General features: G+C 65.3%; 43 protein-coding genes (1 of these 43 cut by a window edge). 22 read left to right on the top strand and 21 right to left on the bottom strand.

The window, feature by feature from the left end; genetic code table 11:
• The 4 genes from ACPUD7_RS11945 to ACPUD7_RS11930 all read left to right on the top strand — a co-directional run.
• The coding region (locus ACPUD7_RS11945) for a transposase (RefSeq protein ID WP_425120026.1) at positions 1 to 419 on the top strand (419 nt) is incomplete at its 5' end.
• 216 nt (positions 420 to 635) lie between these two features.
• On the top strand, positions 636 to 1,313 hold the full coding sequence (locus ACPUD7_RS11940; protein WP_425120025.1) for a hypothetical protein: 678 nt from the start codon (positions 636 to 638) through the stop codon (positions 1,311 to 1,313).
• Between the two features lie 289 nt (positions 1,314 to 1,602).
• On the top strand, positions 1,603 to 1,998 hold the full coding sequence (locus ACPUD7_RS11935) for a hypothetical protein (protein ID WP_425120024.1): 396 nt from the start codon (positions 1,603 to 1,605) through the stop codon (positions 1,996 to 1,998).
• On the top strand, positions 1,958 to 2,734 hold the full coding sequence (locus ACPUD7_RS11930) for a hydrolase (RefSeq protein ID WP_425120023.1): 777 nt from the start codon (positions 1,958 to 1,960) through the stop codon (positions 2,732 to 2,734). Before ACPUD7_RS11935 ends, ACPUD7_RS11930 begins: the two co-directional genes overlap by 41 nt.
• Positions 2,735 to 2,744: 10 nt before the next feature.
• On the opposite strand, the gene ACPUD7_RS11925 is transcribed toward ACPUD7_RS11930, so the two are convergent.
• The 4 genes from ACPUD7_RS11925 to ACPUD7_RS11910 all read right to left on the bottom strand — a co-directional run bounded on the left by ACPUD7_RS11925 (position 2,745) and on the right by ACPUD7_RS11910 (position 7,400).
• The gene (locus tag ACPUD7_RS11925) at positions 2,745 to 3,896 is read right to left on the bottom strand and encodes a fatty acid desaturase family protein (protein WP_425120022.1); all 1,152 of its coding nucleotides are present in this window, start codon (positions 3,894 to 3,896) and stop codon (positions 2,745 to 2,747) included.
• 113 nt (positions 3,897 to 4,009) lie between these two features.
• Complete coding sequence (locus ACPUD7_RS11920; RefSeq protein ID WP_135538061.1) at positions 4,010 to 4,684, bottom strand: response regulator; 675 nt, start codon at positions 4,682 to 4,684, stop codon at positions 4,010 to 4,012.
• Positions 4,681 to 5,943 carry a histidine kinase gene (locus ACPUD7_RS11915; protein WP_425120021.1) on the bottom strand — a complete coding sequence of 421 codons (1,263 nt, stop codon included), beginning with the start codon at positions 5,941 to 5,943 and terminating at the stop codon, positions 4,681 to 4,683. Before ACPUD7_RS11915 ends, ACPUD7_RS11920 begins: the two co-directional genes overlap by 4 nt.
• A gap of 89 nt (positions 5,944 to 6,032) precedes the next feature.
• A complete protein-coding gene (locus ACPUD7_RS11910) occupies positions 6,033 to 7,400 on the bottom strand; it encodes a purine-cytosine permease family protein (RefSeq protein WP_425120020.1) in 1,368 nt (455 codons plus the stop codon).
• A gap of 425 nt (positions 7,401 to 7,825) precedes the next feature.
• Between ACPUD7_RS11910 and ACPUD7_RS11905 the strand changes: the two genes are divergently transcribed.
• Complete coding sequence (locus tag ACPUD7_RS11905) at positions 7,826 to 9,097, top strand: SLC13 family permease (RefSeq protein ID WP_425120019.1); 1,272 nt, start codon at positions 7,826 to 7,828, stop codon at positions 9,095 to 9,097.
• A 36-nt stretch (positions 9,098 to 9,133) separates the two neighbouring features.
• Here the strand turns inward: ACPUD7_RS11905 and ACPUD7_RS11900 are convergent, their stop codons facing one another.
• The 3 genes from ACPUD7_RS11900 to ACPUD7_RS11890 form a co-directional block, all read right to left on the bottom strand.
• Positions 9,134 to 10,639 (bottom strand): acetyl-CoA hydrolase/transferase family protein, encoded by a 1,506-nt coding sequence (locus tag ACPUD7_RS11900; RefSeq protein WP_135538055.1) that lies wholly within the window; start codon positions 10,637 to 10,639, stop codon positions 9,134 to 9,136.
• Between the two features lie 130 nt (positions 10,640 to 10,769).
• Complete coding sequence (locus ACPUD7_RS11895; RefSeq protein ID WP_425120018.1) at positions 10,770 to 11,903, bottom strand: formylglycine-generating enzyme family protein; 1,134 nt, start codon at positions 11,901 to 11,903, stop codon at positions 10,770 to 10,772.
• Between the two features lie 100 nt (positions 11,904 to 12,003).
• Positions 12,004 to 12,147, bottom strand: coding sequence for a GPGG-motif small membrane protein (locus tag ACPUD7_RS11890; RefSeq protein WP_167854354.1), 144 nt, complete (start codon positions 12,145 to 12,147; stop codon positions 12,004 to 12,006).
• Between the two features lie 305 nt (positions 12,148 to 12,452).
• On the opposite strand from ACPUD7_RS11890, the gene ACPUD7_RS11885 reads away from it, so the two are divergent.
• From ACPUD7_RS11885 to ACPUD7_RS11875, 3 genes are read left to right on the top strand one after another with little or no spacing between them, the layout of a single operon-like run.
• A complete protein-coding gene (locus ACPUD7_RS11885; RefSeq protein WP_167854353.1) occupies positions 12,453 to 13,181 on the top strand; it encodes a CDP-alcohol phosphatidyltransferase family protein in 729 nt (242 codons plus the stop codon).
• A gap of 31 nt (positions 13,182 to 13,212) precedes the next feature.
• Positions 13,213 to 14,241, top strand: a complete 1,029-nt coding sequence (gene ribA / locus ACPUD7_RS11880; RefSeq protein ID WP_425120017.1) for a GTP cyclohydrolase II RibA — start codon at positions 13,213 to 13,215, stop codon at positions 14,239 to 14,241.
• On the top strand, positions 14,159 to 14,584 hold the full coding sequence (locus ACPUD7_RS11875; RefSeq protein WP_425120016.1) for a RibD family protein: 426 nt from the start codon (positions 14,159 to 14,161) through the stop codon (positions 14,582 to 14,584). Before ribA ends, ACPUD7_RS11875 begins: the two co-directional genes overlap by 83 nt.
• Here ACPUD7_RS11875 and ACPUD7_RS11870 read toward each other — a convergent pair.
• The 5 genes from ACPUD7_RS11870 to ACPUD7_RS11850 form a co-directional block, all read right to left on the bottom strand.
• Positions 14,502 to 15,368: a lysylphosphatidylglycerol synthase transmembrane domain-containing protein gene (locus ACPUD7_RS11870; protein ID WP_135538047.1), complete on the bottom strand. Its 867-nt coding sequence runs from the start codon at positions 15,366 to 15,368 to the stop codon at positions 14,502 to 14,504. The genes ACPUD7_RS11875 and ACPUD7_RS11870 overlap by 83 nt on opposite strands.
• On the bottom strand, positions 15,365 to 16,324 hold the full coding sequence (locus ACPUD7_RS11865; RefSeq protein WP_425120015.1) for a hypothetical protein: 960 nt from the start codon (positions 16,322 to 16,324) through the stop codon (positions 15,365 to 15,367). Before ACPUD7_RS11865 ends, ACPUD7_RS11870 begins: the two co-directional genes overlap by 4 nt.
• Positions 16,321 to 17,331, bottom strand: a complete 1,011-nt coding sequence (locus tag ACPUD7_RS11860; protein ID WP_135538043.1) for a glycosyltransferase — start codon at positions 17,329 to 17,331, stop codon at positions 16,321 to 16,323. The genes ACPUD7_RS11865 and ACPUD7_RS11860 overlap by 4 nt, the downstream gene beginning before the upstream one ends.
• Entirely contained in the window at positions 17,328 to 17,711 is a 384-nt protein-coding gene (locus ACPUD7_RS11855) for a 6-pyruvoyl trahydropterin synthase family protein (RefSeq protein ID WP_135538041.1), read from the bottom strand. Before ACPUD7_RS11855 ends, ACPUD7_RS11860 begins: the two co-directional genes overlap by 4 nt.
• Positions 17,712 to 17,832: 121 nt before the next feature.
• On the bottom strand, positions 17,833 to 18,825 hold the full coding sequence (locus ACPUD7_RS11850) for a zinc-dependent alcohol dehydrogenase (RefSeq protein WP_425120014.1): 993 nt from the start codon (positions 18,823 to 18,825) through the stop codon (positions 17,833 to 17,835).
• A gap of 68 nt (positions 18,826 to 18,893) precedes the next feature.
• On the opposite strand from ACPUD7_RS11850, the gene ACPUD7_RS11845 reads away from it, so the two are divergent.
• Together ACPUD7_RS11845 and ACPUD7_RS11840 are read left to right on the top strand one after the other, a co-directional pair.
• Positions 18,894 to 19,661 carry a 3-keto-5-aminohexanoate cleavage protein gene (locus ACPUD7_RS11845; RefSeq protein WP_425120013.1) on the top strand — a complete coding sequence of 256 codons (768 nt, stop codon included), beginning with the start codon at positions 18,894 to 18,896 and terminating at the stop codon, positions 19,659 to 19,661.
• Between the two features lie 4 nt (positions 19,662 to 19,665).
• The gene (locus ACPUD7_RS11840; protein ID WP_425120012.1) at positions 19,666 to 20,457 is read left to right on the top strand and encodes a fructosamine kinase family protein; all 792 of its coding nucleotides are present in this window, start codon (positions 19,666 to 19,668) and stop codon (positions 20,455 to 20,457) included.
• A 66-nt stretch (positions 20,458 to 20,523) separates the two neighbouring features.
• Here ACPUD7_RS11840 and ACPUD7_RS11835 read toward each other — a convergent pair whose 3' ends face one another.
• On the bottom strand, positions 20,524 to 21,342 hold the full coding sequence (locus ACPUD7_RS11835; protein ID WP_425120011.1) for a DUF4352 domain-containing protein: 819 nt from the start codon (positions 21,340 to 21,342) through the stop codon (positions 20,524 to 20,526).
• A 159-nt stretch (positions 21,343 to 21,501) separates the two neighbouring features.
• Here ACPUD7_RS11835 and ACPUD7_RS11830 point away from each other — a divergent pair, with 159 nt between their 5' ends.
• From ACPUD7_RS11830 to ACPUD7_RS11820, 3 genes are all read left to right on the top strand, one after another.
• The gene (locus tag ACPUD7_RS11830) at positions 21,502 to 22,818 is read left to right on the top strand and encodes a sensor histidine kinase (RefSeq protein ID WP_425120010.1); all 1,317 of its coding nucleotides are present in this window, start codon (positions 21,502 to 21,504) and stop codon (positions 22,816 to 22,818) included.
• 112 nt (positions 22,819 to 22,930) lie between these two features.
• Positions 22,931 to 23,599, top strand: coding sequence for a response regulator (locus ACPUD7_RS11825; RefSeq protein ID WP_425120009.1), 669 nt, complete (start codon positions 22,931 to 22,933; stop codon positions 23,597 to 23,599).
• A gap of 68 nt (positions 23,600 to 23,667) precedes the next feature.
• A complete protein-coding gene (locus tag ACPUD7_RS11820; protein WP_240689598.1) occupies positions 23,668 to 24,402 on the top strand; it encodes a phosphatase PAP2 family protein in 735 nt (244 codons plus the stop codon).
• A 63-nt stretch (positions 24,403 to 24,465) separates the two neighbouring features.
• On the opposite strand, the gene ACPUD7_RS11815 is transcribed toward ACPUD7_RS11820, so the two are convergent.
• From ACPUD7_RS11815 to ACPUD7_RS11805, 3 genes are all read right to left on the bottom strand, one after another.
• A complete protein-coding gene (locus tag ACPUD7_RS11815) occupies positions 24,466 to 26,322 on the bottom strand; it encodes an acyl-CoA dehydrogenase (protein WP_425120008.1) in 1,857 nt (618 codons plus the stop codon).
• 108 nt (positions 26,323 to 26,430) lie between these two features.
• A complete protein-coding gene (locus ACPUD7_RS11810) occupies positions 26,431 to 27,189 on the bottom strand; it encodes an SDR family NAD(P)-dependent oxidoreductase (RefSeq protein ID WP_135538028.1) in 759 nt (252 codons plus the stop codon).
• A 68-nt stretch (positions 27,190 to 27,257) separates the two neighbouring features.
• Positions 27,258 to 28,259: an acetamidase/formamidase family protein gene (locus tag ACPUD7_RS11805; RefSeq protein ID WP_135538026.1), complete on the bottom strand. Its 1,002-nt coding sequence runs from the start codon at positions 28,257 to 28,259 to the stop codon at positions 27,258 to 27,260.
• 160 nt (positions 28,260 to 28,419) lie between these two features.
• Here ACPUD7_RS11805 and ACPUD7_RS11800 point away from each other — a divergent pair, with 160 nt between their 5' ends.
• The 4 genes from ACPUD7_RS11800 (at position 28,420) to rraA (ending at position 32,043) form a co-directional block, all read left to right on the top strand.
• Positions 28,420 to 29,763, top strand: coding sequence for a dicarboxylate/amino acid:cation symporter (locus ACPUD7_RS11800; protein ID WP_135538024.1), 1,344 nt, complete (start codon positions 28,420 to 28,422; stop codon positions 29,761 to 29,763).
• 231 nt (positions 29,764 to 29,994) lie between these two features.
• The gene (locus ACPUD7_RS11795; protein ID WP_135538022.1) at positions 29,995 to 30,471 is read left to right on the top strand and encodes a hypothetical protein; all 477 of its coding nucleotides are present in this window, start codon (positions 29,995 to 29,997) and stop codon (positions 30,469 to 30,471) included.
• Positions 30,472 to 30,507: 36 nt separating this feature from the next.
• Positions 30,508 to 31,530, top strand: coding sequence for a D-cysteine desulfhydrase (locus ACPUD7_RS11790; protein WP_135538020.1), 1,023 nt, complete (start codon positions 30,508 to 30,510; stop codon positions 31,528 to 31,530).
• A gap of 45 nt (positions 31,531 to 31,575) precedes the next feature.
• The gene (rraA, locus tag ACPUD7_RS11785) at positions 31,576 to 32,043 is read left to right on the top strand and encodes a ribonuclease E activity regulator RraA (protein WP_135538018.1); all 468 of its coding nucleotides are present in this window, start codon (positions 31,576 to 31,578) and stop codon (positions 32,041 to 32,043) included.
• 108 nt (positions 32,044 to 32,151) lie between these two features.
• Here the strand turns inward: rraA and ACPUD7_RS11780 are convergent, their stop codons facing one another.
• Positions 32,152 to 32,649, bottom strand: coding sequence for a hypothetical protein (locus ACPUD7_RS11780; RefSeq protein WP_135538016.1), 498 nt, complete (start codon positions 32,647 to 32,649; stop codon positions 32,152 to 32,154).
• A gap of 134 nt (positions 32,650 to 32,783) precedes the next feature.
• A complete protein-coding gene (locus ACPUD7_RS11775) occupies positions 32,784 to 34,898 on the bottom strand; it encodes a heavy metal translocating P-type ATPase (RefSeq protein ID WP_135538014.1) in 2,115 nt (704 codons plus the stop codon).
• Positions 34,899 to 35,042: 144 nt separating this feature from the next.
• Here ACPUD7_RS11775 and ACPUD7_RS11770 point away from each other — a divergent pair, with 144 nt between their 5' ends.
• The 5 genes from ACPUD7_RS11770 to ACPUD7_RS11750 all read left to right on the top strand — a co-directional run bounded on the left by ACPUD7_RS11770 (position 35,043) and on the right by ACPUD7_RS11750 (position 39,250).
• Positions 35,043 to 36,104 carry a 2,3-butanediol dehydrogenase gene (locus ACPUD7_RS11770; protein WP_425120007.1) on the top strand — a complete coding sequence of 354 codons (1,062 nt, stop codon included), beginning with the start codon at positions 35,043 to 35,045 and terminating at the stop codon, positions 36,102 to 36,104.
• A 355-nt stretch (positions 36,105 to 36,459) separates the two neighbouring features.
• Positions 36,460 to 37,347: a polysaccharide deacetylase family protein gene (locus ACPUD7_RS11765; RefSeq protein WP_425120006.1), complete on the top strand. Its 888-nt coding sequence runs from the start codon at positions 36,460 to 36,462 to the stop codon at positions 37,345 to 37,347.
• A 63-nt stretch (positions 37,348 to 37,410) separates the two neighbouring features.
• Positions 37,411 to 38,190: an SDR family NAD(P)-dependent oxidoreductase gene (locus ACPUD7_RS11760; RefSeq protein ID WP_425120005.1), complete on the top strand. Its 780-nt coding sequence runs from the start codon at positions 37,411 to 37,413 to the stop codon at positions 38,188 to 38,190.
• Between the two features lie 38 nt (positions 38,191 to 38,228).
• Positions 38,229 to 38,981, top strand: a complete 753-nt coding sequence (locus tag ACPUD7_RS11755) for an SDR family NAD(P)-dependent oxidoreductase (protein ID WP_425120004.1) — start codon at positions 38,229 to 38,231, stop codon at positions 38,979 to 38,981.
• Positions 38,982 to 39,010: 29 nt separating this feature from the next.
• Positions 39,011 to 39,250 carry a hypothetical protein gene (locus tag ACPUD7_RS11750; protein ID WP_425120003.1) on the top strand — a complete coding sequence of 80 codons (240 nt, stop codon included), beginning with the start codon at positions 39,011 to 39,013 and terminating at the stop codon, positions 39,248 to 39,250.
• Between the two features lie 114 nt (positions 39,251 to 39,364).
• Here ACPUD7_RS11750 and ACPUD7_RS11745 read toward each other — a convergent pair whose 3' ends face one another.
• The 3 genes from ACPUD7_RS11745 to ACPUD7_RS11735 form a co-directional block, all read right to left on the bottom strand.
• Entirely contained in the window at positions 39,365 to 40,405 is a 1,041-nt protein-coding gene (locus ACPUD7_RS11745; protein WP_425120002.1) for a LacI family DNA-binding transcriptional regulator, read from the bottom strand.
• A 111-nt stretch (positions 40,406 to 40,516) separates the two neighbouring features.
• The gene (locus tag ACPUD7_RS11740; RefSeq protein ID WP_425120001.1) at positions 40,517 to 41,800 is read right to left on the bottom strand and encodes an amidase; all 1,284 of its coding nucleotides are present in this window, start codon (positions 41,798 to 41,800) and stop codon (positions 40,517 to 40,519) included.
• Positions 41,801 to 41,829: 29 nt separating this feature from the next.
• On the bottom strand, positions 41,830 to 42,684 hold the 3' portion of the coding sequence (locus ACPUD7_RS11735; RefSeq protein ID WP_425120000.1) for an MFS transporter. 522 nt of this gene lie beyond the right edge of the window; the window shows 855 of its 1,377 coding nt (coding positions 523-1,377); its start codon lies off the right edge, out of view; the stop codon is at positions 41,830 to 41,832.

Here is a 42,684-nt window from a genome sequence, read left to right as displayed (position 1 = left end):
GGATCGAGGAGTTGGTGGAATCGCATCCTCTTTTCGAGCTCCTGACATCGATGCCGGCAGTCGGCGTCAGGACAGCGGCGAGGATCCTGACCGAGGTCGTGGGCAAGGACTTCGCCACTGCCGGGCATTTGGCCTCTTACGCCGGTTTGGCACCGGTGACGTGGCGATCGGGGACGTCGATCCGTGGTGATCATTCGTCCCGCCGTGGCAACAAAGTCCTCAAACGGGCGCTATTCCTCTCGGCATTCGCAGCGTTGAAAGACCCGTTGTCGAGGACGTACTACGACCGGAAACGTGCCCAGGGCAAGAAGCATAACCAGGCTCTGATCGCGTTGGCTCGTCGACGCTGCAACGTATTGTTCGCGATGCTGCGTGACGGTTCCTATTTCCACGTACCGATGGAGGCCACTGCCGCGTAGACAGGTTCCGAAGCACCCACGTCCAGTCCGAGACTGCGTCCCGGACCAATCAGTCCTGCCCAGCATCAGCCGGCAAGACTATTCGAAGAAATCTTGGTCACCCCTTGACGAAAACCATAGGGGCACCCCCCCAAAAAAACGAACGACCATTCTTGATAAATCATACCGGAAGGCGTAAAAAGAACGAGCATTCGTTTTCGATGATTGGACACTCTCATGGCCACGAGAATTCTCCGCAGTTCGGAGAGCACGAGCCTCCCCACCGCTGGCCGCGGCGATGACGACACTTCCGACCGCCTGTCCGCCGAGGCCGATTCGAGGCTGCCCGAGCACAGCATCGGGCGCGCGATCGGTATCGCCGTATTCGCCGCGGCGATCGTCAGCCTCATCCTCCTCGCCTTCAGCTGGCCGACCGTCACCTCGGATCCGAAGGATCTGCCGATCGCCGCGGTCGGAGATCAGGAGCAGATCGACGAACTGACCGAAAACGCACCGGACGGGATGCTCGATCTCAAGGACGCCGATACCCGGGCCGAGGCCGAGACGATGATCCGAGACCGGGACGTCTACGGCACCCTCGTCCTCGGCAACGAGCCGGAGATCCTCGTCTCATCAGCGGCCTCGCCCGCTGTCGCGCAGCAGCTGCGGGCGATGGCCTCGACGATGCAGCAGCAGATCGACAAGCAGGCGATTTCGGGCATGCAGCACGGGCTTGAGCAGATGCAGGACGCACTCAAGGCGGCCTCACAGCCTGGCGCCGGAACACAGCCCGGACAGCCGGGTGAGGGGCCGCAAGCCGACCGGCAGCCTGCCGATGCCTCGGCGATCGAGGTTCCTCAGGTCGAAGTCACCGATGTCGTGCCGCTGTACGATGACGATTCGACCGGGGCGTGACTGGCCATCGCCGGGCTGCCGCTGACCATCGGAGGCATCATCGGAGGCGTGCTCACCTGCATGCTCGTCCACTCGCGACGGATGCGGTCGGTCGCCGTCGTCGTCTACGGAGCCGTCGGCGGTCTGGCACTGACCCTTCATCCTCCAGTCGTGGTTCGGAATCCTCCAGGGCAGCTTCGGGCTCAATGTCCTCGCCGCCGGTCTCGCAGTCGCATCGACTGCAGCACTCATCAACGGATTCGTCTCACTCATCGGGACGACCGGCATCGCTGTCGGTGCGATCCTCACGATGTTCATCGGCAACCCGATCTCATCGCTGCAGCAGCCGAAGGAGTTTCTCGTCGGCGCCTGGGGCGATATCGGGCAGTTCTTCGTACCGGGTGCGGCGGGCACGCTTCTGCGCGATCTCTCCTATTTCCCCGACTCGCCCATGGCGACGCAGTGGTGGGTGCTCCTCGGATGGTTCGCCCTCGGCATCGTCCTCATCATCGTCGGCCATCTCCGCGCGCATGCGAAGAAGCTCAGCGGTCCTGGGACTATCCTCGTGGACAGCGGCAACGGGGACTATCCTCGACACAGGAGGTGGCACGGAGATGAGCGCACTGACCAATGTGACGATCTGCAGGACCTGCGGGGTGGAGACCATGGCCCCTCTGCCGCAGCAGTGTCCGATCTGCGCCGATGAGCGCCAATGGATGCCCGATCAGGGACAGATCTGGACGACCCGTGAACAGCTCGAGTCCGAGGGCCACCGCGTCTCCATCTCCGAACGCGAGCCCGGACTCTATGCGCTGCGGGTCGAGCCGAAGCTCGGCATCGGCCAGACCTGCTACCTCGCGCAGACCGCTGAGGGGAATCTCCTCTTCGATGTCCCTCCGTACATCGACGCCGAGGCCGTCGCTGCGGTAGCCGAGCTCGGCGGAGTGCAGGCCATCGCGGCCAGCCACCCGCACATGTTCGGACTCCAGCTCGAGTGGAGTGCCGCGTTCGGTGCGGCACCCGTCTTCGTCTGCCGGGCCGATGCCGAGTGGCTGCAGCGCACAGATGAGAGGATCTGGAAGTACTATCACGAGGCCCGACCGCTGCCCTCGGTCACTCTGCAGCGCGTGGGCGGACATTTCGCCGGCAGCGCGATCGCACTGTGGCGCGGCCAAGACGGTGTCGGGGTCATGCTCAGCGGCGATTCGATCGGTCCCGTGGCCAGACAGGGATGGGTGACCTTCATGCGCAGCTTCCCGAACTATCTGCCGCTGTCGGCGAATGTCGTCCGACGCATCGCCGTCTCGGTGGCGGATCTCGATTTCGATCGGATGTACGGCAACTTCGGCCAAGTCATCTCGGCCGGGGCGCATTCAGCGGTGCAGACCTCGGCGCAGCGCTATGCCGAGTGGGTCTCCGGCGCCCACGACGACCTCACCTGAGGCCAGGTGCTCAACGTGAGCGGAACTGCGCGGTGACCGGGCAGTCGAAGGGATCCGCCTGGCCGAGACCGACTCGGTTGAGGTAGCGGACGATGATGCCGAAGGACTCGAACAGCGTCGTCTCCGTGTACTTGATGCCCTTCTCACGGCAGTACTCGCGAACCATGGGCTGGACCTTGTGCAGGTTGACGCTCGGCATGCTCGGGAACAGGTGGTGTTCGATCTGGTAGTTGAGCCCGCCCATGAGGAAGCCCATCGGGCGTCCACCGGAGATGTTGCGTGACATGAGTGTCTGACGGCGCAGGAAGTCGATCTTGACGTCTTTGGGAACGATCGGCTGGCCCTTGTGGTTGGGGGCGAAGGAACCGCCCATGTGGATGCCGAAGACCGCGAGCTGGACGAGGAAGAACACGCTGCCGACCACGGGACCGGCGGCCCAGATCGCGAGGGCGGGAAACCCGATGATCCGAACGGCGATGAGGATGCCCTCTGTCCAACGACGCTTGATCGATGACTGTCCCTTGAGGATGGCCTGGACCGACTGCACATGCAGCTGCAGTCCAGCCAGAGTCAGCAGCGGGAAGAAGGCCCATCCCTGCCGAGCGGCGAACCATTTGGCGAAGCCGGTGCGCTTCTGCGCATCTTCGGCCACGAACACGAGAGCTCCCGGTGCGATGTCGCCGTCGACACCGGCCTTGTTCGGGTTGGCGTGGTGGAGAGCATTGTGCTTCTTCAGCCACCAGCCGTAGCTCAGCCCGATGAAGAGGTTGCCGATGATCGTCGACACCCACTCCCCCACCTTGCCGTTGGTGAAGATCTGACGGTGGGCAGCATCGTGGGCGACGTAGGCCGTCTGGGTGAACAGCGCGCCGAAGTAGACCGCGGTCGCGATCTGCCACCAGCTGTCGCCGAGCAGGAAGAGCACAGCGAAGCCGACGATGTAGGCCACTGCGAGGAGGCTGAATCGCAGCACATTCCAGCCCGGGCGCCGGGCCAGCAGTCCGGCCTCTTTCACCTGGGCCATGAGCGCGCTGAAGTCGCTGGTGAATTCCTGCTCCGCGGTGCCGCGCTTGGCACGCCTCCGTTCGAGCACCTCGGCGCGGGCGGCGGGATTCGCGGCCGGCGTCGGGAGGGAGGTGGTGAGCATGTCGGAGGAGTTCATATCCTCAACGCTATAGTGCGCTGCCTGCCTGCGCGTCACCCTACGGTGCCGTTTCGGCCCCCTACCCGGGTAGGGGGTGACAGCAGGGGACTGTGGAACCTCGGAACTCGGACTCAGCTGCCGGGAACGACGAGACCTGATTCGTAGGCTGCGATGACGGCCTGGGCCCGGTCGCGAGCGTCGAGTTTGTACAGGATGCGGGAGACGTGCGTCTTCACGGTCTGCACGGCGATGACGAGTGCACCGGCGATCTCGGTATTGGATTCCCCGCGGGCGACACGCACGAGGATCTCCCGCTCGCGATCGGTCAGCTCCGGCAGTTCTGCGAGGTTCGGCGGCTGAGGCGTCTGTGGGATCGTTGCGAAGTGTTCGATGACCCGTTTCGTCACGCTCGGGGCGAGCAGGCCCTCGCCGGAGGCGACGATGCGGACTGCCTCGGCGAGTTCATCGGGTGGAGCGTCCTTGAGCAGGAATCCGCTGGCGCCGGCCCGTATCGCATCGAAGACGTAGTCGTCGATGTCGAAGGTGGTGAGCATGATGATCCGCGGTCCCGTCGCCGAGGTGGCCGGGGAATCCGCGACGATCGTCCGGGTCGCTTCGATGCCGTCCATCGTCGGCATCCGCACGTCCATGAGGACGATGTCCGGCCGCTGCTCGGCAACCAGCGCCACGCATTCGCGACCGTCTTGGGCCTGGCCGACGACATCGAGGTCGGGGTGGGCGTCGAGCAGCGCTGCGAACCCCGCCCTGACCATGGCCTGGTCATCGGCGATGATGATGCGGATCATGCGCGCTCGTCTCTCTTCGATTGGGGTTCGGTCAGGCTCAGGGGCAGCACCGCTTCCACTTCGAACCCGCCCGTGCCGGTTTCGCCGCTGCGGATCTCGCCGCCGACGGAGCCGGCGCGTTCGCGCATCCCCACCAGTCCCTGCCCGCGGTGCGATTCGTGCTGGGCGACCTCGCTGGGACCGTCGCCCCGAGTGTTGGTCACCGATATCCGCACCGCACCGCCGCCGCTGCCGATGCGAATGGTGATGTGCGAGTTCCGAGCGTGCCGGATGGCGTTGCTCAGCGCTTCTTGGATGATGCGATAACCGGCGAGTCCGGTGCTTTCGCGCAGCTGAGCCTCGACCGGTTCTCCGCTGCGTTCGAGGGATACGTGGACCCCGGCGTGACGGGCATGGTCGACGAGGGCCTCGACGTCGGAGAGTTTCGGCTGCGGGGCGAGCTCGTGGGTCGAATCATCATTGCGCAGCACGCTGAGCAGACCGCGCATCTCGGTCAGCGCAGCACGGGCCGAGGTCGAGATGTCTTCGAATTCCTTTGTCACGTCCGCGTCGATGCCGGGATGGCGGAATGGTGCACTGGAGGCTTGGATGTTGATGATGGACATGCTGTGGGCGACGATGTCGTGCAGCTCGCGGGCGATCCGGGCCTTCTCCTCGATGGTGACGCGCTTCGAGTGCTCTGCTGCCGTGTTCTCCTGCTCCTGCAGGAGTTGGGAGCGGATGAGATTCCACTGCTGAACGACCACGGCCGCGACGTAGATTCCCCCGGCGATGCAGGCGTAGATCATGATGTTGATGATCGCGGAATCGGAGGATTCGTGGCCAAACAGCCAGCGCCCGATCACCACAGCCAGGACGGATGCGCCGATGCTGCCGAGCACGGCGGAGAGAGCGATGCCCCAGTGCGCCCGCAGACCGATGATGAGGATGACGAGGATCTGCGTGATCAGCGCGGGCACCATCCACGGCCAGGGGGCTCCGGAGATGTGGGACGCGACCAGCGGCAGGGCGGCGCAGGCGAAGGACGAGAGGATGGCCCCGAAGAGCGGACGGAGCATCGACAACGGCATCGTGCCGGCATGGATGAGGCTGAGGCCGAAGGCCAGAGCCACGGGCGCTTCGTAGATGCCGACCGCGATCGAGGATTCGATGGCGACCATGCCGATCGCGGTGATGACGACGGCGATCCATCCCAGAGCCGCAGGGTTGAGCCGGCGGTTCGCGGGCAGGAACCGACCGAACATCTGGTTGACGACCATAGGCAGCGGCTCCCTCCGTGCTTCCGGTCGACTGCTGTGATCAGCGAACCTGGCGCGCTCTTGTCACCGACAATAGCAAACAGCGGGCCTCAGCCGCTGATGCGTGCCAGGTGTCCCGCCTCGGCGCCGGCGAACCGGGCGCGACTCGACCATGACAGTCCGAGGTAGAGGAGGAACGAGATGAAGAACGATGGGATGGTCGCCCCGATCGGACTCGGAAAGACGTAGGTGAGCAGGTAGGACACGCACGCGCCGATGACCCACACGCCGACGGCGACCCAGTTGATTCCGCGGGCATAGGCGTAGAGTCCCCCGGAGTCGCGGAGGATGTCCCGGGTGTAGACCCCGCGTTTGATGATGTAGTAGTCGACGATGAGGATCGCGAACACGGGGACGAAGAAGGCGCCGATCATGGTGAGGAAGTCCGTGTACTGGTCGAGCAGCGCCAGCCAGGTCGACCCGATCACCGAGATCGCGCCGAGGACGAGTGCCACCGGCAGGAACTTCAGCTTCGTCCTGCGCTGCGCTCCGACGACGGAGTTGACCATTCCGTAGACCACCATGGTGTTCGTCGCCATCACGGACAGGAAGATGACGATCGCCAGGGCCCATCCGAACTCATCGGCGAGCGCCGTGGGGTCGAAGGGTGCCGGCGCACCCTCGTCGATGAGGATGAAGGTGAAGGCCGTGAGGCCGAGGAGCATTGCCAACACGGTCGAGGTGATGTAGCCAAGTCCCGAACCGACGATCCCCGAACGCTGACTGCCGGCCAAGCGGTTGAGGTCGCCGGAGAGCACGGTCCATGAGATCGCGGTGGAGATGACGATGTCCAGGGCGAGGACCGGGGTGAAGCCGAGGCCCGGGTCCTTCTCGATCTGCAGATACTCTGCGGTCGAATGGCCGGTGAACGCGACAGCGAACACATAGGCCATGACGAGGAGGATGAGGAGGGCGAACCAGGGCTCGGCCTTCTCGATGCCTTCGTGCCCGAGGATCGCCAGGCCCACGACGAGCGCCTGACAGAGGACGGAGAAGAGGATCGGGTTCGAGAATCCCGTGGTCTGAGCGACGACGTAGTCGACGCTGATTCCTGCGAGCATGGCCTGCACCCAGCTCCACCCCATGAGGATGATGACATTCGCCGCCACCGGCAGATAGCTGCCCTTGGCGCCGAAGGCTCCGCGGGTGATAGCCATAGTGGCGAGCCCGGTGCGGGTGCCGATGTTGCCGATGAGGGTGAGCACGATCGTGCCGAGGACCGTGCCGAGGACGATGACGACGACCGCGGTGGAGAAGTCGACGCCGGGGACGAACAGCGTGCCGGTGAGCATCGTGGTCACGACGAGGTTCGCGGCCAGCCAGATCATGAACATCCGTCTCCCGCTCAGGGTGCCGCGGATGACACCGGAATCCTGCCCGGTCTCCAGGCGGCTCTCGAGTCGGCGGTACCAGCTCACTGTGCGGCCTCCTCGGTGCCGGTGGCCGAGACCGTCGTGAGCACATCGTGCTCGTGAGGTTCTGTGTGGCCATGGTCCCGGCGGTCGGCGCAGGCCGGTGTGGATTCGTTCATGGTCGACGGCGACCTTTCGCAGGCGGAGGGACAGTGGACGGCGCGCGGATCCGGTGGGTCTCACGCACGTTCGGATGAGGCTGACTGCCACACTAACGAGTTTGTGATCGACCGCACTATCCGTCGTGTATGAATTCGGCTCCTGATTGTCCAAAGTGGTGATTCAAGAGCTGCAGCACTGCCTCCGAGCCGGCGTGATGGGTTCACATGGCGAATATGGATGTTCGCGCCAGGTGACATGTACTAATTTGAGCCGGGTGCCCGGCGACGGACGGCCCTCGCCGGCTGAAGATCGAAGGAGAAGCTGAGTCTATGAGTCCAGAACTGATCTGCGTGGTCGTCCTCGGATTGATGTTCGTCATCGGAACGTGGAGGGACATCAATATGGGCTTCCTCGGATTCATCGCAGCGGCTGGAGTCGGCGGCCTCGTCCTGCATCAGGCCCCTGAGGAATTCCTTGCCGGTTTTCCCGTCGACCTGTTTCTCACCCTCGTGGGCTTGACCTACCTCTTCGGCTTCGCGCAGAACAATGGAGCCATCGAAGTGATCGTTCACTGGTGTGTGAAGCTCGTCGGTGGGCGCGTCGGTTTCATGCCGTGGATCTTCTTCGCGCTCACTGCGATCCTCATCTCCCTCGGGGCGCTCTTCGCCGTAGCCATCATTGCTCCTTTGGCGCTGTCCTTCGCACGCCGGCATCGGATCAATCAGTTCATGGTCGGTCTGCTCGTCGTGCATGGGGCATTGGCAGGGGCCTTCTCCCCGATCAGCGTCTACGGCATCTTCATCAACGACTATCTGGCGAAGAACGGGCTCACTGCCACACCGCTGTCCTTGTTCCTTGCCCCACTGGCTTTCAACGTCGCCTTTGCCGTGGTCGTCTTCCTCGTCCTCCGGCGCAGGCCGGGATTGCGCGCGGAGGCAGACGACGCCCTGAACCAGGCTGATTCCACCGCGCAGACGGTTGTCGATCCGACCACCCGACTGACACGTTCCCAGATTCCGACGCTGATCGGGCTCGCCGCGATGGCTCTGGCCGTGATCGTCTTCGGCTGGGACGTCGGACTCGTGACGATCACGATCTCGATTGCACTCGCCGCCATCGATCCGGCCGCAGGCAAAGCCGCGATGACGCAAGTGTCCTGGCCGATCGTCATTCTCATCTGCGGTGTGCTCACCTATATCGAAGTGCTGCAGGAGGCCGGCACCGTCGAATGGGTGTCCGCTGGCATTTCGGCGATCGGCGTGCCGCTCCTGGCGGCACTGCTCCTGTTCTATATGTCGGGCCTGATTTCGGCCCTGGCTTCGTCTCTGGCCATCATCGGGGTCGTCATCGCCCTTGCTGTGCCGTTTCTGGAATCAGGCGAGGTCCACGTCGGCGGTTTTGTCGCGGCTCTTGCGATTTCCGCAACGATCGTCGACATCAGCCCGTTCTCCACGAACGGCGCGATGCTGCTGGCCAACGTCCATTCGAGCATTCGCGACCACTACTACAAGCAGATGATCGGCTACGCCGGACTCATGTGCCTCATCGGGCCCGGTCTGGCGTGGGCAGTCGCAGCCGTGCCGACGGCGATCGGCAGCTGATATCGGCCCCTCGTCGGAGGGGACCGATACGCCGGCCTACATGTGCCCGCTCGTCTGGAACTTCTCGTGCCAGGACAGAGCCTCGCCGAGGATATGCGGAGTGTGCCGCCCCGTCGGGTTCGCGACGATCGCCCGATCGAGGTAGTCGGTGAGCCGGTCACGATAATCCGGGTGGGCGCAGCTGTCGATGATCCTGCGCGCCCGTGCGACCGGTGGAAGCCCGCGCAGATCCGCCAGCCCCTGTTCGGTCACGAGGATCTGAGTGTCGTGTTCGGTGTGGTCGATGTGGCTGGCGAACGGCACGATCGCGGTGATCGCCCCGCCCTTGGCTTGGGAGTTCGACACGAAGAAGTTGAGGTAGGCGTTGCGGGCGAAGTCGCCGGACCCGCCGATGCCGTTGATGATCGACGAACCGCTCACGTGTGTGGAGTTCACGTTGCCGTAGATGTCGGCTTCGACCATCCCGTTGATCGCGATGATGCCGAGGCGGCGGATGGCTTCGGGATGATTCGACATCTCCTGGGTGCGCAGGAGGATGCGCCCCTTGTACGATTCGATCTTCTCGTTGAATTCCGCGGCTCGCTCGGCGGACAGGGAGAACGCCGTCGCCGATACCGAGGCGAGTCTGCCGCTGTCGATGAGGTCGAGCATTCCATCCTGAATGACCTCGGTATAGGCGGTCAGACCCTCGAATTCGCTGTCGGCGAGGTTGCCCATCACAGCATTGGCGACATTGCCCACTCCCGACTGCAGCGGCAGCAGCTCCGGCGGCAGTCGGTCAGCGGCGATCTCGTGGCGGAGGAAGTCCACAAGATGGCTGGCGATCGCCTTCGAATCCTCGTCCGCGGGTTTGAAGGGCAGGTTGCGGTCGGGCGCATTCGTCTCGACGACGGCGACGACCTTTGCCGGGTCGACGCGCAGGTACGGGTCGCCGATGCGCTGCATGGGCTCGAGCAGCTGGATGGGCAGCCGCTCGGGCGGGCGGCGGGTGCCGTAGTAGACGTCGTGGAAGCCTTCGTATCCGCGTGGATGCCAGTCGTTGACTTCGAGGATGACTTTGTCGGCCAGGTCGAGCCAGGTCTTCGAATTGCCCACGGAGCTGCCGGGCACGAGCATTCCGTTGGGCAGAATCGCCGCGACTTCGACGACCGCGACATCGAGGTTGCCGTAGAACCCGAACCAGGCCTGCTGGGCGGAGTGGCTGAGATGGGTGTCGACATAGGCCGTGTCACCGGAGTTGATCGCCGCACGCATGGCCGGATCGGACTGGAAGGGCAGTCGTTTGCTCACCGCCTGCGCCTCGGCGAGCACTCCGTCGAGCTCCGGGGCCGTCGAGGCGCCCGTCCACAGTTCGATCCTGAAGTCGTCTCCGCGTTCATGCGCGGCACGTGCCCGGTCGGCCACCGCTGCGGGCACCGCCTTCGGATAGCCCGAACCGGTGAATCCGCTCATCGCCACGCGCTGGCCGTTGTCGATATGACGTGCGGCGGTCTCAGCGGGGACGGTCTTCGTACTCAGTTCGGGGCAGGTGATTCTCGACATGGCCTGCAGTCTATCGGGCGCACTCCCGCGGCCGTCGCCGAGGTCGTTCCTACTGCCTGGGAGGGACCGAAGCCGGTGCCCGGCGGCAGGGGGCGTTGTTCGCCGCTCAGCTTGTGCCGATGCCGGGCGCTCAGACCGAATCGATGTCGCGCACCACCCGGAACCCGATGTTCGAGGCCGAGGAGTCCGGGGTGTTCGATGACCTCGCTGCGACTCGGTAGCGGTTGCAGTATGAGTCGTGGCAGAGGAACGAGCCTCCGCGCATGACCCGCTTCTCCCCCGTCTCGGGACCTTGGGGATCGGTCTGGGGCGAGCGCCGATAGTAGTCGCGTTCGAACCAGTCGGCACACCATTCCCAGACGTTGCCGACGGTGTTGAATACGCCCAGCCCGTTGGGTTCGTAATGGCGGGCCGGAGCAGTGCCGATGAACCCGTCGTCGAGGGTGTTCGTGCGGGGGAAATCACCCTGCCAGATGTTGCAGTTCCACTGTCCGTCCACGAGCAGACGGTTTCCCCAGGGGTAGCGTCGGCCCTTGAGTCCGCCGCGGGCGGCGCATTCCCATTCGGCCTCGGTCGGCAGTCGAGTCTCCGACCAGGCGCAGTACGCTTGTGCGTCGTCCCAGCTGATCTGGACGACGGGATGATCACCACGGCCCTCGATCGATGATCCGGGGCCCTCGGGTGCCGCCCAGTGCGCTCCGGAGACTTCGACCCACCAGGGCACGCCCGGGGCCTGTCCGAGAACGTGGCTGTGTGCCTGCGGGTTCGATTCGAGCAGCATCGCGAACACGGCCGAGGTGCCCAGACGCTCAGCTGTGGTGGTGAATCCGGTGTCGGCGACGAACCTGGCGAAATCGTCGTTCGTCACGCTCGTCGTGGCGATGGCGAATGCGCTGAGACTCACCCTGTGGCGCGGGCCCTCCCCGTCTGCCGGGTGGCCGTCGCCGTAGGGGTCCCCCATGTCGAAGTCGCCTCCGGCGCTGACGAAATCGAAGGCGAACCCGGCGAACGCAGCTGGGGTGCTGCCCCGAATTTCACCGAGGGCCTCGCCCGGTGCGGGCTCCTCATGGCGGGCCGCGGAGTCCACATCTGTGTCGGACGGAGCGGTCGCCTCGGCGTTCGTGCCGGGGACGCGACGGGTGGCGGCTGGGGCACAGCATGCGTGCCCGCTCGGCTCCCCGGCCCCGTTCGATTCCTCGGCAGCACTGGGGTCCCGGGTGATGACCCGGTCCCAGGCCGCCTGCGGGTCTCCGCTCTTCGTCACGTGTGAGTGCCCCTTTCGCTCTGGTCCTGCCGACATGGTGCAGGTTCTGGGATCACCCTATGACTTCAGTCGGTGCCGGGGACAGTCCGACGTGTGCGACTCAGGTGAAGACGCTGACTCCGCCGGGGCCGACGAGGCAGCCGACGACGATGAGGACGATGCCCCACAGCAGCTGTTTGCGGAAGATCGCGAAGATGCCGGAGATGACGAGGATCGCTGCGATGATCCAGAGGATGAAAGCCATGATGAGCTCCTAGTTCTGTTGAAACACCTCATTCGAGGTTCGTCCATCCTGACACGGCACAGCACGCTTGCCCAGCCCCTCTTCGGCAACACGCCGTGTCGCATTCGACAGTGATCGTCGTGTGTCTGAGCCGTGACCGGCGAATGACCGGTCCGGTCTCCTCCGGCAATCGTTTCGGCAGCGCCGATTCGGGTCATCCCATCGTCTAGGGTGAGAACGGACAGCCTGCCCGGGCGATCGCAATCTGCGACCGCAGTGTCTGGGTCGAACCGACGGGCGAACGCCAGACGAGAACGGGGACGACGGTGCTGCGGACACGGACGACGACCGGTGCCGATGCCGTCGTGGACGGTCCTCTGCCGTGGTCGCTGCTGGCCGCCTCGGTGATCGTCGCCGCACTCATCGAGCCGTCTCTGCTCTGCGGACTTGCGGCACTGGCGGTCCTGGCCATCGGCGGCGTCGCCCGCCTGCGCCGCGGTGCGCCGTGGACCCCCGCCGACGCGGTCACGGCCACGCGCTTGGGACTCGCCGTCGTCTGCGTCTCTCTGCTCCTCACCGATGGTCCCGGCTTGAGCTGGTCTGCTGTGGCCGTCGGGTCCGCGGCGCTGGCGCTCGACGCCCTCGACGGGTACATCGCCCGCCGCACCCGGGCCACCGAGGCGGGAGCGGCCTTCGATGAGACCGTCGATGCCCTGTTCGTCCTCCTCTTCTCCCTCGCCCTCATCCCGCTGTGGGGTGTGTGGACGGTGCTGCCGGGACTGTACTACTACGTGTTCACTGCGATCACTGCCGTGCGCACGCAATGGCAGCAGAAGCTTCCGTATTCGCGGATGCGCAAGGTCGTGGCAGCGGCGCAGGGCATTCTGCTCATCGCAGCGGGCTCTCCCCCGGCGCAGGCCCATCCATGGTTCGGCTTCGCCTGTGCGGGTGCTGCTGTGACGGCGCTGAGCTGGTCGTTCGGGCGTGACATCGTCTGGCTCGAACGCCACCACTCTGCTGTTCACGACGCTGCTGGACCGGGTCGGCATCCCTGATCACCGCAGGCAACCTGCCTATACTGCAACCATGACTTCGATGCATGGCCGCACCGGCACGACCAGGCTTCTGGCGGGACCGCCCAGTTCGCTGCCGACGAAGCACGGGGTCTTCACCATCCGCTCATTCACTCACTGCGGCATCGCTCATGCCGTGCTGAGCATGGGTTCCCCAGAGTCCGAAGGTGCTCCTCTGACCCGCGTCCACAGCGAATGTCTGACCGGGGATGCGCTCGGCTCTCATCGCTGCGACTGCGGTGACCAGCTGGAGGCCGCTTTGGCCGCCATCGCCGAGGCCGGCACCGGGATCATCATCTACATGTCCGAACACGAAGGACGCGGAATCGGTCTGGCCGCCAAGCTCGAGGCCTACGCCCTGCAGGACGGAGGACTCGACACGGTCAGCGCCAACCGGGCCCTGGGCCTGCCCGATGATGCCCGGGACTATTCCGCTGCCGCTGCGATCCTCACCGACCTCGGCTGTCCCCGCGTGCGCCTGCTCAGTTCGAATCCGAGCAAACAGGATGCGCTCGAAGCCGCCGGCATCGAGGTCGTCTCCCGGGTTCGACTGCCGGTGGAGGACCGGCCCGAGAACAGGGCGTACCTGACCAGCAAGCGGCAGCGGATGAACCATGATCTCCCGCCCGAGTCCGCCGGCTCGGGCGATGTCTATGTCACTCTGGTGAACGAGGTCGAGGTCGTGGCCCAGTTGGCCCAGAGTCAGGACGGTTTCATCGCCACGAGCACCGGCGATGCCCGCTTCGTGTCCGGGCAGGCAGACCGCACCCATCTCCATCGCATCCGCGCCAGTGTCGGCGCTGTCCTCGTCGGCGCACGGACCGTCATCGCCGATGATCCGCAGCTGACGGTACGGGCGGTCGAGGGTGAGAATCCCGTCCGCGTCGTCCTCGCCCCCCCACGCGCGGGTGCCTGCCACCGCCACGGTGTTGGCGACCGGCCCGACCCCGACGCTGTGGATGATCGGCACCGAGGCGGCCGTACCGCCCGGCATCGCCGCTCATGTGAGGGTTCTCCGCCTGCCGCCGGCCGCAGCCGGTGAGCCTGTGGATCCCCGCACGGTCGTCTCCCTCATCCGCGACGAGGTCGACGGGTCCCTCCTCATCGAAGGCGGCGGCCGCACCGTGTCGAGTTTCCTCACCGCCGGTGTCCTCGACCGGCTGTTCCTCACCACCGCACCGGTCTTCATCGGAGACGGTGTGCCCGGCATTCGCTTCCAGGGTTCTGAGGTGATGGCGCAGGCGCTGCGCACCCCGTTCCGTCGCCTGGAGTTCGGTGAGGACATCTGCACCGAGTACCTGCTCAGTCCTGCCGCGCTCGATCATTCCCAGCACGATCCGATTCGGCCGGTGCGGACCGGTTCCTGCCCGCCGTCCACACCGTGAACAGTCCGGGCAGAGTGGAGATCATCGCGAGCAGGCCGTAGCCGGTCGCCGCGGTCGCTGCGGTCTCCATCGAGACTGCGACCCCGCCGGCGATGAGACTCATCGCCAGTTCTCGCACACCCCAGCCGCCGACGCCGATGGGGATGCTCATGGCGGCGAGACCGACGACGGCGAGCACCGGCACCACCGGTCCTCCGAGCGCAACCATGGCGCTGAGGAAGAGGAGGAAGAGTGCGAGCATGCCCAGCGCCGATGATGCCCACACGATGACTCCGAGACGCCAGTCCATCCCCCTCATCCCGAGCACGGAGATCGCCAGTGTCGCCGCAGAGACGGCTGCGGCTGCCCCTGCCAGGGACGGTGAGATTCCGATGAGGCTCACCGAGGCGGTTGCGAAGAGCAGAGTCGTCGTGCTCAGCCGTTCGGCGCCGACGGCGGTGAGTGGGGACAGCCATCTGCGGGGCCCGGTGCGTCGGTAGACCGCGACGCGTGCGAGATCGCCGCCGAGTCCGCCGGGCAGCACCATGTTGAGCAGACTCGAGGAATAGCAGTCGGCGAGCGCCGTGGGCCAGGCGATGTCGGTGCCTTTGAATGACAGGAGCAGCTTCCAGCGCAGAGCCTGGGCCCCGGTCATGACGAACCCGCAGGCCAGTGCCGTCGGAACCGTCCAGACATTGAGCACTCTCCATCCGTCGAGAAGCGCTTGGGCACCGACGACGCGCGCTGTCAGCAGGAGCAGGGCGACGGTGATGAGGACCATGAGGATCCTCTTGGTCCAGGTCACGGTCGGTGGGTTCCGCTCGCGTCGATGAGGAGGTCCGCGTGGTCGACTCGCACACTCAGGCCGGTACGGAGTCGAGAGCACCGTGCGGAGAGCCAGTCCCGGCCTGTCTGCGCCAGGTGCGGGGAAGCGCCGATGGCAGCGTCGATGCGTTCGCTGAGGAAGCGGGTGAGGAACTCATGATCGTGTGGGGCGTGCAGCAGCCAGGGGCTCTGCCCGGACGTGATCGTCGCTTCGCGATCCGCTGCCAGACGGGCCAGGGCCTCCGGTGCATCGCAGCCGAGTCTGCCGTCGCGGTGCTGGTGGGCGGTGAACGCGTCGTTCAGGATCGTGTCGTGCTGATGGGGCGGGTCAAGGGTCCACCCGCCGGTGATGCTGAGGAGGAAGAGCCCGATGCCGCGGAAGCGAACGAGCGTGTCGCTGATCGTCTCCAGGTCGGAGCGGGTGAGCACATCGAGTACCGCGCTGCAGGTGAGCAGCAGTCGCGGTGCGCCGGATTCGCCGTTCCCTGAAGCTGGGGAACCGGCGGTGCCGGCCTCGGCGGTGTTGAGGAGGTCGGCGGTGAGGGCGGGCAACTCGGAGATCTGAGCGCAGATCGCTGAGGCCTTCGGCATGGTTCGAACCGCCTGGTCGAGGGAAGCCTGATCAGCGTCGATGAAGACCCAGTCGAGCTCGCGGCCGGGCATGCGTTCGCGCAGTCGGTCGTCGAACCATCGGGCCGAGTTCCCGGTGCCCGCCCCGATGTCGATGACGAGCAGCGGCTCGTGATCGCCGTCCGGTGGGGCAGCACCGGGTGAGACGGCATCCGTTGGAGCCGCGTCGGCCGAAGCCGGGGCTGCATCTGCCGAGGCCGGGGTGAGCACCCTCACCGCGTGGTCGAGCAGATGCAGGGACTGCTGTTTGGCTGCGTCGTCGACGGGGACGCGCAGGTCCAGCCAGTCGGCATCGGCCGCGGTCATGGGTCTCCTCCGGGGGTCGACACCGCGGCCATCACCTCGTCGACGGTCTCTGCCCAGTTGCGCACCGCTTGTGTCCGTTGGTCGCGTGCCTCGGACTGCAGGCGTGTCCGGAACTGCGAGTCTTCGGCCCACCGGTGCAGGGCCCGGGTCCAGGCAGCGGGTTCGTGCGGGAGGGCGATGCCCGCCTGCAGAGGCTCTTCGGCACCGGTGCCGGCAGTGACGAATGCTGGGACACCGGCCGCGGCCGCCTCGGCGACGACCATCCCGTAGGCTTCCGCTCGCGAGGGCAGCAGCAGAAGATCGGCTCGGCCGAGGAGCGCGTCGATGTCAGGAGCGGGCAGCTCACCGAGGATCTCGGTGCTGTGTGTGGGCAGAAGCGTGCACGCGGTGCGCAGCCGCTGTTCGTAGGCGGAGTCGGCGACGGGGCCGGCGAAGCTGCAGCGCCAGTCGAGGGGAGTCTCGCCGAGGTCACACAGCGCCTCGGCGAGGAGCAGCTGGCCCTTGTTCGGGGTGATCGCTCCGATGCACAGGAGGTGCTCTCCGGTCTCACCGACCGACTGGGCACGCACCCGGTTGCCTGGTCGGGCCACCTCGGCGCGGATCCCATAACGCGAAGACAGCCGCGCTGCGGTGAAACGGCTGGTCGCGACCACACCGGCCGCGGATGAGAGCGCACGTCGCTCCCGCTCGGCCTCTGCCGATGGTTCCGGACTGTCTCCGGCCAGGGAATGGACGATCACATGCACCGGTCGGGGCGGGTGACCGGAACCGGCCGATTCGACGATTCCGGGCAGTCCGACGGCGATGAGACCGTCGAGGAGGATCGGCCCGGCCCCCGCGCGGATGGCGTCGGCGACCGCGGCCGCTTCCGCCTCTCCCGGTCGGGTCCAGTCGCCGGGCACGGGGTGGCGAACGATCCGTCGTTCGGATGCCTCGGTCAGCGCCCGGTTGAACGCCAGTCCCCCGCTGATGCGGCCGAGGACGGGCTCGATGAGGTGGAGGGTCATGGGCGGTCGGGCACGGTGTAGGTGACGGATGCCCGCGGATTCTCCTGCAGATCGACGCGGATGCCGATATGGGGACGGCCGCTCAGGGAGTCGGCGAGGCGGTCGGCGATGTACTGGGCGACGGTTTCGGTGGTGCTCAGGCGACCGCGGAAGTCCGGATGCTCATCGAGGTTCGCATAACGCAGCGGTGTCAGGGCCGCATCGAGCAGGCTCATCGCCTCCCCGATGTCGAGCACGACCGCATGTTCGTCGAGGTTCTCCCGGGAGAACGTGGCCTCGACGGCAAGCGTGGCGCCGTGCATGGCCTGGGCGGGGCCGAAGAACTCGTTGGGCAGGCTGTGGGCGATCATCACGTGATCGTTGACGGTGAGGCTGAACATCGGTGTCTCCTTGTCGCTGCGGTCACTTCGTTGCGTGCGGTCGCGGTCGGTTCCCGGCCGGTCGATCGGCCGGCCGGTGGGCCGGTCGATGGGCCGGCCGGTGGGGCCGGTCGTCGGGTGCTCAACCGGGCTGAGGATAGTCGATGATGTGGCACAGGGTGTCTGCGGCGAGCTGGCCGTCTGAGGCGAGTTCGTCGATGATCCCGGGCAGCTCCTGCCACGCGGATGTGCCGGTGATGAGGGCGTCGAACCGGTCATCGGCCAGGGCCCTCAGTGCTGCCTGCAGCCTCTGCCCGCGGGTACGACGAGCCCGGTGTCCGGCCGCCACCTCTCCGACTTGGGAGGCGATGATGGTCAGCCGGCGGGCGTGGAAGTCCGCGCCGAGCGGCACCGTCGGGCTGGACGAACCGTACCAGGAGGCTTCGACGAGGGTGCCGTCGTCGCCGGTGATCTCGAGCCCGCGCGTGAGTCCGGCTGCGTGGCCGGAGGTGTGGATGACGATGTCGCTGTCGACCGAGGCCTCCTCGGGAGCCAGGGCGCACAGTCCCAGGGACTCGAGCATTGCGCGGCGGTCGGGATTGACGTCGATGACTTCGAGACGTTCCAAGGGCATCCGAGATGCCAGGAGCGCAGTGGAGGCGCCGATCATTCCGGCGCCGATGATGCTGAGCCGGTCGGAGAAGCGCGGGGGCAGCTGCCAGAGGATGTTGATACCGGTCTCCACTGCCCCGGCCAGCAGTGCGCGGTGGTCATCGACGCCGTCAGGGATCTCGTGGACGTCGTCGACCGTGACGATGTGGTGGCTGTGGTGCGGCAGGAGACCGAACACCCGGCGGCCGATCCAGTCCGAGGGTCCTTCGTCGACGATGCCGACACTGAGATACCCGTAGGAGACGGGGAATGGAAAGTCCCCGATCTGGTGGGGTGCGCGCATCAGAGCGGTGACCCGGTCGGGGATCCGCCCGGCGTGGACGAGTGTCTCCGTGCCCTTCGACACCGCCGAGGCGGTGGTGCGGATCCGCAGCTGTGCCGCCGCATCGGGGTCGACGTGCGGGGTCGGCACCTCACGCCAAGCCCCTCGTCGGGCGGCTTCGGTCCAGTACTGCCAAGCCATACTCCGATCGTACAGGTGAGCCCGCCCCAGGCCTGTACTCCCCGCCGGGAATGCGAGACAGTGGGCAGATGAGCGCACACACCCCGAACGAACCGCTGCTGCACGCCGCTGTCAACGGTGATCGCGACCATCCGGTGACTCCCCGCACACCGGAGACGATCGCCGCCGAGGCGGCTGCCGCGGTGGCATCCGGTGCGCAGGTGGTCCACTTCCACCCCTTCGATGAGATGGGGCGGCAGACCCTCGATGCTGCGGCGGTCGCGACCACGATCCGCGCGGTGCGTGCCGCCTGCCCTGGGATTGCGATCTCCGTGAGTACCTCGGCCGAGATCGAACCCGATCCGCAGCAGCGGCTGACCCTCATCACCGAGTGGACCGAGCTGCCCGACCTCGTCAGCGCCAATCAGGGAGAAGCGGGGATCGGCGAGGTGTGCACGCTGCTCAGCGGGCGCGGCGTCGGAATCGAGGCGGGTCTGCTCAGTGTCAGCGATGCGGCAGCCTTCGTCGATTCGGGGGCGGCGGACCGCTGCCGTCGGGTGCTCGTCGAGCCCACCGTGACCGACCCGGATGCGGCCCTGGCTCAGGCTGCGGCCATCGAACGGGTCCTCGCCGAGGCGGACGTCGACCTGCCTCAGGTCCATCACGGTGAGGGCATCGCCTCCTGGGTCGTCAATGCGCGAGCCATCCGCCGCGGGCACGGCATCCGCACCGGTTTGGAGGACACCCCGGTCCTCATCGACGGCACGCAGGCGTCCGGCAATGGCGCTCTCGTCTCCGTCGCGGCCGGGCTCCTCGCCGAGCTCGGCTCGTCACCCCGCGTCCACCCACTACCCTGAGACCATGTCTTCCGACTTCATCAAACAGCGTCCCGGTGCCCCGGCCGGTTTCTTCGCCGCCGAGGCCGCCGGTCTGCAGTGGCTGGCCGAACCCGGAATCGTTCCCGTCGTCGAGGTCCTCGACCACGGGGCGGACTTCCTGCGGCTCGAACGGCTCGGCGAGGTCGCCCCGAGCGCTGCCGCGGCACGCGAATTCGGGCGCAAGCTGGCCGGGCTGCATGATGCGGGAGCTCCCGGCTTCGGGTGGACCCCGGCGGATTCGGCATTCTTCGGTCCGCTCGATGCCCCTTTCGAGGTGAGCACCGAGTCAGGGTCCTCATTCGCTGATTTCTGGACCGATCGACGGCTCCTCCCGCTGCTGTCGTCCCTCTCAGGAGAGCTGAGCGGCGAGGAGGAAGCGGAGATCGCCTCGGCGGCGTGGGCGATCGGCGTGGGCAGCTTCGACGGGATCTGCGGTCACGGTGTCGAGGAGCCTGCGCGAATCCACGGCGACCTGTGGTCAGGCAATCTCCTGTGGACGGCCGCGGGAGGCACCCTCATCGATCCGGCCGCCCATGGCGGCCATCGGCTGGAGGACCTGGCGCTGCTCGACCTCTTCGGCACTGCGCACCTCGAGGAGATCTTCGCCGGCTACGAGGAGGCCCATCCTCTGCCGGAGGGATGGCGTGAGGATCTGCCGGCGCACAGCTTCTTCGCGCTTCTCGCCCATGTCCGTCTCTTCGGACGCGGCTTCCTCGACCAGACTGTGAACGCGGCCCGGTCGATCACCGCACGAGCGCGGCGCCTGCGCGACTAGGACCGGTTCGATCCGGGGTCGCGGATCGAACCGGTCCCAGCTTGCCTGGCGCGCGGCACCCAGGAGTCACTGCAGCGAGATCTCCACCGGGTCGGAGAAGAGTCCGCCGGCGAAGGTGAGACGGTTGGCGTCGACGTCTTCGGGGACGTCGAAGACGAGCACGCCCTTCGCCGTGTTTCCGGGGTTGATCTCTTCGAGGAAGAGGATGTTGTTCTCGGCGGCGTAGATGCCGGCCTCGGAATCCGCCGAGTAGGTGTTGCCGTTGTCATCGCCGAGTTTGATGTCGTCTTCGAAGAAGTAGTCCGGTTCCGATCCGGTGTTCTTCACAGACAGTGCGATCTGCACGAACTGGCCCTGCGCTTCGGCACCCAGATACTCGTCACCGACGGTCGAGACACCGTCTTCGATGGAGTCGACGGTGATCTCCCAATCGTCGGCGGCCACCGTGTCACCGACTCCGTGTGAGGCATCCTCGGCGGGCTCGTCCGCGTCCTTCTCATCCGCGGATTTTCCGGACTGCTCGGCATCGGCCGAGTTCTCCGCCGAGGAACCGGTGGTGGTTTCGTCTCCACCACCGCCGAGCGCGCTGAAGATTGCAATCACGACGATGATGACGAGCAGCCAGAACCACCAGCGTTTGAGCAGTGGCTTCTTCTGCTTCGGCGGCTTCTGAGCGTAGCCGCCGGACTGCTGCGGCGGGTAGTTGCCGCCGGCACCAAATGCGGGTGCATGCTGTGCGGGCGCCCACTGCTGCGGGTCGTGAGGCTGGGGCGCCTGCTGGCCCTGCGGGCTGTGCGGGATCTGGTACTGCGGGGAATTCTGATACTGAGGCTGCGAGGACTGGGGTTGCTGCGGGGAATTCTGGGGGTTCTGCGGCTGGGACATGACGCTCCTTCGAGACGGCTTCTGGCTGACTTCTCCAGCCTCGTCGCTTCGACCGTCCTGCACGTCCGCGTTCGGGCTGGAGTCTGCCGACCGAACGGTTGACCGTATCCAGCCCGATGGTGGACTACGTGTGTCAGTGCCCGCAGTTACGATTCATATGTGTCAGAACCTCCCGTCCCTCCGCCGACGATCCCTCGCGGCGTGCGCATAGCCGGCAGCCTCCTCGTCGACCTCATTGTCTATCTCTTCGGGATCCTCACCTCGTCGATGGCCCTGACTGCCAACTCCTGGGCGTTCGCCGAGGGCGAGCTCAATGACACCGGGCTGGTCGCGGTCCTCCTGCTGTTCCTGGTGTGGGCACTGGTGTTCATCCGCCGCCGGTGGCCGTGGGGCCCCTTCATCGCAGGCGCCCTGCTCACCGCAGCCTGGGGCGATGCGCTTCTCCTCCTCATCGCCGTCTTCCACCTCGTCATCCGCGCACCCAGGAGACAGGCGATCACCGCCTCGGCGGTGGGCACCGGCTTGGTGGTGTTCGCCACGGTGAGGATGTGTCTGGCTCCGCCCGAGTACAATCCCTTCAGCATCTTCTTCCTGCCCGACCCTGCGCAGGTGTCGGGCATCGAAGCCACGATCCCGCCGGACGATTCGCACCTGGCGATCAGAATCATCACGGTTGCGGCCTGCCTCATCGGTCTCGGGGCGGCGCTGGGAGTCGGTGCGCTTCTGCGTCGGACCAAGAGGATGAGAGCCGTGGAATCGGTCGCGCAGCGTGAAGCTCTGCGCAATGAGTCGCTCACGGCCGAGATCGCCCGGCAGTCCGAACGAGAACTGCTGGCACGCGAACTCCACGACACCCTCTCCCACCGCCTATCGGTGATCTCACTGCACAGCGGCGCGCTGGAGGTGGGGGCGCAGACCGATCCTGAGGTCGCGTCGACCGCCTCCGCTCTGCGGCAGGAGGCTCGTGCCTCATTGGCGGATCTGCGCCACTTGGTGGGAGACGTCAGAGAGGGCAATCTGTCCGATCCGCGACCGCAGCAGGAATCCTCGGCACCGCCGAGCCGCGCGACGATGACCGCGCTGCCGCAGCTCATCGCCTCGGTGCAGTCCACCGGAACGCACGTCCGTCCCCTCATCATCATCCAGGACGTCGAGTCCTGCCCGCCGGCTCTCGACCGGACGGTCTATCGCATCGTTCAAGAGGCACTGACGAATGCGATGAAGCATGCACCGGGTTCGCCGGTGACGGTCGATATCGCGGTCTCGGCCGCCGGCGGTGTGCAGATCTCGGTGACCAATCCCCTCATCCGCACTCCGGACGCGCTGGAGCCTCAGCTGGCTTCGACCGGGTCCGGGGCCGGGCTGGTCGGCATCCGCGAACGCACCGAAATGTTCGGAGGCGAAACGTCGATCGGTGTGCGCGGTGAGGAGTTCCACGTCGTGGTGAGCTTCCCGCCGTTCCCGCCACAGACCTGAGCCGCGCCCTCGTGGCCCGCGTGCCCGTCGCACGCCTCCGCGAGGCCGTGATGGGGCACAGGCGCCCGAGGCACAGCGAATCGTGTCACGGGTCTCGGGTAGTGTGACGCACATGAACCACACCGTCTCTCCGATCCGCGTCATGATCGTCGATGACGACCCCATGGTCATCACCGGAATCCGAGGAATCCTGCAGGCGGCCGACGATATCGAGGTCGTCGGTTCGGCCATGAGCGGTGAGGAAGCAGTTGAGGCCGCGGCCCTCCACTATCCCGATATCGTCCTCATGGACATCAGAATGCCGGGAATCGGCGGGATCGAAGCCACTGAGCGACTGCTCAACAGCGTGCGGGCGCCGAAAGTGGTGGCACTGACGAGCATGAACAGCGACGACCATCTCTTCCGAGCACTCGAGGCGGGAGCCGCGGGCTATCTGCTCAAGGACATCGGCCCGGTGGAACTCGCTGTCGCGGTCCGTAAGGTCCACGCCGGGGAACCGATCCTCGCTCCGCAGTCCATGCGCCAGGTGATCGCCCAGATCACCTCGGACTCCGACCGTCGCCTGCAGCATGAAGCCGCGACTCTGCTCTCGGCACTCACCGACCGTGAAAGGGAGATCGCCGCACTCGTGGCAGAAGGCCTGTCGAATCAGCAGATCGCAGAGGAGACGTTCATGAGTCTGGCCACGGTGAAGACCCATCTCAACAGGATCAACATCAAACTCGACACCGACAATCGGGTCCGTGTCGCGACCACGGTCGTCCGGGCCCGAGGATTCTGAGCAGAATTCACCGTTTCTTTATCACCCACAGCAGAAGTGATTGTCCACGCCGTCTAAACTCGTAGCTGATGGTTGCTGAGTCATATGTCGAATCCGAGAAGCTGATCAGCAGCCCCACAGATCGTGGTCCTTGGAAGACTCGAGTGCGGGGGCTGCTGTCCCGAGCAACCTCAATCTGGACCCTCGCGATCGCCTTCCTTGCAGTCACGGCCGCCGCTGCCGGACCCCTGCGCGTCTGGGACTACACACTCAACCGGCGGTGGCTCTACCTGGCCGAACCCGATCTCGTCTGGTTCTTCCAGCACATCCTCGATCCCATCGCCGGGCAGGCCGTCTGTCTGCCGGTGCTCGCGATCACCGCGATCGTGCTGTCGCGCAAGAGACAGTCGTGGCGACCGGTCCTCTTCGCCCTCGCCACTGAGGCGGCCTTCTATCTCGGCATCGGTTCGATGAAGATCCTGCTCGCGCGACCGGCGACGACGCTGCATGACCCCCGCTTCTTCCAGGACGGTCTCCTCGGACTCGGCGGGCGCGGAATCAGCTACCCGTCCGGACACGCCGCCGAGGCGGTGCTCATCTACGGCGCGGTCGCCTACCTCATCTGTGCCTACAGCACCGTCTCCACCCGCACCGTGCGACTGCTGTGGTGGGGTGTCGCTGCGGTGAGCGTGAACTCCGTCATGGTGTCCTTCGCTCTCGGCTGGCATTGGGCGACCGACCTCATCGGCGGTCTCTTAGCGGGCGGACTCTTCCTGCGCATCCTCATAGCGGCAGACCGACGACGGCCCGTCCTGCGGACGTGATGAGGCGCGAGGTTCCGCCGTCCCGCAGACGAACCCGACAGTCACACGGCTCTCAGCCCAGCCTCACAACCAGGAGTCGTCGAGATCGGCGAACGTCGTCGACCGGCTCTCAACGAGGTCGAACCACGGGCCGGTCAGCGGCAGCTCATGAGTGAAGAAGTACCGCGCGGTTGCGATCTTGCCCTGCAGGAAAGATGAGTCTCCGCGGTCCTGGGCAGTCGCCTCGGCGGTCATGCCCTGCTGCAGCCACAGCCACGCCATGACGGTGTGGCCGACCGCTTCGAGATAGGTCCACGCGTTCTCCAGCGCCGAGACCGGATCCCCATCGGACCACACCGCGGCGGTCACGGTTTCGATCCGGTCGGCCGCCGAACTCAGCGCCGAGGCTTCGTCGTTCCAGGCAGAGGTGTCGGCCGCCTCGGCGATGGTCGTACGCATCTGCTCGAGCAGGACCCGCAGTCCCTCTCCCCCGGACATCACGACCTTGCGGCCGAGCAGATCCTTGGCTTGGATGCCGTGCGTGCCTTCGTGGATCGGGTTGAGCCGATTGTCTCGGTAGAGCTGCTCGACATCGTGGTCGCGGGTGTAACCCGCTCCTCCGAGCACCTGAATGGCGTGGTCGTTGGCTTTGAGGCACCATACGCTCGGCCAGGTCTTGACGATCGGGGTGAGCACGTCGAGCAGCAGAGCCGCGCGATCGCGCTCGGCCTGGGTTTCGGCCGTCTCGGAATCGTCGAGGAGACGAGCGGCGTAGAGGGTGAGTCCGAGGCCGCCTTCGACGTAGCTCTTCGAAGCCATGAGCATGCGCCGGACGTCCGCATGCGCGGTGATCGGCACCGGCGGAAAGTCGGCGCCCTTGGCTCCGTCGGGACGCCCCTGACGACGATCGCGGGCATAGCGGAGGGCGTCGAGGTACCCGTGATAGCCCACGGCCACGGCTCCCGCACCGACTCCGATACGGGCCTCATTCATCATGTGGAACATGCAGGCCAGCCCCTTGCCCCGCTCCCCGACAAGGTAGCCGACGGCACCGGCTCTGCCGGCGGGAGTGTGGGCTCCCTCGCCGAAGTTGAGCAGAGTATTCGTCGTTCCGCGCCAGCCCATCTTGTGGTTGAGGCCCGAGAGGACGACGTCATTGCGTTCGCCGAGGCTGCCGTCGTCGTCGACGAGGTGCTTCGGCACGAGGAACAGACTGAGTCCTTTGACTCCGGGCTGGTCGCCTTCGGCGCGGGCGAGGACGAGGTGGACGATGTTCTCTGAGAGCTCATGGTCGCCGCCGGAGATCCACATCTTCGTCCCGTGCACGCGGAAAGCCCCTTCTCCTCCGTCCGGATCGGGCACGGCCTTCGTCGTGACATCGCCCAGCGAGGAGCCGACCTCGGGCTCGGACAGGCACATGGTGCCGAAGAAGCGCCCGTCGAGTTCGGGCAGGACATACTTCTCGATCTGCTCTTCGGTCCCGTATTCGAGCAGCAGGTTGGCATTTGCCATGGTCAGCATCGGATAGCTGGCGGTGGCGATATTGGCCGCTTGGAACCAGGCGAAGCAGGCCTTCGCCACGGTCTGGGGCAGCTGGATGCCGCCGACGGATTCGTCCATCGTCGCCGACAGCAGTCCGATGTCGGCGAACTGGCCGAGTGCGGCCTTGATCTCCGGGATCAGCGTCACCGTCTTGCCGTCGAAGGTCGGTTCATTGAGGTCGGATTTGCGCGCGTGCGGGGCGAACTGCTCCTTGGCCAACTCTTCGCTCGCGGAGAGCACCGAGTCGAAGACTTCACGCGAGTGGTCGGAGAAGCGCTGCCTGCTGCACAGCTGATCGACTCTCAGCCAGTCGTAGAGAAGGAAATCGATGTCGGTGGTCGAAAGGATGGACTCTGTGGTGGCCTGCACGACGCCATTGCCGGTGTTTTCATCAGTCACAGCTTCAGTTTAGGCCAAACGTTCGTTCAGTAAAGGACTGACCGCGGTTGCAAGCACGAGGCCCTGCCCGGTCCGCTGTGTTCCTGGGCAGGGCCCTGAGTCGCCTCTTCAGAACTGGATTCCCCTCGTGAGAGCACCATCGATGAGGAGATTCGCGCCCGACGTTCGGCTGCTGCACGGGCTGGAGAGGAAGACGACGCTGGCTGCGGTCTCTTCAGGAGTGCCCATGCGTCCGGTCGGGTTGAGTCCGAGCGCATAGTCGAAGAGTTCGGGGTCGCCGGTCTCGATGCCGGGCCATACACCGTTCGGGTGGTATGTGTTCCCCGGAGACACGGTGTTGACCCTCACTCCGGTCTCAGCCAGCTGCAGAGCCAACCCAGCCATATACCCGATGATTGCGGTCTTCATCGTCCCGTACGGGCCCGAAGCGAAGTCGGCCTCTCGACCCGAGACACTCGAGATGGCGATCAACGACCCGGCTTCGCTGTCCTTGAGGTGGGCGATCGTGGCTTTCGCCAAGTTCACCGTCCCCATCAGGTCGACGTTGAATGAGCGGTACCAGTTCTCTTCTGTGTCCGGTATCGCCAAGGCGCTGACATTGGCGACGACCATGTCGATTCCGCCGAATTCCTCAGCGGTGGACTCGACCCAGTTGTTCAGCGACGTGCTGTCGCTGACATCGAGCGCCGTTCCGATGACCCTCCCCTGTGCTGCGCATTCCAGTTCCGTGTCGGCGACTTCTTGAGTGCTGCGAGCACAGAAGGCCACATTCGCGCCCTCGGCGAGAAAAGCCTCGACGATTGCCCGACCGATTCCTCGCGTTCCGCCCGTGACCATGGCGGTCTTCCCGCCGATCCTCAGATCCACTTGTCGTGCCTCTTTCCCGAACTCACCACGACGCACATCACTCGGCTCAGTGACATGCGCCCCTCCGGCTACCGGAGTTCCCGTGCACGCCGACGCAGGTCCGCGTGGATGCCGTCGAATGCCGCGGCACTCGGCAGCAGAGATTTCGCCACTTTCGTCATGACGCTGTAATTGGTGTCGACCACGTTGGCCACCGGGACCAACGCGATCTGAGTCAGCAGCTGGTAAGCATCCATACTGTCCAGACCGAAGAGCTCCGAGAGCCAGCGGATCATCTCGACCTGAGAGATCCTCCACGAATCCTCCATCGGACGCGACGAGCCCACAACCATCCAGTGCTCATCGCTCTCCAACCGCGGCCACAGCGGAGCCCCTCCTTTGATGAGGTCGACGATGATCGTCGAATTCATCGCCCCCTCCACCGCGGTGCCGCATGCCTCACCTTCGCCCTGGCGGTAGTGACCATCGCCGATGGAGAACAGCGCTCCCTCGACATTCACACCGAAGTATGCGGTGCTGCCGACCCGCATCTCCGGCGTATCCATGTTGCCGCCGAAACGCTCGGGAGTCAGCGATGAGTGCGCTTCTCCCCCAGCGGGCGCGACTCCGACCGTGCCCAGCATCGGTTCGAGAGGCAGTGCGAGTTCGAAATCGCCTGCCCGGGTCTGGAAGCCCACAGTCTGTGCGGCAGTGTCGATGTCATAGATCCATACCGCTTCCGGAAGTGCGTCGTGGAGCAGACTGGTCCGGTCTGTGGCCGTCAGCCCGCCGAAGAACGGAATCGTCGCCGAGGCGCCCCAGCTGCGGGCGGGCGTCAGATCGACGATGTGGATGGCCAAGGTATCGCCCGGTTCAGCGCCGTTGAGGTAGAAGGGGCCCGTCTGCGGGTTGAGCCTGTGCGGATCGAGCTGCGCGCTCGGCACATCGGATCGTGAGGTGATCGCGTTGTTGAACGCGTCTTCGGACCACAGCCGCAATGCCGTGCCGGGTTCGATTGCGGCCACCGGTGCAACACCGCCGAAGGTGTAGGCGAACTGATCCGGCCGCGGCGCGAAGTCGAAGATCTCCATATCTCATGGTAAGTGATGGCGATCACGCAGCCAATGGCCTGCCGCAAGCACTCGGTCGTCCCTCCGACGGCGACATTCCAACCAGCTGATCGTGAATGCCCACTATGATCTCTCCTGGCGGTCTCTCCTGCCGCCACGCACTATGTGAAAGGCAGGCTCTATGCCCTCCCTCGTCGATTCGAGCCCGACGGGCTCCGGCCATCAGCCGCAGAAGTCGGGGCTCCTTCGGGTCCTGCGCAACTATCGCTTCCCGCTGTTCATCCTCGCCGGGGTCGTCATCGGTGCGATCATCGGACTCGTCTTCGGAGAGCGCGCCACCGTCATCAAACCCTTCGGCACTCTGTTCATCAATATGATGTTCACCCTTGTCGTGCCTCTGGTGTTCTTCTCCATCGCCTCAGCGGTAGCGGGAATGTCCTCTGCCAAGCGACTGGGAAAGATCCTCGGCGGCATGCTCGGAGTCTTCGCGGTCACCGGCATCATCGCCTCGGTCGTCATGATCGCAGCCCTGTGGATGACGAAGGCCACAGAGGGGGTCCAGGTCGAGATGTCTCAGCCCGACGACGTCGAGGAGGTCGGATCGATCGGCGATCAGCTCGTATCCACCTTCGTCGTCGACGACTTCTCGAAGATCCTCTCCGCCGAGCACATGCTCGCACTCATCGTCTTCGCCGTCGTCGTCGGCATCGCCACGTCGAAGATCGGTGAGGCGGGCAGGCCGTTCGCTCAGTTCCTCAACTCCGGCTCCGAGGTGTTCCTCAAGTTCACCTCGATCATCATGTACTACGCACCGATCGGCTTGGGCGCCTACTTCGCGGCCCTCATCGGCGAGCTCGGGGCGCAGCTGGTCGGCGACTATGTGCGCGCCTTCCTCGTCTACTACCCGGTGGCGATCGTCTACTTCATCCTCGCGTTCACTCTCTATGCCTTCTTCGCAGGCGGCCGTCGCGGAGTCACCCGTTTCTGGGGCAACATCATCGAACCGACGGCGATCTCCTTGGGCACGTCCTCCTCGGTGGCGGCGATTCCGGCGAACCTGCGAGCCGGCGAGCGCATCGGCGTGCCCCGCGATGTCAGGGAGACGATCATTCCGATCGGAGCGACGATCCACATGGAAGGTTCGAGCCTGTCCGCGATACTTAAGATCTCCTTCCTCTTCGCCGTCTTCGGCCGCGACTTCTTCACCCCGGGCAACATCCTCATCGGCGTCGCTGTGGCGCTGCTGGCCGGGATGGTCATGGCCGGAATCCCCTCGGGCGGGTTCATCGGCGAGCTGATGATCATCACCCTCTACGGCTTCCCGGCAGCAGCGCTGCCGATCATCCAGATCATCGGCACAGTCATCGACCCGCCGGCGACCACCGTGAACTCTGTCGGCGATCAGGCCAGCTCCATGATGGTCGCTCGCATCCTCGATGGGAAGGACTGGATGGACCAGGAGGAGGACGCACGAGCCACCTCCGCCGAAGCGTCGGCCGACACGACGTCCGCCGACCAGACGTGATCACGATTTGATTCCGTCAGGTCACTTGTTTTCGTCATACTTCTGCGGCTTCATCGTCGGTGACTCCGAGCCCTGGTCGAATATCTCGGAGATGCCGCATGATCGCAATGAAACATTCGCAATCGGACTTCGGCTTCCAAGCCTTTGCTCAGGCTCCGGGCGGTGCTTCTCACTTGGGCGGACGATACTCAGCTCCAGCAATGACCACGATCTGCAGGAGGATTCGCCACCATGTTCATCACCGCCGCTCACCGTGTGTCTGCCGCAGCGGCCGCCGTCGTCCTCGGCAGCGGTCTGCTCTCGGCCGGTCCGGCCGTTGCCGGAGAGCCGTCCGGCGCGCAGACGACCGCATCGACATCGACTGAGTCGGAGGCGCCTGAAGTGAGACGAACGGCAGCCGACACACACAGCGTCGGTCACCCGAACACCGCCGCGGACTATGCGGACGGCCTCATCCGCGCGTGGGTCTCAGGCACGACCGGCGACCTGGAGAAACGAGCACGGCCAAAAGTCGTCAGAGCTCTCACTGCGCAGGGGGATGCTCATGTGAAGCAGTGGAAGCGCGTGGCCGCCGACGCCGACGAGACGACGGCCACCGCCGTCTATGCCAACCGGACGACCGGCCGTCTGCTCACTCTCGAAGTGGACAGGCATGCCGCTGCGAAGAACGCGGATCGCGCCGTGCTCACAGCGCGCTTCACGAGGTGAGAACTGAGTCCGGACCTGCGGGTACACTCGGAGACCATGGTCACTCTTGAGGCTTTTCCACGTCGCCGCTACAGTTCCGGACCGACTCCGCTCGAACATCTGCCGCAGCTGAGCGCGCACCTGGGCGGGCCGCAGATCTGGGTCAAGAGGGATGATCAGCTGGGACTGGCCCAAGGCGGAAACAAGACGCGCAAGCTCGAGTTCCTCATCGCCGATGCACTGGCGCAGGGAGCCGACACCTTGGTCACCGTCGGCGGCGTCCAGTCCAATCACTGCCGCCTGACTCTCGCCGCGGCCCGTCGTGAAGGGCTCGACTGTCACCTCATCGTCGAAGAGGATCTCGGCCCCGAAGGGACCGGCCTCGGTCCGGCAGGGTCGAATCCGCCGGAGTTCACGGGCAACTTCCTGCTCTTCGATCTCCTCGGCGCCGATTCGGTCACGGTACTCGGCAACGGCGCCGACCTCCTCGGTGAGGCCGAGTCCCTGGCGGAGTCCCTGCGGTCAGAAGGCAAGAATCCTTATGTCATCCCTGTCGGCGGTTCGAACCCGATCGGTGCCCTCGGCTATGTCGACTGCGCGCAGGAGATGCTCAATCAGTTCGCCTCGGCGCGGCTCGAATCCACGACGATCATCACACCCAGCGGTTCGGCCGGCATGCAGGCAGGCCTCATCGTCGGTCTCCAGGCGGCCGGCAGCAGTACCGCCGTGGTCGGGATCAATGTCAGCCGCGCACGCGAAGACCAGGAGACGAAGATCAACGGTCTCGTCGGATCCACCGCCGAGCTTCTCGGCCTGTCCCCGGCCGCCCGGAAGCACACGGTGGGACTCGGCGACTATTACGGTATCGGATACGCCCTGCCGACTGCAGGAATGGTCGAGGCCGTGCGACTCTTCGCCCGCACCGAGGGGATCCTCCTCGACCCCGTGTATACCGGCAAGGCGGCTGCCGGTCTCATCGACCTCGTCCGGCAGGGCAGGTTCTCCGCAGAGGAGAATGTCGTCTTCATCCACTCCGGTGGGGTGCCCGGACTCTATGCTCGGGCTCAGGCATTCGCCTGATCACCACGCATACACTCGCTCACACGATCAGCGGAAGGCGCAATCATGACAGTATCGACAGCAGACCTCTGGGACGAGCGCGGCGATGAGCTGTACTCCGTCGCGCTGAATTTCGGAGATTTCGGGGCCAAGATCTCATTCTCCGGCCCCGCCCGCACCATCCGGTGCTTCCAGGACAACGCCTTGGTCAAGCAGACTCTCAACCAACCCGGTGACGGCGCCGTCCTCGTCATCGACGGCGACGGTTCGATCGCCACCGCCCTGATGGGCGACATGATCGCCGAGGCGGGGGTCAGCAACGGGTGGTCCGGAGTGGTCATCAACGGAGCCGTCCGCGACCGTGAAGCTCTGGCCGAGATGGAATTCGGCATCAAGGCGCTGGCCAGCAATCCGCGCAAAAGCGCGAAGGACGGAGTCGGAGAGATCGACGTGCCCGTCGTGATCGGCGGGGCGACGATCCGTCCCGGAGCGATGGTCTTCGCCGATGCCGATGGGGTCGCTGTCGAGAAATAGGTCGAGCCCCCCCTCGAGAAATGGAACCGACAGAGGCCGACGCAGAGGTTCTGCGTCGGCCTCTGTCGTTGGCCTGTTGTCCCCGGAGTCGGGCCTGAGGGGGCGGCCTCAGCGGTGGAGGGTGTCGAAACTCTGTTCTGCAGCGTCCCAGACATCGGCGACGACGATGCTTCCATCGCTCGTGAGCTTCTTGACCGTGTCTCGGTCGTAGAGATACGACCACTCCCCGGCCGACACGTCACCGGTGACCATGAGGATGTCGTAGTCGAAGGCGGCCTGCGAGGCCGCTTGGACGATGAGTGCGGTCGCTTCCATGTCCGCTGCCCGCTGCTGGTCCGACGTGAAATCGACGTGGAGGCGGTCGGCTTCGTTCTGCGCATCGAAGTCCGGGTTCGTCTCCGATTCAAGATGCACCTCGACCCCATCCAGCGATTCCGCCACATAGTCGGACAGGTCTTCGAGCGAGTCGAAGCCCTGTGTCACAACCGACATGGTCTGCGTCGGAGTCGAGTCCGCCGCGGGCTCTTCGTCGCTGGAGCCGCAAGCGCTCAGAGGCAGCACCAAGGCAATCGAAGCTGTGCAGATGAGACGGGCAACTGACTTCATGGGCACCAGCCTATCGGTGCAGCCCCTGCCCGAGTGCGGCACCCCCAAAGCCGAACGCCTCCGCGAGGAAGCCGGCTGGCTTTCGGTTGAGCCCGATTCCTCCGGGTGCCTCTCCCCTCACGCGCGAATCAGCGTCACGAGGACACGTGCTCGACCGCGGATTCGGGACGCAGGTCGAGCCGGCGCAGAAGCTGAGCGTTGAGCGCCACGACGATCGTCGAAATCGACATGAGGATGGCACCGACGCTCATCGGCAGGACGAAGCCGATCGGCGCCAGGATGCCTGCTGCCAGCGGAACCGACAGCAGGTTGTAACCGGCCGCCCACCACAGGTTCTGCTTCATCTTGCGGTAGGTTGCCCGGGAGAGTTCAACGATCGAGAGCACGGAGCGCGGGTCGTCGGACGCGAGGATGACTCCAGCCGAGCCGATCGCCACATCGGTGCCGGCGCCGATGGCGATGCCGACGTCGGCCTGCGCCAGTGCAGGCGCATCATTGACCCCGTCGCCGACCATCGCCACCTGCCGACCCTCGTCCTGCAACTCAACAACCTTGGCAGCCTTGTCTGCGGGATGGACGCCGGCGTAGACGCGATCGATGCCGAGATCGGCAGCCACGGACTTCGCGACCGCCTCGGCGTCACCGGTGATCATCACGACCTGAGCACCGATGGCGTGGAGGGCCACAACAGCGTCGCGTGACTCCGGACGAATCTCATCGGCCAGCCGCAGCGCGCCGATGACCGCGCCGTCGACCAGCACGTGAAGGATGATGGCGCCTTCGGACCGCCACTGGTCGGCGATCTGCGCCTCTGCAGCATCGTGTTCGGCCAGCAGCCTCGGCCCGCCGACCTCGACGGTCCGACCATCGACGACAGCCCTGACACCGACTGCGGGAGACGAGGAGAATTCGGCTGCGGACGGAACGTCGAGGCCCTGTTCGTCCGCGGCCCGGACGAGAGCCCGCGCCAGCGGGTGCTCACTGTCGGCCTCTGCCGCGGCAGCCAGACGGAGCACTTCGGCTTCTGTTCGTGCCGAATGAGCGCCCGGCACCACCTCGACGCCGGTGACCGTCGGTTCACCCTTTGTCAGGGTTCCGGTCTTGTCGAACAGGACGGAGTCGACGGTGCGCATCGTCTCCAGCGCCAGCCGGTCCTTGACCAGCACCCCGGCACGAGCAGCCCGCTCGGTGGCGATGGACACGACCAGCGGGATCGCCAGGCCGAGGGCATGCGGGCAGGCGATGACGAGGACGGTGATCGTCCGGACGACCGCGGAGTCCGGCATGCCGATGAGCGACCAGACGACGGCCGTGACCACGGCCGATCCGAGAGCGAACCAGAACAGCCAGGCCGAGGCCCTGTCGGCGATGCGCTGGGCCCGGGACGAGGAATTCTGGGCATCGGCGACGAGTTTGCGGATTCCGGCGAGCGCGGTGTCCTCTCCGATCGCCGTGATCTCGAGCCGCAGCCCCGAGTCCGTGGCCACGGTCCCGGCGACGACGGCATCGCCTTCGCCACGGCGCACAGTCGCCGACTCTCCGGTGACCATGGATTCGTCCATGCTCGCCGACCCTTCGAGGATGCGACCATCCGCCGGCACGGACGACCCCGGACGGACGAGGACGACGTCACCGACCACAAGGTCATCGGGCGACACCACCACCGCCTCGCCGTCTTCGATCTTCTCCGCCTCATCCGGCAGCAGCGCCGCCAGACTGTCCAGCGCCGAGGTGGTCTGCGCAAGCGATCGCATCTCCATCCAGTGCCCGGCAAGCATGATCACGATGAGCAGCGCCAGCTCCCACCAGAAGTCGAGCTGCGGGTCGAGGAGACCGAGGGACGATCCCCATGATGAGACGAAGGCGACCGTGATCGCCAAGGCGATGAGCAGCATCATCCCCGGGCTGCGTCCCTTGATCTCGGAGACGCCTCCGGTCAGGAAGGGCTTGCCGCCCCAGACGTACATGACCGTGCCGAGGATCGGCGCGAGCCACGACAACGCTCCGACCAACCCGGCATCGGGGACTTCGTAGCCGACCAGATGGCCGAACATCGGGCTGAATGCGACGACGGGAACGGCGATGACGAGCATCATCCAGAACAGTCGTCGGAATTGCGCGACATGATCATCGTGGCCGGCGTGGCCGGCATGATCCGCGTGGCCGGCTCCATCTGCGGCACCCTCATGTCCGCCGAAACCGCCGTGTTCCTCGTGATCCGAATGCCGATGAGTGCGATGCTTGTCCATACCCTCAACATATACCCCCATAGGGTATTGTTCAACGGTGATTCACCCCACCACGCAATCTCGTGCAACCCTGGCTCTCCGGCGGCTTCCGGGCCTATCGTTCGAAGACACCCGCTGCCGCGGCACCACTCGAAGGGAAACATGATGAGAGCAGCACGGTTCTACGACCGCAAAGACATCCGCATCGAAGACATTCCGGAACCGGATCTCCTGCCGGGCACCGTCGCCATCGACGTCGCCTGGTGCGGAATCTGCGGAACGGACCTCCACGAATACCTCGAAGGTCCGATCTTCGTCCCACCGGCAGGCCACCCTCACCCGATCTCCGGAGAATCTGCACCGGTGACGATGGGGCATGAGTTCTCCGGGACGATCACCGACCTCGGCGAGGGCATCACCGACCTCAAGGTCGGACAGACGGTGGTCGTCGAGCCCTACATCATCGCCGACGACGTCGACACGAGCATCGGTGAGAGCTACCAGCTGTCCAAGGACATGAACTTCATCGGCCTCGGCGGGCGCGGAGGCGGCCTTGCCGAGAAGATCGTCGTGCAGCGTCGCTGGGTGCATCCGATCGGAGACATCCCCCTCGACCAGGCGGCGCTCATCGAACCGCTCTCCGTCGCCCACCATGCCTATGCCCGCTCTGAAGCGCAGTCCGGTCAGGTCGCCATCGTCGGTGGCGCGGGGCCCATCGGTCTGCTCACGGCTGCGGTGCTCAAGGCCGAAGGCCTGACCGTCTACATCTCCGAGCTCTCCGAAGCCAGGAAGAAGATGGCCTTGACCACCGGCGTCGCCGACGAGGTCTTCGATCCTCGCGACGGTGACGTCGCGGAGGCCGTCCGGGAACGCACCGACGGCAGGGGCGCCGACGTCGGCTTCGAGTGCTCTTCGGTGCCGGTGGTTCTCGACATGCTCCTCGACGCAGTCCGACCGGGCGGGGTCATCGTCAATGTCTCGATCTGGGGCCACAAACCAGAAGTGGACATGCCGAAGCTCGTCCTCAAAGAGATCGACCTGCGCGGAACGATCGGCTACTCCGGCGATCACCCGTCGACGATCGAGTTGGCGGGCAGCGGCAAGATCGATCTCTCGGCATTCATCACCGCTCGCATCGGCCTCGACGAACTCATCACCGGCGGATTCGACGAACTCATCGACAACAACGAACAGCACGTGAAGATCATCGTCGATCCGCAAGCCTGACTACCCGGACACCAGCACGAACAGGTCCTCCCGCCGCTCTCCTCACACCACAGCGTGTCGGAGCAGAGCGACGGGAGGACCTCCTCCTTTCGTCGGGGAAGTGGATCCGCAGCCACCCTCTCGACTCCCCGCGGCCACGCTCGCCCAGCCAACCGCGACCGCGCGGAGGAGTGTTGCGGGCCACATTGGTCTGCGCTACAGTCGCACTATCGGTTTTACAATCGATTGCAACAATGAATGCAGAAGATGCGAGGCTGCGGCGAAATGCACGGCGACTGAGACCGATCCTCCCGACCCCGGTTCGCTGACCATCGACCGCTGCGAAACCACATATCAATGGAGAAATGGAGTCCACATGTCAAAGAAGATCTTCGTGTCCGTAGGAATCGACGTCGACGCCGTCGGAGGCTGGCTGGGCTCATACGGCGGAGAGGACTCCCCCGGCGACATCTCCCGCGGCATGTTCGCCGGCGAGGTCGCCGTCCCCCGACTGCTCGAGCTCATCCGCCGCCGGAGCATGCCGGCGACCTGGTTCTGGCCCGGTCATTCCATCGAAACCTTCCCTGAGCAGTTCGACAAGGTCGTCGAGGCCGGACACGAGATCGGCGTCCACGGGTATTCGCACGAAAACCCCCTGGCCATGACGCGCAAGCAGGAAGAGGAGATCCTCGATTACTGCACGGACCTCATCACCGAACGGTCCGGCACGAAACCCGTCGGCTACGTCGCACCCTGGTGGGAGTTCTCCACGGTCACCAACGAGCTCCTCGCCGAGCGCGGATTCCTCTACGACCACTCCCTCATGCACGATGACCACACCCCCTACTACGTTCGCGTCGGCGACGAATGGACCAAGATCGACTACGACGCCGAGTCCGCACACGAGTGGATGAAGCCCTTGGTCCGCGGCACGGAGACGGATCTCATCGAGATCCCTGCCTCCTGGTACCTCGATGACCTGCCGCCCATGATGTTCATCAAATCTTCCTTCACCTCGCACGGCTTCGTCTCACCACGCGACATCGAGGATCTCTGGCGCGACCAGTTCGACTGGGTCTACCGCGAGATGGATTACGCCGTCTTCCCCATCACCATCCATCCCGATGTCTCGGGCCGTCCGCAGAACCTCCTCATGCTCGAGCGCCTGTTCGATCACATGGCCGCGCACGAAGGCGTCGAATTCGCCTATATGAAGGACGTCGCAGCCGACTTCGCTCAGCGCTCACCTCGGAAGAAGGGCTGAAGCGGCCCCGGTCGGTGAGCGGTGCGTCTGATGAACCATTCACCCACACAAGGAGAGGAACCAATGAGTAACGATGACGGACTGGCCGGCAAGGTCGCTGTGATCAGCGGCGGTGCGAGCGGAATCGGACAGGCACTTGCTGTGGCCTACGCCCGCGCCGGAGCCCACAGCGTGGTCAACTACTTCCCCGGAGACGATCACGACGTGCAGCAGACGATCACCGCCGTCGAGGCCGAAGGCGCCAGGTGCATCGCGCTGCCCGCCGATGTGCGCAGCACCGAAGAGTGCGAAGCCATGGCACAGGCCGCCATCGACGAGTTCGGGCGACTCGACATCGCGGTGGCTGCCGCCGGAATCCTCCGCCGCAACGCCCTCGACGATATGACTGACGACTCATGGGGCGAGATGCTCGATGTCGACCTCAACGGCGTCCTACGCGTCTTCCAGGCAGCAGCGGCGAAGATGAGCGAGGGCGGAGCGATGGTCGCCACCTCTTCGATCGCCGGCGGAGTCTACGGCTGGGAAGAGCACGCACACTATGCGGCTGCCAAGTCCGGCGTCCTCGGTCTGTGCCGGTCTCTTGCCGTCGAGCTGGCACCGCGGGGCATCCGCGTGAATGCGGTCATTCCTGGGCTCATCGAGAGTCCCCAGTCACTGGACGGGGCGAATTCTCTGGGCAAGGAAGGACTCGAGGCCGCGGGTTCCATCATCCCCTGGGGCCGAGTCGGCACCACGGACGAATGCGCCCGCACCATCCGGTTCCTCACCAGCGATGACAGCGCGTATGTCACGGGCCAGGAACTCATCGTCGACGGTGGGCTGACCATTCGCTGGCCCAGCTGAGACACCGCCCTGAGACACACCATCTGGAAGAGGAACACATGACACAGGAACAGCTGAAGTCCAAGGTCGCGCTCATCACCGGAGGCGCCAGCGGAATCGGAGCCGCGATCGCCCAGCTCTTCGTCGAGCAGGGAGCCGCGGTCGCCGTCCTCGACATCAACAGCGAGGCGGCAGAAGCCTCTGCCGCGTCGCTGTCGAACAGCGGAACCGCCATCGCTGTCACCGCAGATGTCACGGACGCCGAATCGATGCAATCCGCGGTCGATCGCGTGGCGCAGCGCCTCGGCGGGCTCGATATCGTGGTCTCGGCGGCGGGGACACTCGACGAGACTCCGCTGGCCGAAATGAGCGTCGAAACGTTCGAGAGGACGATCGACATCGACCTCAAGGGAGTCTTCCTCGCCGCCCGCTTCGCACTGCCGCACCTCCAGCGCCGAGGCGGCGGCAGGATCATCAACGTCGCTTCGCAGCTGGGGATCAAGGGTGGAACCGGACTGACCCACTATGTCGCGGCAAAGGCTGGCGTCATCGGCATGACCAAAGCGATGGCCCTCGAGCTGGCTCCTGAGAACATCCTCGTCAACTCGATCGCTCCCGGCCCGATCCACACGCCTCTGGTCGACGGCCTCAGCGATGAGTGGAAGCGCGAAAAACAGGCCGAGCTGCCGATCGGCCGCTTCGGAACTGCGGAGGAAGTGGCTCCGACAGCACTCCTTCTGGCGTCCTCTCCCGGGGGCGATCTCTACACCGGGCAGACGCTGGGACCCAACAGCGGAGATGTGATGCCCTGATGTGCGGTGCCTGCAATTCGTCACGGGCAGTGTCGGAGGCCACGGCCCACGTCAATGAGAAGGGCGTGAAGTATCGGCTGTTGGGGCAGCTGCGCTCTGCCTTGCCTCCCGGTCAGACACTTGTGACCATGCAGGACCGGTGGGCGCTGCGCGGCCGGAACGGCTCGCATCTCGTCTTCGACGACATCGACGAGCTGCTCGCCCATGTCCGCAGCCGATTCGGTATCGACATCAGCGGTTGGAGGCACGGCCGCGTCGAACGCACCTGATCTCCCGAGCACATCGCCCGCGCCACATGATCCGAGTTCTCTGTGCGAACCGAGCACGCCCAGCTGCCGGGCCCTGCTGCCCGGTCGTTCCTTGCGACCGGGCAGCCCGTGCGTTCACGGCTGGTTCGCGAGCGGAACAGATGACTCCCTCACCACCAGCTCCACGGGCAGCTGCACCGACTCCGGATCGCCCCCGCCGATGATCCTCAGCAGTGAGGAGGCTGCCAGATGTCCCAGCTCGCGGGTGGGGCTGACGATCGTCGAGAGCGCGATCGGAGTGGCCTTGGCCAACGAGATGTCATTGAAGCCCACGACGAATACATCGTTTCCCGGAGTCAGACCGGAGCGCGAGAATTCGCCCAGAGCGCCGATCCCTGCCGTGTCGTTGACGACGAAGGCGCCGAAGGGTGCGTCGCATTCTGCGATCATCTCCCGAGCCGCCAGGATTCCGTCCTCGGCGTAGATCCCGCCGTTGAGGTGGAACCCGTCGATCGGGGTCCGACCCTGTTCTCTGACCGTTCGGATGAATCCCTCGGACCGATTGACGAGGTTCTCGGCGTAGTCCATCGCCCTGTACACCACGAGGGGACCATCGGTGAGTTCCATGAGATGTTCGGCGGCCAGGACTCCCCCGTGGAAGTCATCGCAGGTCACTGACCGGTGCCCTTCAAGGGGACGGTTGAAGAGCAGATACGGGATACCGGCCTTCTCGACCTTGGACAGCACTTGGGACCCGACCATCGCATCACCGAAGAGGATCCCGTCGACCCCGCGCTGAATCGCGACGTCGAGTTTGGCCAGCTGAACCTCCGGATCATCCCCCGTCGAGAGCACCATGCACTGGTACCCCTGCCCCTGCAGCTCTTCCTCGATCCCCTCGTACATGAGGGCGAGGACTTCATCGCGCAGACGTGGGACGAAGACGGCGATGAGCCTGGTCGTGTTCGTCCGCAGCGACGAAGCGGTGAGATTGGGCGAATAGCCCAGCTCGTCGGCGATCTCCCAGATGCGCCTGCCCTTCTGGGTTCGGATAGAATCCCGATCCCGGCCCAGCGTGCGCGAGACCGTCGACACGTCGGCATCGGCGGCAGCGGCGATATCCGCCATGGTGATGCGGCTGGCTCGCCTACCCTCGGAACCGCGTGGACTCTGCATCTTCCCATCGTACAAACATCGGCGCCTGTTCTCCTCGCTGCACACGTGCATTGCTCCTGCTGAGGCGACTTCCTCCACCGCCGAGGTGGTGGTTTTCGCCCCAGCGGCTGCTCAGTCCGCGCAGCGCAGGTCGCCGACGGCCTCGGCAAGAGCGAGAAGCTGACCTTCATTTCCGGATCTGGAAATCAGCTGCACGCCCACGGGCAGCGGTCGCCCCGCGCCCCATACAGGGATGTTCACGGCAGGCAGGCCGAGCACGCTGAAGGGAATGGTGTGATGCAGTGCCACTTCACGCACCGTCGATCGTCCTGCGGCGAAATCGGCGCGAGCGCCGACCGACGGAGCCGCCACCGGCGTCGTTGCGCACAGAAGAATGTCCGCACCGCCGAAGACCCCATCGGAGTGCTCGCGCATGGTGGTCAGTTCCTCAAGGGCAATGACATACTGCCACCCGGGGATCTTACGTGCGCTTTCGAGCCGGCCGCGGACTTCCGGCTGGAACAGCTCAGGGTGGTCGGCCATGTTCTCGCTGTGCACAGCAGCGGCTTCGGCACCTTGGACGAGATCGTAGAGCTCGATGGTTCGTGCAGTCTCAGGCAGTTCTCTCCTCGTCATCCGGTGTCCCATCTCGGCAAGCCTGGAGCGGACGGTCACGATCGCCTCGGCGACCTCGGGTTGCAGATGTGACCACTGACCACCTTCGAGTTCGGCGATCGTCAGCCGGGCCGAAGCCGCTGGAACTTCGATCGTCTCTCCGGTGAGTGCCGTCCACAGATCACTCAGCCCTCCCGCGCTTCCGGCCATCGGGCTGACCGTGTCGAGGCTCTTCGAAAGCGGGAAGACGCCTACCGAACTCAGCGAGTTCGAGGTCGGTCGCAGACCGTAGACTCCGCAGAAGGCGGCCGGCGTGCGCCCGGAACCTCCGGTGTCCGTTCCCAACGCCAGATCGACAGAACCTTCGCCCAGGAGCGCCGCCGACCCTGCGCTGGATCCGCCCGCCATCCGAGTGTCATCGTGCGGATTGAGAACAGGTCCGCTGTTCGTCACATCTCCGGTGGGACCGTAGGCGAACTCGTGCGTGGTCGTCTTGACGCCGACGATCGCCCCGGATCGGCGCAGCTCGGCTACGACCTCGGCGTCCCCGGATTTCGGGTCCCCTGCACGCAGATCGGAGCCGCACCGAGTGGCGATTCCGGCGACGTCGATCATGTCCTTGATGGCCACGATGCGTCCCGCCAGCGGCGAGCCTCGGCGGGCAGCCGATTCGATCACCGTCTCGTCGATCCGGCTCGCGTCGACGTCGACGATCGCATTGAGGCCGCGCGCTCGGGAATCCGGATCCCGCAGGGAATCGAGTGTCCTTCGGGATGCAATCAGCTTTGAGTTTCCGTCCATCATTTCGCTCCCATCGCTTGTGCGCTCCGTCATACCCCAGCCTCGGTGGATCTGATCGCCGATACGCCCAAGCGGCCGGGGCGAACGAGAGCCATTGCGATGACTCCGATTCCGGTCGCGATACCGGTGGCGATGAACATCCCGCCGAAACCATTGGCACTGACGATGTAGCCAGTGACAGTCGGTGCTGCGACCGCCGCAATGTTCGCGATGAAGTGGGTCATCCCGCCAAAGGTACCTGTGCGCTCGGGCGCTGTGTCGATGACCACGGTCCAATAGACGGCATTGGGCAACGAGTTCAGCGCATTGCCGATGGCCATCACGGCCAACACTGCTACCGCTGAGTTCAGTGCAGGAATGAAGAGGAAGCAGGTGGTTGTCAATGCCAGGGACACCATCGCGAAGCCGCTGCGAGCGATCCACAGACTCCCGGTTCGCCGGCGCAGCCAGTCACTGATCCGCCCACCGTAGAGCACAGTGATGCATGCGCCGATCCAAGGAATCATACCCAGGTACCACAAAGAGCCGAGTTCGAACCCGAATTCGGACTGCAGGTAGCGCGGAGTCCACGTCAGAATCATAAAGTTCACGTACATAAAGGCGAAGTAGCCGATAGCGTTGAAGACCAGTGTGCGGCTCTTGAAGAAGTCCCACCAGGCGAGTTTGCGGCTTGGTTCGTCGATAGTAGTCTCTACCGCGAGGACCTCGTCCTGGCTCCGAATCGTGCGCAGCTCGGCCCGTGAAACACGAGGATTGCTGTCGGGCCGATTGGTGAAGATCCGAAGCCACCAGAACAACCACACGAACCCGGCTGCGCCGAGAATGACGAAGACCCAGCGCCACGAGCCGGTGAGTGTGATGAGTCCGACGGCAATCGGCGCTGT

Origin of the sequence: Brevibacterium sp. FAM 24630 (genome assembly GCF_049804075.1) — a bacterium.
GTDB lineage: Bacteria > Actinomycetota > Actinomycetes > Actinomycetales > Brevibacteriaceae > Brevibacterium.
The sequence above is the reverse complement of the archived record's forward strand: the minus strand, read 5'-3'. Positions and strand labels throughout refer to the sequence as shown.

Coding starts and splice junctions, on each gene's coding strand:
- ACPUD7_RS11940 (WP_425120025.1), top strand. CDS start 636: ATGGCCACGAGAATTCTCCGCAGTTCGGAGAGCACGAGCCTCCCCACC.
- ACPUD7_RS11935 (WP_425120024.1), top strand. CDS start 1,603: ATGTTCATCGGCAACCCGATCTCATCGCTGCAGCAGCCGAAGGAGTTT.
- ACPUD7_RS11930 (WP_425120023.1), top strand. CDS start 1,958: ATGGCCCCTCTGCCGCAGCAGTGTCCGATCTGCGCCGATGAGCGCCAA.
- ACPUD7_RS11925 (WP_425120022.1), bottom strand. CDS start 3,896: ATGAACTCCTCCGACATGCTCACCACCTCCCTCCCGACGCCGGCCGCG.
- ACPUD7_RS11920 (WP_135538061.1), bottom strand. CDS start 4,684: ATGATCCGCATCATCATCGCCGATGACCAGGCCATGGTCAGGGCGGGG.
- ACPUD7_RS11915 (WP_425120021.1), bottom strand. CDS start 5,943: ATGGTCGTCAACCAGATGTTCGGTCGGTTCCTGCCCGCGAACCGCCGG.
- ACPUD7_RS11905 (WP_425120019.1), top strand. CDS start 7,826: ATGAGTCCAGAACTGATCTGCGTGGTCGTCCTCGGATTGATGTTCGTC.
- ACPUD7_RS11900 (WP_135538055.1), bottom strand. CDS start 10,639: ATGTCGAGAATCACCTGCCCCGAACTGAGTACGAAGACCGTCCCCGCT.
- ACPUD7_RS11890 (WP_167854354.1), bottom strand. CDS start 12,147: ATGGCTTTCATCCTCTGGATCATCGCAGCGATCCTCGTCATCTCCGGC.
- ribA (WP_425120017.1), top strand. CDS start 13,213: ATGACTTCGATGCATGGCCGCACCGGCACGACCAGGCTTCTGGCGGGA.
- ACPUD7_RS11875 (WP_425120016.1), top strand. CDS start 14,159: ATGATCGGCACCGAGGCGGCCGTACCGCCCGGCATCGCCGCTCATGTG.
- ACPUD7_RS11865 (WP_425120015.1), bottom strand. CDS start 16,324: ATGACCGCGGCCGATGCCGACTGGCTGGACCTGCGCGTCCCCGTCGAC.
- ACPUD7_RS11860 (WP_135538043.1), bottom strand. CDS start 17,331: ATGACCCTCCACCTCATCGAGCCCGTCCTCGGCCGCATCAGCGGGGGA.
- ACPUD7_RS11855 (WP_135538041.1), bottom strand. CDS start 17,711: ATGTTCAGCCTCACCGTCAACGATCACGTGATGATCGCCCACAGCCTG.
- ACPUD7_RS11850 (WP_425120014.1), bottom strand. CDS start 18,825: ATGGCTTGGCAGTACTGGACCGAAGCCGCCCGACGAGGGGCTTGGCGT.
- ACPUD7_RS11845 (WP_425120013.1), top strand. CDS start 18,894: ATGAGCGCACACACCCCGAACGAACCGCTGCTGCACGCCGCTGTCAAC.
- ACPUD7_RS11840 (WP_425120012.1), top strand. CDS start 19,666: ATGTCTTCCGACTTCATCAAACAGCGTCCCGGTGCCCCGGCCGGTTTC.
- ACPUD7_RS11835 (WP_425120011.1), bottom strand. CDS start 21,342: ATGTCCCAGCCGCAGAACCCCCAGAATTCCCCGCAGCAACCCCAGTCC.
- ACPUD7_RS11825 (WP_425120009.1), top strand. CDS start 22,931: ATGAACCACACCGTCTCTCCGATCCGCGTCATGATCGTCGATGACGAC.
- ACPUD7_RS11820 (WP_240689598.1), top strand. CDS start 23,668: ATGGTTGCTGAGTCATATGTCGAATCCGAGAAGCTGATCAGCAGCCCC.
- ACPUD7_RS11805 (WP_135538026.1), bottom strand. CDS start 28,259: ATGGAGATCTTCGACTTCGCGCCGCGGCCGGATCAGTTCGCCTACACC.
- ACPUD7_RS11800 (WP_135538024.1), top strand. CDS start 28,420: ATGCCCTCCCTCGTCGATTCGAGCCCGACGGGCTCCGGCCATCAGCCG.
- ACPUD7_RS11795 (WP_135538022.1), top strand. CDS start 29,995: ATGTTCATCACCGCCGCTCACCGTGTGTCTGCCGCAGCGGCCGCCGTC.
- ACPUD7_RS11790 (WP_135538020.1), top strand. CDS start 30,508: ATGGTCACTCTTGAGGCTTTTCCACGTCGCCGCTACAGTTCCGGACCG.
- rraA (WP_135538018.1), top strand. CDS start 31,576: ATGACAGTATCGACAGCAGACCTCTGGGACGAGCGCGGCGATGAGCTG.
- ACPUD7_RS11780 (WP_135538016.1), bottom strand. CDS start 32,649: ATGAAGTCAGTTGCCCGTCTCATCTGCACAGCTTCGATTGCCTTGGTG.
- ACPUD7_RS11775 (WP_135538014.1), bottom strand. CDS start 34,898: ATGGACAAGCATCGCACTCATCGGCATTCGGATCACGAGGAACACGGC.
- ACPUD7_RS11770 (WP_425120007.1), top strand. CDS start 35,043: ATGAGAGCAGCACGGTTCTACGACCGCAAAGACATCCGCATCGAAGAC.
- ACPUD7_RS11765 (WP_425120006.1), top strand. CDS start 36,460: ATGTCAAAGAAGATCTTCGTGTCCGTAGGAATCGACGTCGACGCCGTC.
- ACPUD7_RS11760 (WP_425120005.1), top strand. CDS start 37,411: ATGAGTAACGATGACGGACTGGCCGGCAAGGTCGCTGTGATCAGCGGC.
- ACPUD7_RS11755 (WP_425120004.1), top strand. CDS start 38,229: ATGACACAGGAACAGCTGAAGTCCAAGGTCGCGCTCATCACCGGAGGC.
- ACPUD7_RS11745 (WP_425120002.1), bottom strand. CDS start 40,405: ATGCAGAGTCCACGCGGTTCCGAGGGTAGGCGAGCCAGCCGCATCACC.
- ACPUD7_RS11740 (WP_425120001.1), bottom strand. CDS start 41,800: ATGGACGGAAACTCAAAGCTGATTGCATCCCGAAGGACACTCGATTCC.